Source organism: Amycolatopsis sp. NPDC114503, from assembly GCF_055633655.1.
Window position 1 is genome coordinate 44,592 of record NZ_JBVKDT010000012.1, and the last position, 57,671, is coordinate 102,262.

The 57,671-nt window shown below is 68.1% G+C and carries 49 protein-coding genes (1 of these 49 only partly in view); 41 read left to right on the forward strand and 8 right to left on the reverse strand.

Going from position 1 to position 57,671, the window contains the following annotated elements; translation table 11 throughout:
- Nucleotides 1-121: 121 nt before the first annotated feature.
- Complete coding sequence (locus tag ACZ7OI_RS38215) at nt 122-892, reverse strand: alpha/beta fold hydrolase (RefSeq protein ID WP_470268989.1); 771 nt, start codon at nt 890-892, stop codon at nt 122-124.
- A gap of 33 nt (nt 893-925) precedes the next feature.
- Complete coding sequence (locus ACZ7OI_RS38220) at nt 926-1,792, reverse strand: RidA family protein (RefSeq protein ID WP_470268990.1); 867 nt, start codon at nt 1,790-1,792, stop codon at nt 926-928.
- On the opposite strand from ACZ7OI_RS38220, the gene ACZ7OI_RS38225 reads away from it, so the two are divergent.
- The 16 genes from ACZ7OI_RS38225 (at nt 1,787) to ACZ7OI_RS38300 (ending at nt 18,980) form a co-directional block, all read left to right on the forward strand.
- Nucleotides 1,787-2,956, forward strand: a complete 1,170-nt coding sequence (locus ACZ7OI_RS38225; RefSeq protein WP_470268991.1) for an LLM class flavin-dependent oxidoreductase — start codon at nt 1,787-1,789, stop codon at nt 2,954-2,956. The genes ACZ7OI_RS38220 and ACZ7OI_RS38225 overlap by 6 nt on opposite strands.
- A gap of 45 nt (nt 2,957-3,001) precedes the next feature.
- A complete protein-coding gene (locus tag ACZ7OI_RS38230) occupies nt 3,002-4,153 on the forward strand; it encodes an LLM class flavin-dependent oxidoreductase (RefSeq protein ID WP_470268992.1) in 1,152 nt (383 codons plus the stop codon).
- A complete protein-coding gene (locus tag ACZ7OI_RS38235) occupies nt 4,150-4,497 on the forward strand; it encodes a RidA family protein (RefSeq protein ID WP_470268993.1) in 348 nt (115 codons plus the stop codon). Before ACZ7OI_RS38230 ends, ACZ7OI_RS38235 begins: the two co-directional genes overlap by 4 nt.
- Nucleotides 4,494-5,960: an aldehyde dehydrogenase family protein gene (locus tag ACZ7OI_RS38240; RefSeq protein ID WP_470268994.1), complete on the forward strand. Its 1,467-nt coding sequence runs from the start codon at nt 4,494-4,496 to the stop codon at nt 5,958-5,960. Before ACZ7OI_RS38235 ends, ACZ7OI_RS38240 begins: the two co-directional genes overlap by 4 nt.
- A gap of 30 nt (nt 5,961-5,990) precedes the next feature.
- Complete coding sequence (locus ACZ7OI_RS38245) at nt 5,991-6,497, forward strand: flavin reductase family protein (protein WP_470268995.1); 507 nt, start codon at nt 5,991-5,993, stop codon at nt 6,495-6,497.
- A 13-nt stretch (nt 6,498-6,510) separates the two neighbouring features.
- On the forward strand, nt 6,511-7,149 hold the full coding sequence (locus ACZ7OI_RS38250; protein WP_470268996.1) for a TetR/AcrR family transcriptional regulator: 639 nt from the start codon (nt 6,511-6,513) through the stop codon (nt 7,147-7,149).
- Nucleotides 7,150-7,195: 46 nt separating this feature from the next.
- On the forward strand, nt 7,196-8,659 hold the full coding sequence (locus tag ACZ7OI_RS38255; RefSeq protein WP_470268997.1) for an aldehyde dehydrogenase family protein: 1,464 nt from the start codon (nt 7,196-7,198) through the stop codon (nt 8,657-8,659).
- A gap of 5 nt (nt 8,660-8,664) precedes the next feature.
- Nucleotides 8,665-9,207: an NADPH-dependent FMN reductase gene (locus ACZ7OI_RS38260; RefSeq protein ID WP_470268998.1), complete on the forward strand. Its 543-nt coding sequence runs from the start codon at nt 8,665-8,667 to the stop codon at nt 9,205-9,207.
- Nucleotides 9,208-9,228: 21 nt separating this feature from the next.
- Nucleotides 9,229-9,615: a RidA family protein gene (locus ACZ7OI_RS38265; RefSeq protein WP_470268999.1), complete on the forward strand. Its 387-nt coding sequence runs from the start codon at nt 9,229-9,231 to the stop codon at nt 9,613-9,615.
- 2 nt (nt 9,616-9,617) lie between these two features.
- Nucleotides 9,618-10,418, forward strand: a complete 801-nt coding sequence (locus tag ACZ7OI_RS38270) for a RidA family protein (RefSeq protein WP_470269000.1) — start codon at nt 9,618-9,620, stop codon at nt 10,416-10,418.
- 212 nt (nt 10,419-10,630) lie between these two features.
- Nucleotides 10,631-11,584 carry an ABC transporter permease gene (locus tag ACZ7OI_RS38275; protein ID WP_470269001.1) on the forward strand — a complete coding sequence of 318 codons (954 nt, stop codon included), beginning with the start codon at nt 10,631-10,633 and terminating at the stop codon, nt 11,582-11,584.
- Nucleotides 11,581-12,486 (forward strand): ABC transporter permease, encoded by a 906-nt coding sequence (locus ACZ7OI_RS38280; RefSeq protein WP_470269002.1) that lies wholly within the window; start codon nt 11,581-11,583, stop codon nt 12,484-12,486. Before ACZ7OI_RS38275 ends, ACZ7OI_RS38280 begins: the two co-directional genes overlap by 4 nt.
- Complete coding sequence (locus ACZ7OI_RS38285; protein ID WP_470269003.1) at nt 12,483-14,285, forward strand: ABC transporter ATP-binding protein; 1,803 nt, start codon at nt 12,483-12,485, stop codon at nt 14,283-14,285. The genes ACZ7OI_RS38280 and ACZ7OI_RS38285 overlap by 4 nt, the downstream gene beginning before the upstream one ends.
- 33 nt (nt 14,286-14,318) lie before the next feature.
- Nucleotides 14,319-15,464 (forward strand): MFS transporter, encoded by a 1,146-nt coding sequence (locus ACZ7OI_RS38290; protein WP_470269004.1) that lies wholly within the window; start codon nt 14,319-14,321, stop codon nt 15,462-15,464.
- A gap of 238 nt (nt 15,465-15,702) precedes the next feature.
- Complete coding sequence (locus ACZ7OI_RS38295) at nt 15,703-17,283, forward strand: ABC transporter substrate-binding protein (protein ID WP_470269005.1); 1,581 nt, start codon at nt 15,703-15,705, stop codon at nt 17,281-17,283.
- 101 nt (nt 17,284-17,384) lie between these two features.
- Nucleotides 17,385-18,980: an ABC transporter substrate-binding protein gene (locus tag ACZ7OI_RS38300; protein WP_470269006.1), complete on the forward strand. Its 1,596-nt coding sequence runs from the start codon at nt 17,385-17,387 to the stop codon at nt 18,978-18,980.
- 66 nt (nt 18,981-19,046) lie between these two features.
- On the opposite strand, the gene ACZ7OI_RS38305 is transcribed toward ACZ7OI_RS38300, so the two are convergent.
- Nucleotides 19,047-19,430 (reverse strand): RidA family protein, encoded by a 384-nt coding sequence (locus tag ACZ7OI_RS38305; RefSeq protein WP_470269007.1) that lies wholly within the window; start codon nt 19,428-19,430, stop codon nt 19,047-19,049.
- A gap of 117 nt (nt 19,431-19,547) precedes the next feature.
- Between ACZ7OI_RS38305 and ACZ7OI_RS38310 the strand changes: the two genes are divergently transcribed.
- The 10 genes from ACZ7OI_RS38310 (at nt 19,548) to ACZ7OI_RS38355 (ending at nt 29,616) form a co-directional block, all read left to right on the forward strand.
- Nucleotides 19,548-19,928, forward strand: a complete 381-nt coding sequence (locus tag ACZ7OI_RS38310; protein ID WP_470269008.1) for a RidA family protein — start codon at nt 19,548-19,550, stop codon at nt 19,926-19,928.
- Entirely contained in the window at nt 19,925-21,055 is a 1,131-nt protein-coding gene (locus ACZ7OI_RS38315; protein ID WP_470269009.1) for an LLM class flavin-dependent oxidoreductase, read from the forward strand. Before ACZ7OI_RS38310 ends, ACZ7OI_RS38315 begins: the two co-directional genes overlap by 4 nt.
- Complete coding sequence (locus ACZ7OI_RS38320) at nt 21,048-21,383, forward strand: RidA family protein (protein ID WP_470269010.1); 336 nt, start codon at nt 21,048-21,050, stop codon at nt 21,381-21,383. The genes ACZ7OI_RS38315 and ACZ7OI_RS38320 overlap by 8 nt, the downstream gene beginning before the upstream one ends.
- A complete protein-coding gene (locus ACZ7OI_RS38325) occupies nt 21,380-22,150 on the forward strand; it encodes an alpha/beta fold hydrolase (RefSeq protein ID WP_470269011.1) in 771 nt (256 codons plus the stop codon). Before ACZ7OI_RS38320 ends, ACZ7OI_RS38325 begins: the two co-directional genes overlap by 4 nt.
- A gap of 12 nt (nt 22,151-22,162) precedes the next feature.
- The gene (locus ACZ7OI_RS38330) at nt 22,163-23,689 is read left to right on the forward strand and encodes a GMC family oxidoreductase (protein ID WP_470269012.1); all 1,527 of its coding nucleotides are present in this window, start codon (nt 22,163-22,165) and stop codon (nt 23,687-23,689) included.
- Nucleotides 23,690-23,751: 62 nt separating this feature from the next.
- A complete protein-coding gene (locus ACZ7OI_RS38335) occupies nt 23,752-25,008 on the forward strand; it encodes an LLM class flavin-dependent oxidoreductase (protein ID WP_470269013.1) in 1,257 nt (418 codons plus the stop codon).
- Nucleotides 25,005-25,859: an SDR family NAD(P)-dependent oxidoreductase gene (locus ACZ7OI_RS38340; protein WP_470269014.1), complete on the forward strand. Its 855-nt coding sequence runs from the start codon at nt 25,005-25,007 to the stop codon at nt 25,857-25,859. The genes ACZ7OI_RS38335 and ACZ7OI_RS38340 overlap by 4 nt, the downstream gene beginning before the upstream one ends.
- Nucleotides 25,860-25,957: 98 nt before the next feature.
- A complete protein-coding gene (locus tag ACZ7OI_RS38345) occupies nt 25,958-27,514 on the forward strand; it encodes a class I adenylate-forming enzyme family protein (RefSeq protein ID WP_470269015.1) in 1,557 nt (518 codons plus the stop codon).
- A gap of 42 nt (nt 27,515-27,556) precedes the next feature.
- Nucleotides 27,557-29,149, forward strand: a complete 1,593-nt coding sequence (locus ACZ7OI_RS38350) for an aldehyde dehydrogenase family protein (protein WP_470269016.1) — start codon at nt 27,557-27,559, stop codon at nt 29,147-29,149.
- A 17-nt stretch (nt 29,150-29,166) separates the two neighbouring features.
- The gene (locus tag ACZ7OI_RS38355; protein WP_470269017.1) at nt 29,167-29,616 is read left to right on the forward strand and encodes a nuclear transport factor 2 family protein; all 450 of its coding nucleotides are present in this window, start codon (nt 29,167-29,169) and stop codon (nt 29,614-29,616) included.
- On the opposite strand, the gene ACZ7OI_RS38360 is transcribed toward ACZ7OI_RS38355, so the two are convergent.
- Nucleotides 29,613-30,311: a TetR/AcrR family transcriptional regulator gene (locus ACZ7OI_RS38360; RefSeq protein ID WP_470269018.1), complete on the reverse strand. Its 699-nt coding sequence runs from the start codon at nt 30,309-30,311 to the stop codon at nt 29,613-29,615. The two genes, ACZ7OI_RS38355 and ACZ7OI_RS38360, sit on opposite strands and share 4 nt — an antisense overlap.
- 215 nt (nt 30,312-30,526) lie before the next feature.
- On the opposite strand from ACZ7OI_RS38360, the gene ACZ7OI_RS38365 reads away from it, so the two are divergent.
- The 14 genes from ACZ7OI_RS38365 (at nt 30,527) to ACZ7OI_RS38430 (ending at nt 49,559) form a co-directional block, all read left to right on the forward strand.
- A complete protein-coding gene (locus ACZ7OI_RS38365) occupies nt 30,527-31,612 on the forward strand; it encodes an NAD(P)H-dependent flavin oxidoreductase (RefSeq protein WP_470269019.1) in 1,086 nt (361 codons plus the stop codon).
- Complete coding sequence (locus ACZ7OI_RS38370) at nt 31,612-32,811, forward strand: CaiB/BaiF CoA transferase family protein (RefSeq protein ID WP_470269020.1); 1,200 nt, start codon at nt 31,612-31,614, stop codon at nt 32,809-32,811. The genes ACZ7OI_RS38365 and ACZ7OI_RS38370 overlap by 1 nt, the downstream gene beginning before the upstream one ends.
- 33 nt (nt 32,812-32,844) lie before the next feature.
- Nucleotides 32,845-33,705: a mycofactocin-coupled SDR family oxidoreductase gene (locus tag ACZ7OI_RS38375; protein WP_470269021.1), complete on the forward strand. Its 861-nt coding sequence runs from the start codon at nt 32,845-32,847 to the stop codon at nt 33,703-33,705.
- A 40-nt stretch (nt 33,706-33,745) separates the two neighbouring features.
- Nucleotides 33,746-35,227 (forward strand): aldehyde dehydrogenase family protein, encoded by a 1,482-nt coding sequence (locus ACZ7OI_RS38380; protein ID WP_470269022.1) that lies wholly within the window; start codon nt 33,746-33,748, stop codon nt 35,225-35,227.
- 16 nt (nt 35,228-35,243) lie between these two features.
- The gene (locus tag ACZ7OI_RS38385) at nt 35,244-36,110 is read left to right on the forward strand and encodes an SDR family NAD(P)-dependent oxidoreductase (protein WP_470269023.1); all 867 of its coding nucleotides are present in this window, start codon (nt 35,244-35,246) and stop codon (nt 36,108-36,110) included.
- Nucleotides 36,107-37,852 (forward strand): class I adenylate-forming enzyme family protein, encoded by a 1,746-nt coding sequence (locus ACZ7OI_RS38390; protein WP_470269024.1) that lies wholly within the window; start codon nt 36,107-36,109, stop codon nt 37,850-37,852. The genes ACZ7OI_RS38385 and ACZ7OI_RS38390 overlap by 4 nt, the downstream gene beginning before the upstream one ends.
- Nucleotides 37,853-37,889: 37 nt before the next feature.
- Nucleotides 37,890-38,114, forward strand: a complete 225-nt coding sequence (locus ACZ7OI_RS38395) for a hypothetical protein (protein WP_470269025.1) — start codon at nt 37,890-37,892, stop codon at nt 38,112-38,114.
- Nucleotides 38,115-38,123: 9 nt separating this feature from the next.
- Nucleotides 38,124-40,178 (forward strand): hydantoinase/oxoprolinase family protein, encoded by a 2,055-nt coding sequence (locus tag ACZ7OI_RS38400; protein ID WP_470269026.1) that lies wholly within the window; start codon nt 38,124-38,126, stop codon nt 40,176-40,178.
- Nucleotides 40,179-40,191: 13 nt separating this feature from the next.
- Nucleotides 40,192-42,132 carry a hydantoinase B/oxoprolinase family protein gene (locus ACZ7OI_RS38405; RefSeq protein ID WP_470269027.1) on the forward strand — a complete coding sequence of 647 codons (1,941 nt, stop codon included), beginning with the start codon at nt 40,192-40,194 and terminating at the stop codon, nt 42,130-42,132.
- 875 nt (nt 42,133-43,007) lie between these two features.
- Nucleotides 43,008-44,153, forward strand: coding sequence for a lactonase family protein (locus ACZ7OI_RS38410; RefSeq protein ID WP_470269028.1), 1,146 nt, complete (start codon nt 43,008-43,010; stop codon nt 44,151-44,153).
- A 245-nt stretch (nt 44,154-44,398) separates the two neighbouring features.
- Nucleotides 44,399-44,605 carry a hypothetical protein gene (locus ACZ7OI_RS38415; RefSeq protein WP_470269029.1) on the forward strand — a complete coding sequence of 69 codons (207 nt, stop codon included), beginning with the start codon at nt 44,399-44,401 and terminating at the stop codon, nt 44,603-44,605.
- Nucleotides 44,606-45,078: 473 nt separating this feature from the next.
- The gene (locus ACZ7OI_RS38420; RefSeq protein WP_470269030.1) at nt 45,079-46,995 is read left to right on the forward strand and encodes an ATP-dependent nuclease; all 1,917 of its coding nucleotides are present in this window, start codon (nt 45,079-45,081) and stop codon (nt 46,993-46,995) included.
- On the forward strand, nt 46,992-48,794 hold the full coding sequence (locus ACZ7OI_RS38425) for a UvrD-helicase domain-containing protein (RefSeq protein WP_470269031.1): 1,803 nt from the start codon (nt 46,992-46,994) through the stop codon (nt 48,792-48,794). Before ACZ7OI_RS38420 ends, ACZ7OI_RS38425 begins: the two co-directional genes overlap by 4 nt.
- Nucleotides 48,795-48,836: 42 nt before the next feature.
- Nucleotides 48,837-49,559, forward strand: a complete 723-nt coding sequence (locus ACZ7OI_RS38430) for a hypothetical protein (protein ID WP_470269032.1) — start codon at nt 48,837-48,839, stop codon at nt 49,557-49,559.
- Nucleotides 49,560-49,682: 123 nt separating this feature from the next.
- Here the strand turns inward: ACZ7OI_RS38430 and ACZ7OI_RS38435 are convergent, their stop codons facing one another.
- Nucleotides 49,683-51,722, reverse strand: coding sequence for a tetratricopeptide repeat protein (locus tag ACZ7OI_RS38435; RefSeq protein WP_470269033.1), 2,040 nt, complete (start codon nt 51,720-51,722; stop codon nt 49,683-49,685).
- Between the two features lie 243 nt (nt 51,723-51,965).
- Here ACZ7OI_RS38435 and ACZ7OI_RS38440 point away from each other — a divergent pair, with 243 nt between their 5' ends.
- Nucleotides 51,966-53,090 (forward strand): hypothetical protein, encoded by a 1,125-nt coding sequence (locus ACZ7OI_RS38440; RefSeq protein WP_470269034.1) that lies wholly within the window; start codon nt 51,966-51,968, stop codon nt 53,088-53,090.
- Between the two features lie 242 nt (nt 53,091-53,332).
- Here ACZ7OI_RS38440 and ACZ7OI_RS38445 read toward each other — a convergent pair whose 3' ends face one another.
- The 3 genes from ACZ7OI_RS38445 to ACZ7OI_RS38455 form a co-directional block, all read right to left on the reverse strand.
- On the reverse strand, nt 53,333-55,108 hold the full coding sequence (locus tag ACZ7OI_RS38445) for a zinc-ribbon domain-containing protein (RefSeq protein ID WP_470269035.1): 1,776 nt from the start codon (nt 55,106-55,108) through the stop codon (nt 53,333-53,335).
- A 139-nt stretch (nt 55,109-55,247) separates the two neighbouring features.
- Nucleotides 55,248-56,138 carry a DUF2510 domain-containing protein gene (locus ACZ7OI_RS38450; protein WP_470269036.1) on the reverse strand — a complete coding sequence of 297 codons (891 nt, stop codon included), beginning with the start codon at nt 56,136-56,138 and terminating at the stop codon, nt 55,248-55,250.
- A gap of 1,121 nt (nt 56,139-57,259) precedes the next feature.
- On the reverse strand, nt 57,260-57,671 hold the final stretch of the coding sequence (locus ACZ7OI_RS38455) for a S1 family peptidase (RefSeq protein WP_470269037.1). Its footprint extends 713 nt past the window's final position; only the last 412 of its 1,125 coding nucleotides appear in the window; its start codon lies off the right edge, out of view; its stop codon occupies nt 57,260-57,262.

The window sequence follows — 57,671 nt, forward strand, 5'->3', positions numbered from 1 at the left end:
AAGGGAAAACCCACTTGCTCCCTCGGCTGCGCAAGTGGGGGTGACAAAACACCAACCCGTCGGCAAGGGGAAGAGACCCTCCTTCGAGCAGGCGCCCCTCTTCACTGCCGGTGTTGCGGAATCACGGCGCGAGCAGGAACTTCTCCACCGCGTCAGCGGTTTCGTCGAACGCCGTGGCGAGGATCTGGTGCAACCCGGGCACCTCGACGACCTGCTCCACGTACGGCCGATAGGCGGCGACCTGCTCCGGGGTGACCAGGCCGAACGCGGGCGCGTACAGGAGCATCGCCGGGACGCGGAGCGTTTCCGGCGGCGGTGCGGGCGCGGCGAACTCGCTGAAGATGGACACGACGGCTGCCTGACTGGTGCGTCGCTTGAGTCTTCCATCCGGGAGGGTGTCGAATTCGTCGGCGAGTTCCGCCTTGAACTTCTCGACATCGACGTCCGGGCCGAGGTTTTCACGGCTCGCGACGAACTGTTCGAACGAATCCCATTCGCCGCCGGTCAGTTCCTGTTCGGCGCGATGCCGGGCCAGTTCGGGCGAGATCTGCACGACGGGCTCCAGCAGCGCGAGCCGCCGGATCCGCTCGGGGCTGCGGGCCGCGAGGTCGAGCATCAGCCTGCCGCCGAAGGACCGCCCGACCCAGCCCGGCCGGTCGAGCCCCAGCGCGTCGACCGATTCGAGCAGGTCGTCCACGTAGGTGGCGTGCGTCCACGGGGGTTCCCAGCCGGAGCGTCCGTGCCCGCGCAGATCGAACGCGATGACCCGGAACCGTTTTCCCCAGCGTTCGTCGACGACCCTGCGCCAGCTTCCTGCGTGCGAGCCCACCCCGTGCACCAGGACGACCGGCGGCCCGTCGGGATCTCCCCATTCGTAGGTTTCCAGCAGCATGCGAACACCTTTCTCGTCGCTGGTCCGGGGCGGTCAGGCCGCGGCGGTGACTTCGACTTGGATCCGGCAGTCGCCGGCCAGTCCCAGCAATACAGTGCAGCGAGCCGGCAATTCCTGAGACGCGAAGATTTCCCGATAGGCTCGATCGAACTCCGCGAGATGGGATTCGTCGCGCACATACGTCGTCGTCTTGACGATGTCCTTCAAGGACAGCCCAGCGGCGTCGAGCTGCTTCCCGATGCGCTGAAAGACCACTGCCGTCTCACCGGCGATCGTGGCGGCCTCCTGCACCCGGCGCATGGTCGCGACGTCGATCGCGAGACTGGACGCGTACGTGAAGGGCGCGGCCGGAGCTGCATCGGGTTGCACGGCAACTGCATCGACCGCCACGCGGGCACCGCGGGGGACTCCGGCGGACAGAATCGTCAGCACCGCACGGCTATCCGGCCCCATCGCTGCGCGAAACGCCGCTGCGACTTCGTCATGGATGGCGTCGTCGGCGATCCAGATGTTCGCCTTGACGACGTCCGTCAATCCGCTCCCGGCGGAGGCGAGCGTCGCGGCGATGTGCTCGACACAACCTCGGGTTTCGTCTGCTGCTGTACCTGCGTGCGGGCCGGCCCCGGAAGCGAAGACGAACCCGTGGCTCGCGGCGCCCGCTGCGTCGCCGTCTTGGTCTGGGGAAGTGAAGAATTGGGTCACGAGCGGGCTCCTTGCCGAGTCGTCGGGCGGCTGGCCGGGCGATGCCGAGGGCCAGCCCTCGCCAGGAACCCTATGCAACCGACCGGACGGTATGCAAGGCTTGCGGAGCGGCCTTGACTTCCAGCGTGCCGCGTCTCTAACGTCATACCGACTAGTCGGAACTAGCTTCGTCAGCCAGACAGGGCGGTCTCCATGCACACGGGTCTTTCACTGATTTTCCAGAATCTCGGGCGAAGCCGGACCGATGCCGAGGTCTACCGGCACGAGACGCGGTACGCCTTGGAGGCGGAGGCGGCGGGCTTCGACTCGGTGTGGACTCCCGAACACCACTTCACCGACTACGACATGACCCCGAACGTCCCGCAGTTCCTCTCGTGGCTGGCCGGCCAGACGTCGCGGCTGCGGCTGGGCACGATGGTGTCGGTGCTGCCGTGGAACGACCCGGTCCGCGTCGCGGAAAGCTTCACGTTGCTCGATCACCTCTCCGGGGGCCGGTCGCTGCTCGGCATCGGGCGCGGGCTGGGCCGGGTCGAGTTCGAAGGCTTCCGGGTCGAGATGGGGCATTCCCGGCGGCTGTTCACCGAGTACACCGAAGCGGTCACCACCGGGCTCGAAACCGGGGTGATGGAGTACGACGGGGAGCTGTACCGGCAGCCGCGCGTCGAGATCCGGCCCGAGCCGTACGCGAGTTTCCGCGGCCGGACGTTCGCCTCGGCCATTTCGCCGGAATCGATCGACCTGGTCGCCCGTCTCGGGATCGGCATCATGGTGATCGCGCAGAAACCGTGGCACACCGTCGAGCGGGAGCTGGATAACTACCGCCGGAGGTTCGTCGAGATCAACGGGACGCAGCCGCCCAAACCCATTATCGCGTTGTTCGTGGGGGCGGCGCCCACCGAAGAGAAAGCGCAGCACATTCGCGACCGTTACTTGCAGAATTACGCACTTTCCACGGTCAAGCACTACGAGTTCGACAACGTGGGTTTCGCCGACATCGAGGGCTACGAATATTACGCGGGGCTGAGCCGCAACATCGCCAAACACGGCATCGAAGGCTTCAGCAGCTTCCTCGCCGATCTGCAGGTGTGGGGGACTCCGGACCAGGTGACGGAGAAGGTGCTCGGGTACGTGGACCGGTTGAACGCGGGCGGAGTGCTGATGGTCCCGGCGTACGGCGGGATGCCGGAGGACATCGCCGACGCCAACTTCGCGCTCCTTTCCAAGGAAGTGCTGCCCGCGCTGAAGGAGCACGACGTCGGCGGCGATCTGGGGGTCGCGTACGACGTGGGGCCGCTGCGGGAAACGGCCGCGGCGGCCGAGGACGAGGACGAGGGCGCGCCTGGCATCGGACTGTTGCCGTGAGCGCGGGAAATGAACCCAACACTGCGGCAGCGAGGGATGGTCGGTATGCGGTTTGACGTGTTCTACGTGCTCGCGAATCAGGGGCGAGGGCGAGCGTGGTCGGATTTGCTGGACGAGGTGCGCCGCCGGGTGGTGCTCGCCGACCAGCTGGGCTTCGACGGGATGTGGCTCGGGGAGCACCATTTCGACGCCGAGGGCACCGACCAGCTGCCCAACCCGGTGCTGCTGTGCGCGGACCTGGCCGCGCGGACGTCGCAGATCCGGCTCGGAATGGCGGCGGTCTCGTTGCCGCTGTGGCATCCGATCCGGCTGGCCGAGGACCTCGCGATGCTGGATCACTTCAGCGGCGGGCGGGTCGACGTCGCCTTCTCCCGCGGCATCCTGGCCGGGGAGATCGTGAACCTCAATCCGGACGCAGACCGGGCGGACGAAGCGAAGTCCCGGGCCATCTTCGACGAGCACCTGGCCATGGTGCGGGCGGCGTGGACCGAGGACCCGTTCAGCTGGCAGTCGGAGCGCTATCAGATTCCGCGGCCGAAAATGAAATGGCCGGCGAAGGCGTACGAGTCCTATCACGACAGTGACGGCTATTTGACCGGTCTCGCCGTGCTTCCGCAGCCGTTGCAGTCGCCGACCCCGCCGCTTTACGCGGTGTCGCAGGGACTCGAGGGCTTCCGGTCCGCAGCTCGGCAGCATCTGGGAATCATCACGTCGCATTCGACGCCGCGGCGCGCGCAGAAGCTGGGCGCGGCTTATGCGGAGGTGGCCGCGCAGTACGGCGGCCCGCCTGCTTACATGGCCGGCCCGTGCGTGCTGGTGCGCGACACCTGCGTGGCGGCCACCGACGCGGCGGCGCGCGAGATGATGGAGGAGCAGGTTGCGGTCCGATTCGAGCTGATCAAACGGGTGCGCGGACTGGGGGAGTGGCTGGAGGAGGACGAGGATCCCAGCGATCCGGCGTTCGAGTCGATGAAGCCCTTCGACCTCATGATGGACCGCGACTACCTGCTCGTGGGCTCGCCGGACACGGTGGCCGAGCGGATGATCCGGATGCACCGGGACTACGGCATCGAGCACTGGTCGCTGGCGCTCGGCCGGGTCTCCGACGATCAGCTCGAGACCACTCTGCGGCTGCTGGCTGACGAAGTCCTCCCCGCCGTGCGCAAGGCCGCCGCCGAACTGAAGGACGGATCATGACTGCTTTCCTCGACGGCGACGGCTCGGCGGCAGTGCTCGCCGGCGGGCTCGTCTTCGCGACCGCTTCGGCGGCGAGCGCCGGTTCCGTCGCCGACGAGACCGGGAAGTGCCTGGACCAGCTGGAGAAGACCTTGGGACAGCTGGGATGCGGCCTCGGCGACCTCGTGAAAGTGAACTGCTACCTGTCGGACGACGAGTTCCGGAGCGAGTTCTGGCAAACCTGGGACGCGCGGTTCGCTCCGCTCGATGTGCGGCTGGTGCGCATCACCCAGGTCGTCGGGATCCCGGGCGGGCGTCGAGTGCACCTCGACGCCACTGCCGTCCGGCCGGAGGGCCGATCATGACGGCGACAGCGATTTCCGTTCAAGCCGGACCGATCATCGGCGGCCGAGCGGTCGAGTCGGCCGGAACCGAACGGCAGGACGCGATCAGCCCGGCCACCGGCGAACTGCTCGGCAGTTTCGCGCTCGGCGCCCCGGCGGATGTCGAGACCGCAGTGGCAGCCGCCGGGGACGCGTTCGAGGCGTGGGCGGCGACGTCGGTCTTCGAGCGGATCCGGTTCCTGCAGCGCGCGATCGAGGTGATCTCCGAGCGGCGCGAGGATCTCGGCCGGTTGCTGGCGTCCGAACAGGGCAAGCCTTACCGCGTCGAAGCGCTCGGCGAGGTCGACGAGACGATCGACTACTTCCAGAGCGCGATCGAATGCGCCAAGCGCCTCGACGGGATTCTCCCGCCGCTGGCCGACACGGCGAAGCGAGTGCTCATCTCCCGCGTGCCGAGGGGAGTCGTGGCCGCGATCGGGCCGTGGAACTTCCCGCTCGGCACGATGGCGGGCCAGGTCGCCCCGGCGCTGGCGTCCGGCAACACCGTCGTCACACTGCCCGCGCCGACCACGACGCTGACCTGCTACGAATTCGCTCTCTGCTTGATCGACGCGGGGTTGCCCGAGGGCGTGTTCAACCTGGTGACCGGGCAAGGCGCGGTGGTCGGCGACGCGCTGAGCGGGCATCCGGACGTGCAGGTTGTGGCGTTCACCGGCTCGGTGCCGACCGGGCTCCGGGTCGCACAGCGCGCGGCTGGCAAGGCACAGCTGATCGAACTCGGCGGCAACGGTCCGACCGTCCTGCTCGACGACGCCGACCTTGCCCTCGCGATCCCCGGCTCGGTGTCCTCGACCTACTACTGCGCTGGCCAGAACTGCATCGCGGCCGGGCGGTTCCTGGTCCACGAAGCCATCTACGACGAGTTCGCCGAAGCCTTCACCGCGGCCGTGCGCCGGGACATCAAGCTGGGCGATCCGTTCGCGGAGGACACGACGATGGGGCCGGTGAACAACGCCGTCCTGGCCGGAAAGATCGACCAGCACGTGCGTTCCGCGGTCGCCGACGGCGCGAAGGTGCTGCTCGGCGGCGAGCGGGCGGCGGGATTTCCGACTGACCTGTACTGGCAGCCCACGGTTCTCGCCGAGGTGACCGAGTCGATGGCGGTAGCGGTCGAGGAGACCTTCGGCCCGGTCGCGCCGCTGCAGCGGATCAGCTCGGAAACCGAAGCGCTGCAGATCATGCAGGCCTCGCCCTACGGGCTGTCCGCAGCCGTCTACACCAAGGACTTGGCGAGAGGACTGCGGTTCGCGGAGAAGGCTCCGGCCGGGACGGTGAACGTGAATACGAGCACGTCCAGCGCCGAGGTGCACCTGCCGTACGGCGGCCGCGCCGGGAAGCTCAGCGGCCTCGGCCGCACCCAGGGCCGGTACCCGATGGAAGACATCTACACCGAACTCAAGACCGTCATCGCGCACGTGGGCTGAACTCGGCCTGCCGGATCGGCGAGGAGTGAAATGATCGACCTGACGACGTTCAAGACGATTATGGCGGCCGCACCAGGACCGGCGGCGGTGGTCACCGCCATGGGCGCGGACGGGAAGCCCTACGGCCTGACCGTCTCGGCGGTCTGTTCGGTTTCCCTGGAACCGTCACTCGCGCTGGCGTGCATCGACCGCGGCTCGAACACCTTGGCCGCGATCGAGGAAACCAACGCCTTCACCATCAACTACCTCGGCGCCGGATGCGAGCCGGTGGCGATGCGCTTCGCGACCAAGTCCGACCGCAAGTTCGAGGACCAGCGGTGGATGCTCCCGGCGGCGGGCGGCGGCCCGATCCTGCTCGACGCGGCCGCCGCGCACGTGGTGTGCCGGGTCGAGCAGGCGATCCCGGCCGGCGACCACATCATTTTCGTCGGCGCGGTGATCGAGGGCTCCGCCGACGACGGTTCGCACGCTCTCGCCTATGCCCGCCGGAAGTTCTTCACCGGCGAGCACCTCGAGTCCGGCGCCGCGGCGCACTGAACGGAGGCGCCCGATGCCCGCTCGAGCCCGAAAGAAGAGGCCTCCGGTCCGCGATCCGGACGGGACCCGCCAGCTCCTGCTCGACAGCGCGGTACGGCTGTTCGAGGAACACGGCTACCACGCGACGTCCGTCCAGGAGATCGTGGCTGGGGCCGGGCTGACGAAAGGCGCGTTCTACCACCATTTCGACACGAAAGAGGACGTGCTCCACGAGATCCACGACCACTTCGTCGACCATCAGCTCGACCTGTTGCGCGCGGTGGTCGCGAGCGGCGGCCCGCCGGACGAGCTGCTGCGCCGCATCATGGTCGAGGTGCTGATCGAGCCGATCAGCGTCTACCGGGCGGAAATCGCCATTTTCATGCAGGAGTACCGGTTCCTGTCCGGCCGGACGTTCGCGGAGATCCGGGCCAAGCGCACGGAGTTCGAGCGGCTCGTCACCGAGGTCCTCGAGAAGGGCGTCGCGAACGGCGACCTCGCCGCGCCGGTGCCGCCGAAACTGCTGGCGTTCGCGGTGATCGGCATCGGGGCCTGGGCCTACCACTGGCTCGATCCACGAGGCGCGGTCACGCCGCGGGAAGTCGGCGAGGCATTCGGCAGCCTGATCGTCGACGGCCTCGGCGCCGTCCCCGGGCAACGCCGAGAGATCTGACTACCCACCGGTTGGTTCATTCACCGGCAACGAGAACGAGGTCACTATGGGTTCTTCACCAGCACAACGTCCGGAGCTGCGGCAGTTCGTGGGCGGGCAGTGGCGCACCGGAGGCGGCACCGAGGCCATCGACGTCTTCGACCCGGCGACCGGCGCGCGGCTCGGCGAGGTCGCGGCGGCCAGCGAGTCCGATGTGGACGACGCGGTTCAGGCCGCGGCCGACGCGTTCGGCCCGTGGTCGGCGCTGTCGCTGAGCCGCCGGGTCGCGTATATCGCCCGGTTCAAGGCCTTGGTACAGCGCGACGCCGAGGCGCTCGCCGAAACCGTCTCGCTCGACCAAGGCAAGACCTTGGACGAGGCACGCGGCGAGGTGACCCGGCTCGTCGACGCGATAGACTGTGCCGCCGCGGCGCCGATGATCTACCAGTCGGCCAGCGGGAACGTCGCGGCCGGTCTCGACGCGCGCCGCGTGCGGATCCCGCTCGGGGTGTGCGCGGCCGTTACCCCGTCGAACTTCCCGGTGATGAACCCCGGGCAGTTCGCGGCATGGGCGCTCGTGTGCGGCAACACGCTCGTGCTCAAAGTGTCCGAACAAGACCCCTACGCGTCCACCCACCTGATCAAGATCCTCGAAGAAGCCGAGCTGCCACCGGGCGTGCTGAACCTGGTGCACGGGCGCGCCGACGCGGTCAAGCGGCTCATCGCCAGTCCCGAGGTCGCCGCCGTTTCCTGTATCACTTCGACTCCGACGGCACGGTCGATCTACGCGGCCGCCGCGGCCCAGGGCAAACGAGTCCAGGCGAACGGCGGTGCCAAGAACCCCATCGTGGTCGCCGAAGACGCCGACCTGGAACGCGCGGCTGCCGGCATCGTCTCGTCGGTCTTCGGGATGGCTGGGCAGCGCTGTCTCGCCGACACCCGCGTGATCGCTGCCGAGAGCGTTTACGACACTCTGGTGGAGCTGGTGACCGCGCGAGCGTCGGAACTCGTCGTCGGCAGCGGTCTCGACCCGCGCACGACGATGGGGCCCGTGGTCAGCGCACAGAGCAAGCAGCGTCTTGAAGCGACAGTGGATGCAGCGATCAGCGGGGGAGCGAAGGCAGTCTTGGACGGCCGGGGCGTGCGGCCGACCAGCGGCACCCCGGACGGATACTTCCTCGGCCCGACCGTGCTCGTGGACGTCGAGCCCGGTTCGGCCGTCGACCGCGACGAAACCTTCGGCCCGATCGTGAACATCCACCGGGCCGCTTCGTTTGACGACGCAGTGGAACTGGCGAACGACACCGAATTCGGCAACGCCGCGACGGTCTACACCCGGTCGGGCTCCACCGCACGGGAATTCGAACAGCGGTCTAACGCGGGCAACGTCGGGATCAACACGTTCCCGGCCCCGCCGATGAACTTCACCATGGGCGGCACGGGTTCGTCGTTCTACGGCGATCTGCACATCTGTGGCGACGGACCTCTGGACTTCTACACCGACCACAAGCTCGTCCTGTCGCGGTGGTGAACCGGATGAGGGTCATGGCCGTCAGTTGCTCGCCGAGCATCGGCGGGCGCACCGCGGCGGCGCTGCGGGCGGTGCTGGACGGCGCGGCCGCCGCCGGGGCGGAGACCGAACTGGTCCAGCTCGGCGAGCACGCCGATCCGGCTGAAGTCGTGGCGCGAATGGCGGAGGCGGACGCCTTTGTCTTCGGTGCACCGATGTACCGCGCGTCCTACGCGTCGCCGTTCAAAGCGCTCCTCGACGTCACGCCGCGAGGCGAATACGGCACCAAAGACGCACCGCTGACCGCGCGTGCGGTCGCTATCGTCGCGACGGCGGGCAGCGACCACCACTTCCTGGGCTTGCAGGCAATGCGCGGCGTGTTGGTCGATTTCTTTGCCGCACACGTCGTTTCGCCCGGCCTGTACGTGAACGCTGACAGCTACACCGCGGAGCAGACCCTCACCGAGGAGCGGGCCGGGCAGGCCCGCACCCAGGGAGTCGCGCTCGTGGAGCTGGCCAGGGCGATCGCATCGTCCGAGGGGCTCCGGAACGTCACCCCGAACGCCTGACCACCGACTGAGAGGCGAGCAATGCGACAGCTGCTCAGCACCAACGCCGCGGGAATAGCCGCGGGAACTGTTGCCGGGAACATGGTTTTCACGGCGGCGTCGGCCATTGACGTCGCGACGATGAAGCGAGTGTCCGAAGCGGACACCATCAAAGACGAAACGCGGGTGATCCTCCACCGGATCGAACGGACTCTCGCCGAAGCCGGCTGCACATTGCAGGACCTGGCGAAAGTCACCTGCTTCGTCAGCGAGGAGGAGTACCGCCTCGAGTTCGCAGCGGCGTGGCGCGATCTGCTCGCGCCAGGGCCGTATCCGTCGCGCGCGATGGTGCGCATGGACCTGGTGAGCGACTGCCGGGTACAGGTGGACGCGATCGCCGTCCGCCCGGCCGCCGAAGGGAAGGACTGACTGTGACCGCTTTTCTCACTTACCCCGGCAGCGATCCGGAACTGCGGCGCAAGTTCGGCCTCGGAGGCGCGGCGGTCATCGGCGACCTGGTCTTCCTCGGCGGAATGGCGCTGGACCTGACCACGCTCACCCGCCAGCCTGAAGCGGTCACCATCGCCGACGAACTGCGGATCTGCCTGGACGGGATTCTCAAGACGCTGGAGCAGGCCGACGGCACCCTCGCGGACATCGTGAAGGTGAATTGCTACCTCTCCGACGACCGGTACCGGGCGGAGTTCCGCGAAGCGTTCAAGGACGTCTTCGCGCCAGGCCCGTACCCGAAGTGCCTGACGGTCGTCGCCGGGCTCGCCGGGGACTGCCGGGTGGAGATCGAGGTGGTAGCGGTCAAGCCGCCGGGTGCGCGGGCGGCGGTGAATCCCGGCTTTTTCGACAGCGCCGCATTGGGCCGTTCGATGGGCGTGGCGGCGGGCGGCCTCGTGTTCGCCGAGGCGGCCGCACTGGACTGGGCCACCGGCGACCGGCTGCCCGAGGCGACGACGCTGGCCGAGGAGACCAAGATCTGCCTCGACCGGCTGGCGGCCGCGCTGGCGGAGGCCGGCGGCACGTTCGACGATCTCGTGAAGCTCAACTGCTACCTGACTTCCGGCGACGACCGGGCCGAGTTCCAGGCCGCGTTCGCGGAGCGATTCGGGCCGGGTCCGTACCCGCCGCGCATCACCCAGGTGACCTGTTTGGACGGTGCGGCCCGGGTGCTCGTCGACGCGGTCGCGATGGTTCCGCAGGGCTGGAACACAGCCTCGTAACAGGTCGGCGGCCGGGCCTTCGAAGCGTTGACACCTGCGGAAACGGCCAGTAGTTTCTCTCCAAACCAACTGGTACGTATGTACGTTCGCCCGCAGTGCCCGGCCCCGTTCGCGCAGGCCCGGCCTCCGCACTGTCCCGGCCGCCCGCCGGTCCCCGTGTCCCCGCCGCCGTCCCGCGGCCGAGGCGCCTCCACGATGGGAAGGACCAGCCGATGAAGCGAATGCTGGCGGCGCGAGTGCTTTTCGCGCTGCTCACCCTCGTGATCATCTCGATAGTCGTCTTCGCCGCGACCCAGGCGCTTCCCGGCGACGCGGCACTCGTCCAGCTCGGCAAGCAGGCCACCCCCGCCGCGCTGGAAAGCCTCCGCGCCCGGATGCACCTCGACCAGCCGCTCGTTTCGCAATACTGGCTGTGGCTCACGGATCTGCTGCACGGGCACCTCGGCAACTCGCTGGCGACCAACATGAGCGTCGGCGCGCTGATCGGCGACCGGGTGGTCAACACGCTCGTCCTGTTGATCGCCACGGGCGTCATCGCGCTCCCGCTGGCGACCGCGCTCGGCATTCTGACCGCGATCCGCCGGGACCGCGCGGCGGACCACACCGCGAGCGTCGTGATGCTGGTGATCGTGGCGATCCCCGAGTTCGTGTTCTGCCTGCTCTTCGTCGCCCTGTTCGCGACGAACGTGCTGCACGTGCTGCCCGCGGTGTCGCTGATCGATCCGGACCAGCCGCTCTTCTCCCAGCTCGGCGCGTTCGTGCTGCCGGTGCTGACCCTGGTCATCGTCAGCCTCCCGTACATCGCCCGCACCGTGCGCGCCTGCATGCTCGAGGCGCTCGAAAGCGACTACGTCGCGATGGCACGGCTGAAGGGCGTGCCCGAACGGCAGGTCGTCGTCAAGCACGCGCTGCCCGCCATCGCCGGCCCGGTGTTCCAGGTCTCCGCGCAGACCCTGGCGTATCTCGCTGGAGGCATCGTCGTGGTCGAGACCGTCTTCCAGTTCCCGGGCATCGGATTCGCGTTCGTGCAGGGGATCCAGAGCCGCGACCTGCCGGTGGTCCAGGCTCTGGCACTGCTGCTCGCCGCGGTTTACGTGATTTTGAACAGCGTCGCGGACCTCGGAACCGTCGCGATGACACCGACCCTTCGCAAGGGGGCGCGATGACGGAGATCGAAACCGCCGAAGCCGCGGTCGGCGAAGGCATCAAGCACAAACGGCGCGGCGGGTTCGGCGCGCTCGTGCGAGGAGCGTTGCGCCGCACCGAAGGACGGATCGGCTTGGCGCTGGTGGTACTCGTCGGCGCGGTCGCCTTCCTGGGTCCGTTCTTCAACCCGCACTCGCCCTCGGAACTCATCAGCGCGCCGTACGCGCTGCCCGGCGACGGGACGGTGCTCGGCGCGGACGGCCTGGGCCGGGATGTGCTGAGCAGATTCCTCAACGGCGGCAACGTGATTCTCGCGCTGGCACTGCTCGCCACGGCGGTCGGCGTCGGCGTCGGGGTAGTGCTCGGCCTCGTCGCGGGCTACCGCCGCGGTGTCGTCGGCCAGGTCATCATGCGGATCCTCGACATCGTGCTGTCGTTCCCGTCGCTGCTGCTGGCCCTGCTGTTCCTGTCCATCAGCGGGGTCAACTGGTGGATCATCGTCGTGACCATCGCCATTTCGCACATTCCGTACGTGGCGCGCGTGGTCGAAAGCGGTTCGCTTGCGGTGATCGGGCGCGGATTCGTCCAGTACGCGGAAATGATCGGCGTGCCCCGGCGGCGGATCCTCGTCCGGGAGATCCTGCCGAGCATCGTCGCGCCGCTCACCGTTCAGTTCGGCATCCGGGTCACGTGGTCGATCGGCATCATCTCGTCGCTCGCTTATCTCGGCTTCGGCCGCCAGCCGCCCTCGGTCGATTGGGGAATGATGATCAGCGAAAACCAGTCCATGCTCCTGTCCAACCCGTTGCCGGTGCTGCTGCCGGTGGCCGCGATCGCGGTCATCACGGTCGGGGCGAACCTGCTGACGGACGCGTTCGGGCAGGCCGCGGGCCTCAGCGGACGGCGAGGGCGGTCGGCATGACGGCGGTCGCGGAAACGGTGAAACAGGCGATCGAGGTCGCAGATCTGCGGGTGGATCTCGCCGGCCGGGACGTGAACGTGGTGCGCGACATCGGGTTCAGCCTGCGACCTGGGCAGATCCTCGGCGTCATCGGCGAATCGGGGTCCGGGAAAACGACGGTCGGTTCCGCGCTGCTGGGCTACGCGCGCCCCGGCACCCGCATCACCGGAGGTTCCGTGGTCGTCGACGGCGTCGATGTCCTGTCGCTGCGCGGCACCGCGCTGCGCAAGCGGCGCGGGGAACTGATTTCCTATGTGCCGCAGGACCCCTTCTCTTCGCTCAACCCGTGCCGCCGTCTCGGTGCCCAGCTGGCCGAAACGCTGACCGTGCACGGTGTCGATTCGCGGGCCGAGCAACGGGAGCGGATCGAACGCATCCTCGAGGACGTTCGCCTTCCGTCCACGAGGGAATTCCTGCGGCGATACCCGCACGAGATCTCCGGCGGCCAGCAGCAGCGGATCGTGATCGCGATGGGCTTCATCTGCAATCCGAAAGTCGTCGTTCTGGACGAGCCGACCACCGGCCTCGACGTCACGACTCAGGCGCACGTGCTGCGGATGGTGCGGGAGCTGTGCGAGCGACACCGCACCGCGGGCATCTACGTCAGCCACGACCTGGCGGTCGTCGGCGGGCTGGCCGACCGGATCGGGGTGATGTACTACGGGCGGCTCGTCGAGGCCGGGCCTGCGGACGCGATCGTCCGCAACGCGGGCCATCCCTACAGCCGCGGGCTGATCCAGGTCATCCCGGATCCGCACCGGCGGCGCGTGCTGAGTTCGGTGCGCGGCCGGGTGGCCCCGCTGGACGAACGGCCGGACGGGTGCGTCTTCGCGGCGCGGTGCGATCTGGCGGAGCCCGAGTGCTGCACGGGCGAGATCCAACCGGTCGCACTCGAATCCGGCCACGTCGCGATGTGCCGCCGCACCGAGGTCGTGCGCAGTGCGGCACTCGCGGGTGCCGCACTCGATCCGCGCGAAAGCGCCTCTGTCGAGGCAGGGCAAGGCTTTCTGTCGGTGCGGAAACTGACCGCTTCCTACTCTGGTTTCCCGGTGCTGCGCGAAATCGACCTCGACGTGCCGCGCGGCCTGGTGACCGCGCTGGTCGGCGAATCGGGTTCCGGCAAGACGACGCTGGGCCGGTGCATCGCGGGACTGCACGACGAGGCGACCGGGTCGATGACCGTCGGAGGAAGCCCGTTGCGGTTCGGCACCCGGAACCGGTCGCGCGCGGAGCGCCGGGAGGTGCAGTACATCTTCCAGAACGCGTCCGAAGCGCTGAACCCGCGCCGGTCCGTCCGGGACTCCATCGCCGAACCGCTGATCACGCTCGGGTCGGTCGGCGACCAGTCCGAACTGGACCGGCGGGTCGACGCACTGCTCGACGACGTGGCGCTCAACCCGCGGCTGGCGACGCGGCACCCGTCGGAGCTCTCCGGCGGCGAACGGCAGCGGGTGACCATCGCACGCGCTCTCGCGACCAACCCGAGCCTGCTCGTCTGCGACGAGATCACGTCCGCGCTCGACGTCTCCGTGCAGGCGTCGATTCTGCTGCTCATCGAGCGGCTCTGCGCGGAGAAAAACCTGACGCTGCTGTTCGTGACGCACAACCTGGCGGTCGTCCGGGCGATCGCGGACCGCGTCGCGGTTCTCGACGCCGGGGCAATCGTGGAAGAGGGCGCGGTCGACGACGTCCTGGACGCGCCGCAGCACGAGTACACGCAGGCTCTGCTGAAAGACACTCCGGCACTCGATTTCGACTGATGGCGATCGAAGCCAATGAGACTTGACGCGCCAGTGAACCGTCCGGAAGACGCGCGTAGAGCACCGCCGCTGGCCTGGCTGATCTGCGCGGTGGTTTTCACCGAAACAACGCTGCTGACCCTCGTCACTCCGCTGATTCCGTGCTACGCGGCCGATTTCGAGATGTCCCACGCGGAAGCGGGACTCTTCGTCGCGCTGTACGCGGCCGGCTGCATCGCCGGGTCGGTGCCCGCCGGGATGCTGGTCGCCCGGCTCGGCGCGCGGCCTACGGTGCTGCTCTCGCTAGCGCTCGTGGCGGTCGGGAGCATCGGCATGGGGTACGGGAGAAACCTCGCGCTGCTGGACGTCACCCGCTTCGTCCAGGGCATCGCCGGGACGCTCGCCTGGTCGGGTTCGTTCTCGTGGCTGGCGGAGATCGCGTCCGACGGGCACCGGGCGAGGATGCTGAGCAGGGGACTGGCCGCCGCGTCGCTCGGCGGGGTGCTCGGCCCGGTGGTCGGGGGAGCCGCCGAACTGACGTCCCTGCCCCTGGTTTTCACCGTGCTGGCCGGGGTTTTCGGTGCTCTCGCGGCCGGGATCGGCAGGCAGGCCGCGACCGGCCGCGGCGAGCGGCAACGCGTGCGGGAGTTGATGTCCGCGGCGGGTAGACGGGCGATCGCCGTTCCGGCGTGGCTCGTCGCCGCGGCCGGCGCCGCGTTCGGAACGATCGCCGTCACCGGACCGCTCAAGCTGGCCGAACTCGGCGCGAGCGCGATCGTGGTCAGCGCGACGTTCCTGTGCGCTGCGTTCGGCGAAGTGGTGGTGACCCGGCTGGCCGGGAGCGCCTCGGACCGGCACGGCCATCTGCGGCCGATCCGGATCGGACTGGTGCTGGCCGCGGCGTTCGCGGTGCTGCTGGCGGTTCCGGCACCGGTTTTCCCGGCCGTACTGGTGATCGTGGCGCTCACCGCGGCGCTCTCGCTGTTCCTTGCTCCGGGGTTCGCGCTGGTTTCGGCGGGGGCCCGCGAGGTCGGATTGCCGCAGGGGCTCGCCTTCGGGTTGACGAACATCTCATGGGCAGCCGGAAACCTGCTCGGCGCACTGGCCGGCGGCACCCTCGCCGGGTTCGGCGCGGCCGTCCCAGGGCTGGCGGTGGCGGCGGTGCTCCTGGTGTCGCTCGGCCTCGTCCGGAGGAAGTGAGATGGCTGCCGGCACCTTCCCGTCCGCGGGTCGGAAAACCCGTCCCGGCAGCGGAAACCGTGCCTTGACTCGCCGAGTCCGCGCGGCTACCTTCTCAGTACCGACCGGTCGGTGTGAAGTGCGAACCGGGTGCCGAGAGCGGTTCGCCGGGCACGTCGAAGCACCGCAAGCCTGGTTGCGGGGGGTGCACAGAGCTCGTCGCGCAGCGACGAGCGTCGCCGATCGAGAGGTGAAACCCATGCCTGAACCGTTTCCCGCCGGAATGACCCGCCGGCAGGCGCTGCGCTTGGGGGCGCTGGGCGCGGGCGGTCTGCTGCTCGCCGGGTGCGGAGGAACCCCGCCGGTGCGGACCGCCGCGGCGCCGACCGGGCCCCGCAAACGCGGCGGCACGTTCCGCTTCGCCCCGATTTCGACGGCAGGCACGACGTCGGCCGACCCGTTGTCGATCAACAGCGGATACGAACTGCGCTTCGCGATGTTCGATTCGCTGGTCGTGCCGGACCACCGGAACCGCGTCCAGATGGCGCTGGCGGAGCTGCTCGAACCCGAGGGAGCGGACCAGTCGGTGTGGACGATCCGGCTGCGCGAGGGCGTCGAGTTCCACAACGGGAAAACCCTCGACGCCGACGACGTGCTCTTCAGCCTCCAGCGCATTCTGGACCCCAAGTCTCCGAGTTCGGCGTCCAACCTGCTCAAGATGATCGACCTGAACGCGATCAAGAAACTGGACAAACGCACCCTGCGGCTGAAGCTGACGAGTCCGAACTCCCAGCTCCGCAGGGCGTTCGCGCCGTCCGAAGCCGCGATCATGCCGGTCGGATTCGATCCGAACCACCCGGTCGGCACGGGCCCGTTCAAGCAGGTGAACTTCACCCCCGGCCAACGCTGGACCGGAACCCGCAACGGCAACTACTGGCGCGAGGGCAGGCCCTATCTGGACGGTCTCGAGTTCATCGGGTTCGCCGACACGACGACCGCGCGGACGAACGCACTGCTGTCCGGCCAGGTCGACGGCATCGACGGACTGCACCCGGCCCAGCTGCCGCAGATCTCCGCGCACCCCAACCTCAGCGTCCTCATCTCGCAGTCCGGTGCCTACCAGGTCTTCGAGATGCGCTGCGACAAGGGCGCGGTGTTCGAGGACCTGCGCGTGCGCAAGGCGTTCAAGCTGCTGGTCGACCGGCCGCAGATGATCAAGGTCGCCTGGAACGGCCAGGGCGCGGTCGGCAACGACACGGGCGTGTGGCCGGAGTTCGACCCGGCCATGGACGGCTCGCTGCCCCAGCACGCGCAGGACCTCGACCAAGCTCGGTCCCTGCTGAAGGCCGCGGGCAAGGACGGGATGACGGTCACCCTGCGCACCTGCCAGCTGGCCACCGGCCAGGTGGAGTCGGCCAACGTCCTGGTCCAGAACGCGAAGGCGGCGGGCGTCACGGTGAACCTGGACGTCGTGGCGAACCGGGCGCAGTACTACGGGGGCCAGGACTACTACACCTCGCAGTTCAAAGTGGATTCCGACTCGACCGAGACGATGTTCGCCAACACCGCGTACGTCTTCACCGGCAAAGGCATCTACAACAACACCGGGTACGACAACCCGCGGATCAACTCGCTCTACTCCCAGGCACTGGCCGCGACCCCGGAGAAGTACCAGGCCCTGATGCACGAGGTCTCGCGGCTCGTCTGGGACGACGGCCCCTGGATCTCGTGGGGGAGGCAGGACACCGTCCACGCGTTCAGCAACAAGTTCACCGGAGCGGTCGAAGACGCGTCCGGCCGCTTCAACGGCTACCAGTGGGCCGACATCTCGGTCGTCTGACGGCGCGCGATCTTCGTCGCCCCTCGCTGTCGAGAAGATACCGACTGGTTGGAAGTTAAAGGGCCGGGACAACGAGGTCCCGGCACCGGAGAGGCGGGCACGTGCACGAGAACCTGTTTCCTGCCCTGACGAGACGGCGGCTGCTCGGCGCGGCCGCCGCCGGAGCGGCCGGCCTGGCGCTGGCCGCGTGCTCCGGCGGACCGCCCGGGCAGTCGCCGGTCGAAGCCGGGGACGCCGCGCCGAGCGGGCCGCGCAAGCGGGGCGGCACCTTCCGGTTCGCCCCGTCGGACTTCGCCGGGACGGTGTCCATGGACCCGCAGGCCTCGGACTCGTCGTTCGCGCTCGCCACGGCGCTCACCGACACCCTGATGGCCAGGGACCATGCCTGGCGTCTTCAGTCGGGGCTGGCCGAGGAGTTCGAGCCCGCGCCGGGAAACTTCGCGAGCTGGACGATCCGGGTCCGCGACGGGGTCACTTTCCACCATGGCAAACCGCTCGGCGCGGACGACGTCATCCACACGATCCGGCGCAATCTCGACCCGAAGAACCCGGGTTTCTCCGCCGGGCTGCTGGCCTCGATCGACCCGAACCGCCTGACCGCGCTGGACAAGCGGACCGTGCGGCTGGAGCTGAAATCGCCGAACTCGCAGCTGCGCGACGGCTTCGCCGAGGCCCCGACCGGCATCGTCCCGGTCGGGTTCGACCCGAAGAACCCGGTGGGGACCGGGCCGTTCAAGTTCCGCAGCTTCCAGCCGGAGCAGCGCTTCGTCGGCATCCGCAACGAGAACTACTGGCGCCGGGACGGGCCGTACCTCGACTCGCTCGAATTGGTCGGGTTCAGCGATCCGATCACCGCGCGGACGAACGCGTTGATCAGCGGGCAGATCGACGGAATGGACCGGGTGCCGGCGAACTTGACCGCGCAGGTGCGGGCGAGGAGCGATCTCGCGCTGATCGTGTCCGAGACCGGGGCGTTCGAGTTCACCGGCATGCGGTGCGACAAGGGCGCGCAGTTCAGCGACAACCGGGTCCGGCAGGCGTTCAAGCTGATGCTCGACCGAGACCAGATGGTGAAGACGCTCTACGCGGGGTTCGGGGAACCGGGCAACGACGTGGGCGCGTGGGCGAGGATCGATCCCGCGGTGGACGGCTCGATCCCGCAGCGGCACCAGGACCTCGACCGGGCCAAGTGGCTGCTCAAATCGGCCGGGATGGTGGGCATGCGCGTCACTTACCGGGTCGGGCTGGTGGAGCCGAGCGCGATGAGCACCGCCACGCTGATGGTCGAGTACGCGAAGGCGATCGGCGTCGAAATGACGATCGCGCCGGTGCAGAACCTCTCGTCGTTCTACGGACCCGAGTACTACAGCTCGCAGATGAAGAACAGCTACGACTACACCCAGTCCCTCTACGACAACGCGTCCTACTGCTGGCTGCCCACCGGCGGGTTCAACGGCGAGCATTTCGACCACCCGAAGGTCAATTCGCTGTTCGCGCAGGCGATGAACACCACCGGCGGCAAGTACGAGGAGCTGATGCACGAGCTGTCGCGGGTTATTCACGACGAGGGGCCGTGGCTGGTGTGGGGGAGGCACAACATCCCGGACGCCTGCCGGAAGAAGTTCACCGGGGCCCGCAAGGACGCGTCGGGTCTCGGCTTCAACGGTTTCCGGTGGGACGAAATCTCGCTGGCGTGACCAGCGGAAACGGATCGGGATCGGGTCGTGTCCGATCCGGTTCCGCGGGAAAAAATCCGGTTCCGGTCAGTCCGCCGTCGCGATCACGTCGATTTCCACCCGGCACGCTCCCGCGAGGCCGGCGACCGCCACCGAGCGGATGGGCTTCGGGCAGCCCGCGAAATACTCGTCGAAAGCCGTGAGCATTTCCGGAATATGTTCGGCGGCGCTGACATAGCAAGTAGCCTTGAGCACCCCGGAACGAGTTCCGCCCGACCCTTCGACGACCTCCCGGATCTGGTCCAGGACGACGCGCGTTTCGGCGGAAGCCGTTGCGGTTCCCGGTAGCCGGCCGAACGTGTCCAGATCGAGAGCCATCCCGCCGGCGAACACGAGGCCGCCCGCGATCGCGGCTCCGGAAAGTCCGAACCGGTCGGCCGCGACCGGATCGTCGGTGAGGAAAACAGGCACGGGAAACCTCCTGGGTTCTGCGGGGAAGGGAAGGAAAAAGCTGGAATTCTCGACATCATACCAAACGGTAGGTATGTTGAAAGCGCCACCGAGACCACGATGTGCCGGGAGTTGTGCATGGCGACTTATCTCGAACAGCGAAAGCGTCCGGGTTCCTCCAGCGGTTCGGCGAGCGGAGATTTCGTGTTCGCCTCCGGAATCGCGATCGACCCGGAGACGATGCGCCGGGTGCCGGAGGCGAACACGGTCGGCGAGGAGACCCGCGTGGTGCTCGCCTTGCTCGAAGACCAGCTCGCGCAGGCCGGCTGCGGACTCCGCGACGTCGTGAAGACCACCTGCTACGTCCGCGAGGAGACCGATCGGATGGAGTTCGTCCAGGCCTACCGCGACGTGTTCGCGCCCGGTCCGTATCCGGCCCGGTGCACGGTCGCCCTCGGCCTGGCCGGCGACTGCCGGGTGCAGATCGATGCGATCGCCTACCGGGGAGCGCGGTCGTGAGAGTCGACCTCCTGCACGCGCTGGAAAACAAAGACGACGCCCGGCCCTGGCACGAAATCCTCGAGCAGGCGCGGCGGCGGTTCGTCCTCGCCGACCGGCTCGGCATCGACGGGATCTGGGTCGGCGAACACCATTTCGACCACATGGGCGTCGACCAGTCGCCGAACCCCGCGTTGCTGCTGGCCGACCTGGCGAGCCGGACCAGCCGGATCCGAATCGGCATCGCCGCAGTCATCCTCCCGGCGTGGCATCCGATCCGGCTCGCCGAAGACCTGGCGATGCTCGACCAGATGACCGGCGGACGGCTGGACGTCGCGCTCAGCCGGGGCATCCTGCAAGCGGAGATCGTCAACCTCAACGCCGAAGCCGACCGGTCCGACGACGCCCGCAGCAAGGCGATCTTCGGCGAGCGTCTCGGCCTGCTGCGCGCTGCCTGGTCGCAGGATCCGCTGAAGTGGAGCAGCGAGCGCTTCGAGTACCCGCATCCGGACACGAAATGGCCGGGCGGTCCGAGCAAGTACACCGACGAGAGCGGCAAGGCGACCGGCATGGCCGTCGTCCCGCGCCCCCGGCAAGCGGGCGGGCCGCCGCTCTACAGCGTCACCGACACCACTGGCGGGTTCGTCGCGGCGGCGCAGCAGGAGCTGAAGACCATCACCTGGTTCCCGACCCGCGGCGTGCTCGACGGCCTCAACGCGTCTTATCGGGACGAGGCGGAGCGCTCCGGCCGCCCGCCGCTGCAGAAGGGTTCGGCGGTGCTGCGCGGATGCCTGATCGCGCCGACGGACGCCGAGGCGCGCGAATTGGCCGAGCCCGAGGTGACCAGCTCGTTCGCCTACATCGAGAAGGTGCGCGGCATCAAGGTCTGGCTCGACGAGAGCGAGGACCCGGACGATCCGGCGATCCGCGCGACCGCTCCGTTCGACCTGCTCTTCGAGCGCGACCATCTGCTCGTCGGTTCGCCGGACACCGTGGCCGAGAAGATGATCCAGTCCGCGCGCGCGAACAACGCGTCGCACTGGGTTCTCTCGCCGTCGCTGACCGAGGACGACCACTGCGTGGAGCGGACCATGCGGCTGCTGGCCGAAGAGGTCCTGCCGAAGGTGAGGTCGGCTGTCGATGACTGACACCGCGGCGTTCGAGGTGCGTTCCACCCGCGAGTTCGCGTTCGTTGGCTCTCCTCTTCCCGAGCCGCATCGCGACACCCGCTCGCTGGCCGAGGAGATCCGCGCGGCGATGGCGGGCGTGCAGGCCGGTCTTGAGAGCGTCGGCTGCGCGCTGACCGACCTCGTGAAGGCGACCTGCTATCTGGCCGATGACTCGTACCGCGGCGACTTCTGGGATGCCTGGGCGGGGTGGTTCCCGGCGGACGCGCATCCGGTCCGGCTCACCTTGGTCACCGCGCTCCCGCACGAGGACCGGGTGCGATTCGAAGTACTGGCGGCGCGGGCATGATCCTCGAACACTCCGAATGGGGCGACCCCGAAGCACCGCCGCTCGTCTGCGTTCACGGCGTCGGCTCGCACGCGGGGGAGTTCCGTCGCGTCGCGACCCGGCGGTGGGCGCGGCAGTTCCGGGTGATCGCCTTCGACCTGCGCGGGCACGGCCGGTCGGGCTGGAATCCGCCGTGGACGCACGCCACCTACGCCGATGACCTGCTCGAATCCGTCGACGCGCTTGGCTTGGACCGGCCGGACTGGCTCGGATTCTCCTTCGGCGGCAGGCTGCTGCTGGACCTGACGGCGCGCCGCCCGGAGATGGTCGGCCGCGCGGTGCTGATCGAGCCGGTCATCCGGATCTCGCCGGAGCTGGCCCGGCACCGGGCGGAGCAGGAGCTGACCGGCGACGTGTGGGACTCGGTCGCGGATTTCCTCGGCAGCAGGGAAAACACGGGCGACCGGAAAGTCGATCCGGAACTGCTGGCCGAGGTGGAGACCCAGTTCGACCCGCTGCCGGACGGCCGGATCAAGCGACGCACCAGCCAGGCCGCGATCGTGGCGGTCTTCAGCGAATTCGCCGCGCCCGCACCGCCGCCGGAGACCCTCACCCGGCCGGCGCAGCTGATCTACGCGCCCCAGTTCGGCCTGGTGACCCCTGAGCAGCGCGCGGCTTACGAGCCGTACCTGGCCGACATCGTCGAGGTGCCCGGTCAGCACGCCGTGTTCTGGACGGCGTTCGAGGAGACCGCGGCCGCGGTGGAGCGTTTCCTGTCGTCGACGTGAGAGGGCGGTTCGATGGACAAGTTTGACTTCGTCGTGGTCGGCGGCGGGTCGGCCGGCTGCGTAGTCGCCGCGCGGCTGAGCGAAGACCCTGGTGTGTCCGTCCTGCTGCTGGAAGCGGGCGGCGACGAACGACGGGATGACGTCTCGGATCCGGCGCGGTGGGAGGACCTGCAGAACACCGACGCCAATTGGGGTTTCGAAACGGTGGTGCAGTCCGGGACTGGCCGCGCGCATCCAGCGCCGCGCGGACGGGTGCTCGGCGGATCCGGCTCGATCAACTGCATGACGCACCTGCGCGGGCACCGGCTCGACTTCGACCATTGGGCGAGTCTTGGCGCGGAGGGCTGGGACTACGCGGGCGTGCTGCCGTATTTCCAGCGATCCGAGCACGTTCCCTTCGGAGATCCCCGTTACCGCGGAACCGGCGGGCCGTTGCGGCCGCGAGCCTCAGTCGATCCGCATCCGATCGGCGAGGCGTTCGTCCAGGGCGCGGTGAGCACGGGGCATCAGAAGACAGCCGACTTCAACGCCGCGGAGATGTCGGGCGTCGGGCACCCGGAATCCCTTGTCCTGGACGGTTGTCGCGAAAGCACCGCCACGGCGTATCTGCGGCCCGCGATGGCTCGCGAGAACCTGACGGTGCGCACCCATTCGACCGCGCTGCGGCTGATCGTGCGAGACGGACACTGCCACGGCGTCGAGTATCTGCGGGACGGCGTCCGGGAGTCGGTTTCGGCGGGTGAGGTGATCCTGTGCGCAGGCGCGGTCGGCTCGCCGCACCTGCTGCTGCTTTCCGGGATCGGACCAGCGGACGAACTTTCGGCCGCGGGCGTCGAGCCGGTGTGCGACTTGCCGGGCGTCGGCCGCAACCTCCAAGACCACATCCTGCTGGCCGGTATCCGTTACCACGCGCGGCGCCCGCTCACGGCCACCGGAATGGACGGGGCCACCCTGCTCGCTCGCACGGACGGCACTGACCACGGCTCGGACCTGAACCTCTGCGTGATGAACTTCGACTACCACCTGAGCTGGCAGGACCCCGTTCCGAACAGCTTCACCTTCGCGATCGGGCACATGCGCCCGGCGAGCCGGGGTTCGGTGCGGCTCGCATCCGCCGATCCGCTGGCCGCACCGTTGATCGACCCGGCCTACGTACGGGAACGCGGCGATCTGGACGAACTCGTCAGGGGAGTGGAGCTGGTTGACGAGATCGTGCGGACGGGTGCGTTCGACGAGTGGGACGGCTGGTCGGACACGACCGCGATGCTGCGCCTCGGCCGCAGGGAGCTGGAGCACGCCGTGCGCGAGTCGATCAGCAGCTACTTCCACCTTTCCGGCACTGCCCGGATGGGGACCGACGACGAGGCGGTCGCAGACCCGGAGCTGCGCGTCCGGGGGATCGACGGACTCCGGGTCGCGGACGCGTCGGTGATGCCGACCGTCGTGTCCGCCAATACCAACGCGGCCAGCATCATGATCGGCGAGAAGGCCGCCGACCTGGTGCGCGACCGCTGCCTGCGTGCCTCGCCGGTCTGTTGACCGGGCGCCGACGAGTTTCAGGTTCCAGATACCAACCGGTCAGTCTCAACTGAGGAGGCATCATGTCCCAGCGCCCGCCCGGTGCCCGGCCAGGCGTCCGTGCCGAACTCCTGCGTGGTCCGTTCGATCCGGGCGGCCAGCCGGAACTGCACCGCGACAAGCACATGCACCTGTCGCTCTTCGCGTGGAACGTCAGCAGCGGGCTGTCGGCAAGCAAGGCCGTGCTCAGCGACCCGGAGCGGCACCAGGTGTTCTGGAAGTGGCCGTCCGCCGCGAAACTGCTGCGCGCGACCGAGGAAGCCGGGTTCGACAGCCAGCTGCAATACGGGATGTGGAGCGGTTACGACGGGGCGACCCGCTGGAATAACTCGCAGCTGGACTTCGCGACCGCGGCGACCGGTTCGGCCGCGATCACCGAACGGATCGGCATCTACACGACGATCCACGTGGGATACCGGATCCCGCCGCTGCTGCTGGCCAAGATGACCGCGTCGATGGACCACCTTTCCGGCGGCAGGCTCGGCGTGAACATCGTGGCCGGGCAGAATGCCGTCGACTACGCGCAGTTCGGGCTCGTCGGCCCGCCGTCGCAGCAGGTCCGCTACGCGATCGCGGACGAACTGGTGACGGCGCTGAAGTACCTGTGGTCCTCGGAAGAACCGGTCGACTTCGAGGGCGAGTACTTCCAGTTCTACGGCGCGCAGATCGATCCGCTCCCGACGAGCCGCCCGCGGCCGCTGTTGATCTGCGCGGCCGGTTCCGACATCGGTCTCGACTTCGCGACGAGGCAATGCGACGCACTGTTCATCACTGCCGACGACAAGGATCTCGACGGCTACGCCCGCCGCGCGGCGAAAATTCACGCGATGGCCGCCGAACACGGGCGCAAGGTACGGATCTGCGCGATGTGTTACGTCGTGATGGACGAGACCGACGCCAAAGCTGCCGAGACGACCGATTGGATGCGAAGCCAGATCGACCGCGACGCGCTGGAGGTCTGGCTGACGCGCAGCGGGCACATCATGAACAGCGAACGGCAGGAGGTCACCGAGGACCAGTTCGGCGAGGGGCGGGCGAAGAGCGGGGCGAACCAGGACCCGTACCTGGGCATCGGCAAGGAGCACTACGAAAGCCTCGGCATGGGGATGGGCGCCTACCAGCTGTTCGGTTCTTACGAAACGGTGGCCGACCAGCTGATCGACCTGTATGAGTCCGGAGTGGAGCAGGTCGCGCTGTGCTTCTTCGACCCGCACAAGGGCGTTCAGCAGATCCGCGACCACGTCCTGCCGCTCCTGCGCAAGCGCGGCTACAACCTGTGACACCGCGGTCGGGGCCGGTCGCGATCGTCACCGGCGGCGGAAGCGGCATCGGCCGCGCGACCGTCCTGCACCTGGCCGCCGAGGGCTACCGGGTGGTCGTGGCCGACCTGAACGCGCCTGCCGCCGAGGAAACCGTCGAATCGGCCGGCGGCTCCGCCCTGGCCGTGCGCGCGGACGTCAGCCGCGAGCCAGACGTCGCCGCCGCGGTGGCGGCCGCGATCGACCGTTTCGGGCAATTGGACGTGCTGGTGAACAACGCCGGGCTGGGCGGCGCTTTCGGTCCGATCACCGAAATCGAAGTCGAGGACTGGGACTTCACGTTCGCGGTCTTGACGCGCGGCACCTTCCTCGGGATCAAGCACGCGGCGCGCGTGATGACCGCCGGGGCGAGCATCGTCAACATCGGCTCGGCCGCGGCATACAGCGGCGCGACGCTGGCCTCGACCGCGTACTGCGCGGCCAAGGCGGCCGTCCTGAACCTGACGATGTCGGCGGCCGTAGAACTGGCTCCGCGCCGCATCCGGGTCAACGCGGTCTGCCCGGGTCTCGTCCGCACTCCGCTGCTCGAGTCTGGCCGCGGCGACGCACTGGCGGCGGCCAACCCGCCTGGCCAGCCGTGGCCGCGGTGGGGCCAGCCCGAGGACGTCGCACGCGCTGTCGGCTACTTGGCAGGCCCTTCGGCGGGATTCGTGACCGGGCAGACGATCGTTGTCGACGGCGGGCTCACCGCGGCGGGTCCCGGGCCGGATTTCCCAGCCGCGCTGGGGACTGATCTGCGCGCCCAAGGCCTGGTCGGAGTCAACCGGGGGACGACCGGGGAGCGCAGCGAGGTGCGCCGCCGCATGTCCTGACCCTTGACATCCGGCGACTTGCATATGAAATATTCCGTACGCGTCGGCAGTGGTCCCCTCGCCGGTCGCCGAGCCGTTTCCCGCATTGGAGGGTGAACGTGAGCTTCGAACTCCCCGGTCCGACCGTTTCCTCGTTGCTGCGGCGGACTTACGACGTCCATTCAGGACAGACCGCGCTCGTGCACACCGACGGGACGGAGACGACCTTCGGCCGCCTGCGTGAGCTGGCTTCCGGCCTTGCCGGAGCGCTAGCGGAACTGGGACTTGTCCGCGGCGACCGGGTGCTGATCGCCTCGCGCAACTGCGCGGAGTACGTCGTCGTCGACCACGCCCTCTTCTGGGGCGGCTTTGTCCGGGTGGCCGTGAGTTTCCGCTTGCACGCCCGGGAGACCGCCGAGATCGCCGAAGACTGCGCGACCCGCGTCGTCTTCGCCGACGCAGACCGAGTCGCCGAGCTGGACGATGCGCTGCGCGCGGCTGGTGTCGAGACGAAAGTCGTCAGCATTGAATCAGTCGCCGAGTTGGCCGCGCATGGCCCCGTGCCGCCTGCCCCCGCGGAACGCGAAGACCTGGTCTGGATGCCGTACACCTCGGGAACGACCGGCCGCCCCAAGGGCGTCATGCACACCCACCGGAGCATCCTGGCCACGATTCGCAACATGATGGTCGAGCTGCCGCCGATCACCGAGCGGGACACCGTGCTGCAGGTCGCGCCGCTGAGCCATCTGGCGGGTTGGTACGGACTCGTGTACACCGTCCGCGGCGCCCGGCAGCTGTTCGCCGCGGAGTTCGACGCCCGCTGGGCCGTCGAGGCGATCGCCAAATACCGGGTGACCGCCATGCCGATCGTGCCGACGATCCTCGCGATGCTTACCGACGAACTCGAACGCGGCGACCACGATGTCAGCTCGATGCGGACGATCGTCTACGGCGGCTCGGCGATCGCGCCGGCGAAGCTGGCCCGCGCGATCGCGGCGTTCGGCGACGTGTTCGTGCAAAGCTACGGGCTGACCGAACTGCCCATGCCGGTGACCAGCCTGTCGCAGGAGGACCACAAATTCGATCCGGCCGGAGCCGCCCCGGAACGGCTCGCCTCGGCGGGCCGGGTCACCCCGTACATCGAAGTGCGGATCGTCGACGCCGACGGCAACGACGTCCCGCCGGGGGAGAGCGGCGAAATCTGGATCCGCGGCGACATGATGATGACCGGCTACTGGCGCCAGCCGGAGGAAACCGCAGCCTTCCTCCGCCCGGATTCCTGGGCGAGCACCGGCGACATCGGCCGCCTGAGCGACGGCTACCTGTACATCGTGGACCGAAAACGCGATCTGATCGTTTCCGGCGGGTTCAACGTGTTCCCGAGCGAGGTCGAGAAGGTGATCTCCGCCGTGGCCGGGGTCGAAGAAGTCGCCGTGGTCGGAGTCCCGGACCCGCAGTGGGGAGAGAGCGTCCTCGCGGTCGTCGTGCGGCAACCCGGCAGCGACCTCGCCGAAGAGCAGGTGCTCGCCGCCTGCCTCGACTCGATCGCCGGGTACAAGAAGCCGCGCCGCATCGAGTTCGCGGACGAACTGCCGAAGAACTCGTCCGGCAAACTGCTGCGGCGGGAACTGCGCGCGAAATACTGGGACGGCCAGGCCCGCCTCGTGGACGGCTGACTCGCTTCGGGTTTCTCGAATCACCGCTTCGGGAACGGGAAATTGACCACCCTCGCAGCGCCGCTTAACGTCGCCATGGACTCGTTCCCGGACGAAGCGCTCAGTCGTCCCGAGCTGTGCGTGAAGGTGGAAAGCGCGATGGGACAACGAATGTCCGCTGATCCGGCACCCGCGGTACCGCAGTTCGTCTCGGGGGCGAAGAAGAACCTCATCGGCGGTGAATGGACGGACGCAGCCTCTGGCCGCCGGATCGAGGTCGTCAACCCGGCGACCGGGAAGCCGCTCTGTTCGATCGCGCAAGGGGATGCCGCGGACATCGACCGTGCGGTATCGGCGGCGCGCCGCGCGTTCGAGGGAGGGTGGCGCCGATGGACGCCGCATCAGCGACGAAAGCTGCTGCTGAAGATCCACGACGTGGTCTTGGACCACTTCGACGAACTGGCGCTGATCGAGACCCTGGACATGGGCGCACCGCTCGCCCGCACGACAGGCCTCCGCGAGTGGACGTCGCAGGTGTTGCAGTTCTTCGCTTCCCACTGCGACGCGGCGAGGACCGAGACTGTCCCGAATTCGCTGCCTGGCGAATTCCTGACCCTCAAGCACCTTGAACCGGTCGGGGTGGTCGGCGGGATCATCCCGTGGAACGGCCCGCTGATCGGCCTGTGGTGGATTTTCGGACCTGCGCTCGCCACCGGGTGCACGGCGGTTTTGAAACCCGCCGAAGACGCGTCCCTTTCGGTGCTGCGGATCGCCGAGCTGATGACCGAAGCCGGAGTGCCCGACGGGGTGATCAACGTCGTGACCGGCTATGGCGCGGAAGCGGGCCAAGCCCTCGCCGGGCATCGAGGCGTGGACCGGATCGCCTTCACCGGCTCGGTCGGGACAGCGCGGTCGGTCGTGCGGGCGTCGGCGGGCAATCTCAAGCGGCTGCAGCTGGAGCTGGGCGGAAAGTCCCCGGATATCGTGTTCGCCGACGCCGACTTGGACAAAGCCGTGCCGGGCGCGGCGATGGGGGTGTACACGAACAGCGGACAGGTCTGCGTGGCCGGGACGCGCATCCTCGTGCAGGAGGCAATTTACGAGGAGTTCGTGGAGCGGCTGACCGCGTTCACGAAAACGATCCGCGTGGGCGACGGTCTTGATCCGGACACCCAGCTCGGACCGTTGATCTCGCAGCGGCAGCTGGACCGGGTCCTGAAGTACATCGACCTCGGCGGGGGTGAGGGCGCGCGGCTGGCCGCGGGCGGCAACCGCATCGGCGGAGAGCTGGGGCCGGGATTCTTCGTCGAGCCGACGGTGTTCGCGGGTGCTTCGAACGACATGACGATCGCGAGGGAGGAGATCTTCGGGCCGGTCGCCTCAGTGATCCCGTTCGCCGATGCCGACGAAGCGCTGCGGCTGGCGAACGACACCCCGTTCGGTCTGGCCGGCGGGATCTGGACGGAGAGCCTTTCGACCGCGCACCGGATTTCCCGGGGCATCGACGCCGGGACGATCTGGGTCAACTGCTACGGCGTCCTCGACCCTGCCGTCGGGTTCGGCGGCACGAAGATGAGCGGCTACGGCTGGAAGGGCGCCCGCGAGCACGTGGAGAGCTTCCTCTATCCGAAAGCCGTGTACCTCAATCTCGGCTAGCCGGAAAGGATCCCGGAATGACCGGCAAGACCCGCACCCGCGAGGAGAGAATCCAGTGGGCGACCGACGTCGAAGAGATCAAGACGCTGCTTTCGAAGTACTGTCACGGGATCGACAAGCAGGACGAAGCGCTGTTCCTGAGCATCTGGTCCGAGAACGCGGAGTATGTGCTGCCTCGCGGCGAAGGGCGGGGGATCGAAGGCGTCCGCGCGCTGGTGCGTAAGGTGTGGCAGCAGGTGCCCCGGTGCCATCACCACATCACCAACCCGTTGATCGACGTCGACGGCGACACCGCGCGGGCGAAGACGGACGTGTTCTACTTCCGGTTGACCGACGACGGGGTGAACCAGTTGCTGTCGGGTGCATACGAGCTGGAGTTCGCCCGGCGCGACGGCGAGTGGAAGATCCGGCGGATGGAGTTCAGCCCGTTCGTCTCGACCAGTCCGGTCTTCGCCGAAAACCCTTAGTGCCGGGGTTCTCCGAGCGGTGGCGGAGAAAACACCGGCGATAGCGCTCCAGCAGTCGTGCTGGCCGTGGGAGCGGGCGCTTTCGGACCGGACAGGGCGTTGCGGATGAGGCGCTGCGCAGTCGCGAGGATTTCGTCGAGGCTGCCGCGCGCGGGGTTCCACCACTCGGTGGCCCAGTTGACCGCGCCCAGCAAGAACATCCGGGCCGCGCGCGGGTCGAGGCCGGGATCGATCTCGCCGGACTCGACGCCCGCCTTGATCAGGTCCCGCCACAATTGCCCAGTGGCGCGCTGGTGTTCCAGCTGACGGGCCCGGATGTCCGGCGGCAACTGGCCGAGGGTCCGCATCGCGGCCGCGGTGTAGGCCGATTCCTTCAGCACCATCTCGAGGTGACCGGCGTAGGCGGCGCAGATCCGGTCCATCGCCGTCGCGTCCGGGGGGAGCGCGGCGAGCCGGGCGCGGACGTTGTCCACCGCGATCCGGTCGCCGATGTTGACGACCTCCTCGAGGATCGCCTCCCGCGAGTCGAAGTAGTAGTAGACCGCGGGCACTCGCAGCTGCGCCAGTGTCGCGATCTCCGACAGCCGGGTGCCGTCGAATCCTTTGCGGCTCAACAGGTCTGCCGCGGCGTCCAGGATCCGTCGCCGGGTCCTGTCCGATTTGCGCTCCCGGTCTCCGCCGTCCGCCTTCGTCACCTGACCACCTTCCCGTCACGGAAAATCTATCGGTTGCTCGAAGAACTGGGCAACCCCGGCCGTGGCTTGCAGCATTTTCGAAAGAGTGCTAGAAAAATGTCCAACAGCCGCCGTCGGGCACCGGCCCGCCCCTGCGAGCTGAAAATATATTAAATACTTTCGATGATCTCCGGCCCGCGGTCGATCTGCCGCCGGGACGGCACGGAGGAGGACTCATGTCGCCCATCCTGCGGACCCCTGTCTGCGAGTTGCTGGGGATCGACGTTCCGATCCTGCAAGCGGGCATGGGCAATGTCGCCTACGGGCGGCTCGCCGCCGCGGTGTCGAACGCGGGCGGGCTCGGCTCGATCGGCGGCATCGACATCACCCCGGAGCAGGTCGACGAGGAGATCCGGGTGTTCCGCGGGCTCAGCGACGGGCCGCTGTGCGTCGACCTCGGGTTCCCGGCGAACGCGCCGAAGGGCCTCTCCGACGTGGCGGTGCCGGAGCTGCCGGGACCGCTCAGGCAGCTGAAGTCCGAACTGGGCGAGCGCGGCATCGAGGTCGTCCCGACGACGGACCAGGCGATCAGTCTCGCGGACAACAAGAAGAAGCTGGAGATCTCCCTCGACCACGGCGTGGAGGTCATCGCCTGCGCGCTCGGCACCCCGACTTGGGTGGTGGAAGCCTGTCACGCCAAGGGCGCGAAGGTGATCAGCATCGTCGGGCAGGCGAAGCACGCCCGCAGCGCGATCCGCAACGGCACCGATCTGGTCGTCGTGCAGGGCACCGAAGGCGGCGGACACACCGGCGACGTCGGGCTGATCACGCTGCTGGCCGAAGTGCTGGAGTTCGCGACGGTGCCGGTGATCGCGGCGGGCGGGCTGGTCAAGGGCTCGCAGATCGCCGCTTGCCTCACGATGGGCGCGCAGGGCGCGTGGGTCGGAACCCGGTTCCTGGCCAGTGCGGAGTCCGGTTCCGAGGACGTGTTCAAGCAGGCCGTGGTGGAAGCCGACTACGACTCGACGCTGCGGTCGCTGTTGTTCGACGGCCTGCACGTGCGCATGCTGCGCAACCGGTTCACCGAGGTCTGGGAAGGCCACGAAGACGAACTGTCCCCGTATCCGGTGCAGCGCGTGCTGACCATGCCGTTCAAGTACGCCGCGATGAAGGCCAAGCTCAAGACTCACATGAGCATGCCCTCGGGCGCGGGGGCCGGCATGATCACCGACCTTCCTGGCGCCGCGGAAATCCTGCACCGTCTGGTCGAGGAGACCGTCGAAGCGCTGCGCGGTGTCGAGAAGACTGTCGAGTTCAGCTGATGGCCGGGCCGCTGGCAGGAGTGAAGGTCGTCGAGATCGGCTCGATCGGCCCGGGTCCGTGGTGCGCGATGATGCTCTCGGACATGGGTGCGGACGTGCTCCGCGTCGACCGGGCCGGGCACGTGCGCGACCACGTTCCGGGCGAGCGGTCCTACGAGTTCGCGACGCTGCGGGGCCGCCGTTCGGTCGGTGCCGATCTGAAGCGGCCCGGCGGCGCGGAGGTGGTGCTGCGCCTGGTCGAGCGAGCCGACGCGCTCATCGAAGGCAGCAGGCCGGGTGTCGCCGAGCGGCTGGGGATCGGCCCGGACGTCTGTCTCGCCCGCAACCCGCGGCTGGTGTACGGCCGGATGACCGGCTGGGGCCAGGACGGGCCGCTGGCGCAGATGCCCGGCCACGACCTGAACTACCTCGCGCTGAGCGGGCTGCTCCACGCGATCGGGCCGGTGGATGGCCGGCCGGTGCCGCCGCTCAACCTGGTCGGCGATTACGGCGGCGGCGGGATGCTCCTCGCGTTCGGCATCGTGTCCGGGCTTTTCGAGGCCGCACGATCCGGGCGGGGGCAGGTGCTCGACGCGGCGATGCTGGACGGTTCGCTGCTGCTCGGCTCGCTGTTCCACGGGCTGCGCCAGACCGGTCGGTGGCGGGACGAACGCGAGTCGAACCGGCTCGACGGCGGTGCTCCGTACTACGGCGCCTACGAGACCTCTGACCGGCGATGGGTCGCGATCGCCGCGAACGAGCCGAAGTTCTACGCGGTCCTGCTCGAAACGCTCGGCCTCACCGACGAGGAATTGCCCTCGCAGGAGGACGAAAGCGGCTGGCCGGAGCTGCGGCGCCGGTTCGCCGAGGTGTTCCGCAGCCAGACCCGGGACGAGTGGGTCGAGGCCTTCCGGTCGCGGGAGACCTGTTTCGCCCCGGTGCTGACCTTGGCCGAGGCTCCGCGTCACGAGCACAGCGTCGCCCGTGCGGCGTTCGTCCCGGTGGACGGAGTGCTGCAACCGGCGCCCGCGCCGCGGTTCGCCCGCACGCCCGGCGCGGTGGCCGGACCGGCGGCCGCGCCGGGCGAACACACCGAGAAAGCCTTGCGCGACTGGGGTTTCAGCCAGGATGAGGTCGCCCGTCTCCTCGCCGAGCGGACAGTCGTGCAGAACGCCGGCGCGGCCGGGAGAAGTCCGGCCGAGGCAGCTGCCTCGAGTTGACCCACCACACAGCCACGTTCAAAGGAGAACGGTATGGGGTTGCTGGAAGGAAAGGTCGCGCTGATCACCGGTGCGGCGCGCGGGCAAGGTCGGGCGCATGCCGTGACCTGCGCGCGTGAAGGCGCTGACGTGATCGCCGTTGACCTGAGCGGGCAGCTGTCGTCGGTGCCGTACGCGATGGGGACTGCGGACGAACTGGCGGATACCGTGAAACTCGTCGAGGCGCAGGGTCGGCGAGCGTTGGCGGTGGAAGCCGACGTGCGCGATCAGGCGGCGGTCGACGCCGCTGTCGCCGCCGGGCTCGCCGAGTTCGGCGGGATCGACATCCTGATTGCCAACGCCGGGATCTGGACCCGCGGCCGGTTCTGGGAACTGAGCGACGAGACCTGGCAGCAGATGATCGACGTCAACCTGACCGGCGTCTGGCGCTGCGCCAAAGCTCTCGCGCCGCATCTGGTCGAACGCCAGTCCGGTTCGATCGTGATCACGTCGTCGGCGAACGGCCTGGAGCCCGGCGCGAGCTACGCCCACTACAGCTCGGCCAAGCACGGCGTGCTCGGGCTGATGAAGACGATCGCGCTGGAGCTCGCCCCGTACGGCGTCCGGTGCAACGCGGTCTGCCCCGGCGCGATCAAGACGCCGATGACCGACCACCAGGACGTGTACGACATGTTCGCCGGTCACGAGGGCGGCACCCCGGAGGAAATGACGGCGGCTGGGTATCGCTTCCACGCGCTCAAGGGACAGTCCTTTATGGACCCACAGGTCGTCGCGGACGCCGCGCTGTACCTGAATGCGCCGCTCGCGTCCGCCGTGACCGGGGCGGCATTGCCGGTCGACGCCGGGCACCTGATCCTCACCGGCGTCAACCAGCAGCCGGTGACCGGCGAATGACCGTGCCGAGAACGAACATCGGAGAGGAGCGCGCGAGCGCATGAGTGTGGTGGACAGCCGTGAGGAACTCGTCCTCGACGGAGACCTGCGCGTACCGGAGCCGGGGGCGCTGCTGATCGGGGGCCAGTGGCGCCCGTCGTCCGGCGATGAGGCCACCAAGGTCGTCTCGCCGATGACGGAGGAGGTCGTCGCGGAGGTCGTGGCCCCGACTAGGGACGACGCCGACGCGGCGGTCGCAGCCGCGGCGGAGGCGTTCGAGGGGCCGTGGCCTCGGCTGCCGGTCGAAGAGCGGATCAAGGTGTGCCGGCGGTTCTGCGACCTGCTTGAGGAGCGTGCGGACGAGATCGGTCTCGTGTGGGCGGTCGAGGCGGGCATCCCGGTCCGGTGGAGCCGGACGCTGCATCGTTTCGCGGCGAAGGCGGCGTGGCGAACCGCGCTCGCGGTCGCGGAGGACGCGCTTGCCCCCGAGACCCGCTCGACGCCGGTCGGCGAGGTGCGGATCGAGCACGAGCCAGTCGGGCCGGTGCTGGCGGTCATGCCCTACAACGGTCCCCTCCCGACCGTGGGCAGCAAGGTAGTGCCCGCCCTGCTGGCCGGGGCGACGGTCGTCGTGAAGGCAGCGCCGGAATCAGCGTTGATGATGCGGATCGTCGCGGAGTGCGCCGCCGCGGCGGGGTTCCCGCCGGGAGTGCTGAGCGTGCTGGCCGCCGGGGCGGAGGTGTCCCGGCATCTGTCCCGCGACCCGCGGTTCGAGATGATCTCGTTCACCGGCGGCCCGGCGACCGCGGCCGACATCCTCAGGCAGAGCGCGGATCTATTGCCGCGCACGGTGTTCGAGCTGGGCGGGAAGTCACCGGCGGTGCTGCTCGACGACGTAGACCTCGAGCGGGCTCTGCGGCCGCTTGTGGCCGGGGCGATGAGCGGGGCGGGTCAGGTGTGCGCGGCGTTGTCGCGGGTGCTGGTCCCCGCGTCGCGGCACGACGAAGTCGTCACTGCGCTCGCCAGTGCGTACCGGGCACTGCGGATCGGCGACCCGCGGTCGAAGGACACCTACCACGGCCCGCTGGTTACGCGGGCGGCACTCGACCGGATCCGGCGCGTCGTGGAACGGGCGCGCGAGCAGGGCGCGACTGTGGCGACCGGGGGCAAGCAGCCGGAGGGGTTCGACGTCGGCTGGTTCTACGAGCCCACGCTGCTGACCGGCGTCGCGGAAGACGACGACGTCGCACAGAACGAAGTGTTCGGCCCGGTCACCGTCGTCCTGCCCTACGACGACGTCGACGATGCGGTCCGGATCGCCAACGGCACCCAGTACGGCCTGGCGGCGAGCGTGTTCTCCGCGGATCCCGAGCGCGCGCTCGAGGTCGCCCGGCGAATCCGCGCGGGGTCGGTGGCGGTCAACACCTTCGGGCCGACGATGGCGGCTCCGTTCGGCGGGGTCAAGCGGTCCGGCTGGGGACGGGAGTGCGGACCCGAGGGAATTCGCGAGTTCGCCGCGGTCAAACAGGTTCTGGTCGGTTGAGACGAAAGGACGGCAGATGGGCAACGAAGTAGTGCTGGTTACCGGCGGAGCGAGCGGGATGGGCCGCGCGTCGGTGGCGCGATTCCTCGACCGCGGGTTCGACGTGGTCATCGCTGACCTCAACCAGGAGGTGGCCGAGCGCACGATCGCCGAGCTGGACGCTGGCGACCGGGTGCGGTTCGCGCACACCGACGTCAGCGACGAGACGCAGTTCGAAGCCGCGATCGCGCAGACCGTGGACAGCTTCGGCAAGCTGGACGTACTGGTCAACGCCGCCGGGGTGGGCGGCGCGTTCGGCCCGTTGACCGAACTCGAGGCCGACGACTGGGACTACACGTTCGACGTCGTGCTGCGCAGCGTGTTCCTCGGCGTCAAGCACGCCGGGCGGGTGATGCGGGCGCAGGGGACCGGCGGGGCGATCGTCAACTTCGGTTCAGTGGGCGCGTTCGCGGCCGGTGCCGGAGTGCAGGCGTATTCGGTGGCGAAGGCAGGCGTGCAGCACCTCACGAAGATCGCTGCTTTCGAGTACGCCGCCGATCGGATCCGCGTCAACGCGGTCTCGCCGGGCATCATCACGACGCCGTTGATCGGCCTCACCGCCGAGGATCTGAAGCCAGTGCTGGGCACGGTGCAGCCGCTGCCTTACGCGGGTGAGCCCGACTTCGTCGCGAGCGTGGTGTCGTTTCTCGCCAGCGACGACGCGAAGTTCATCACCGGCGAAGTGATCACCGTGGACGGTGGCATGATCGCCGCGGGTCCGCAGCTGGGGAACCTCGTCAACAACAACCCGGCGCTGAACGGACTGGTTGGCGTGAACCGCGGCAGCACCGGGCAGAAGTCGAGGGTGCACCGCACCGTGGATGTGGCGAGGAGCCCGCAGTGACCGCGGACCGGCCGTCGATCGCGCAGCGGCGGGCGGATTTGGAACGGGAGTTCTCCCCGTGGCGGCCCCGCACTCTCGACGAGCACTTCGAGCACGTAGCGGCCCGGTTCGCGTCGCGTCCGTACGTGATCGCCGGTGAGCGGGTGTTCACCTATGAGGACGTGCTGTGGCAGGCGCACCGGTTCGCCGACGGACTGGTGGCGCTCGGCGTTCGCCCGGGAGACCACGTCGGCCTGCTGATGGCGAATTACCCGGAGTACGCGCCGCTGAAGCTGGCTATCGCCCGGGCCGGCGCGGTGGCCGTGCCGCTGAACTTCCTCTACCGCGCCCAGGAACTCGGGTTTGTGCTGCGCCAGTCGTGCAGCCGCGTGCTGATCACGATGACGTCCTACCGGAATCAGGACTACCTCGCGATGCTCGACGAGCTGGCGCCCGGCTGGGCGCGAGCGGGCTCGATCGGATTCGGCGACCTGGAACGCGTGATCACCCTGGACCCGGAGGGCAAGGGCGAAGGCCGCGACGGTGTGCTGGACGTGCCCGAACTGGGCCGGATCGGCGCCGCCAGCCCGGGTGCGGCGCGCGGCGGCCTGCGTGGGCCGCTGGAGATGTCGGACATCATGTACACCTCCGGGACCACCGGCGAACCCAAAGGTGTGCAGCTCAGCCACGACGCCTTGCTGCGCCAGGTGTACGGCTCGGCCTACTGCCGCGCGCTGCCGGACGGCAACCGGTCGGTGTTCGCGCTGCCCTGCTACCACATGTTCGCCTACGAGCAAGGCGTGCAGGCGGCGACCTTCGTCGGCGGCACTGTCCTGCCGCAGCCGAAGTTCGACGCCGGAGAGTACCTGCGCGCGATCGAGCAGTACGGCGTGAACGACGTGCTCGCGGTGCCGACGATGAGCGTCGCGCTGGTCGAACATCCCGCGCTGCGCGACACCGATCTGTCTTCCCTGGAACGGATGCTGTCGGCTGCCGCGGTCGCGCCGACGTGGCTGTGGGAGCGGATCCGCGACGACCTCGGCGTGCGAGAACTGACCACCGCGTACGGGATGACCGAGGTCGGCGGCGCGACGGTGATGACGCAGCCGGACGATCCGCTGGCAGTCACCGCGTCCACGGTCGGGCGGCCGAAGCCGAGCGGGACCGCGAGCGCTGCGGGCGGACCGATCGCGGAGTACCGGATTCTCGACCCGGTGACCGGCGAACCCGTTCCCCGCGGTGAGGCCGGCGAACTCGTCGCGCGCGGCCCGACGACGATGCTCGGCTATTGGAACCGTCCCGAGGCGACGGCCGCGGCGCTGCGGGACGGGTGGCTGTACTCCGGCGATCTCGGGCGCGAACTGCCCGACGGCTCGCTGGTGATCACCGGCCGGTCGAAGGACCTGTTCAAAAGCGGCGGCGAACTCGTGATGCCCAAGGAAGTCGAGGATTTCCTTTCGGGGCAGCCGGGAGTCAGCCAGGCGTTCGTGGTCGGCGTGCCCGACGACCGCTGGGGCGAGGCGGGCTGCGCGTTCGTCGTGCCGGAACCGGACGGCGCGCCCAGCCCGGAGGAACTGGTCGAGGCGTGCCGGGCGAACCTCGCCCGGTTCAAAGTCCCGCGGCACGTGTTCGTGCTGGGCGCCGACGAGGTGCCGCAGACCCCCACCGGAAAAGTGCAGAAGTTCAAGCTCGTGCCGATGGCGCGGGACCGGCTCGGGACGGACGTCTCTGTTCGGGCGTTGAGCCCGGCCGAGCCCTCCTAGCGCGAGCCTTTCCGATCAGGCGAAAGAGGAGAGATCAATGGCGATCACCAATCCGCGCCCGACCGAACCGACGTTGTCGGTCCCTCGGGAAAACGTCGAGGGCACCTGCGCGGCGTGCGGCGCGCAGCGGTTGCAGGCGTATCCGGTCCTGTCCGAGGAAGGCTGGTTCGACGTCGTCAAATGCGCGGAGTGCCTGACCGACGCGCGGCGCACCCCGGGGCCGAAGCTCGGCCCGATCGAACTGCTGGCCGACCGGATCTGAGGAGCGGACATGGCTGAGCGCAAGAACATGATCGGCGTCGACGTCGGCGGCACCTTCACCGACATCGTGTCGATTTCCGGCGGCCGGATCGAGACGGTCAAGGTCGCGACGAACGTCACCGAAAGCTACAAGGCCGTGCTGGAAGGCGCGTCCGAAGTGGACGTCGCCGCGGCTGCGGCGTTCAACCACGCGAGCACGCACGGTCTCAACGCGGTCATCACGCGACGGCTGCCGAAAATCGCTTTCCTGACCACCGAGGGCCATCGCGATCTGCTCGACATGGCCAGGGCGTGGCGGCCGCCGGAGGCGAACACTGACCCGCGCTGGCACCGCAGCTTCGGCGACGTGACCGCGCCGATCGTGCCGCGCTACCTGCGCCGCGGCGTGCGCGAACGGCTCGGCGCGGACGGCACGGTAGTGATCCCGCTCGACGAGCAGCAGGCCCGCGAGGAGCTGCGGATCCTGGCCCGGTGCGGCATCGAGGGGGTGGCTGTTTGCCTGCTCAATTCCTATGTGGACGGCAGTCACGAGCGGCGTCTGCGCGAACTGGTCGCCGAAGAGATCGGGGACGTCGCGTGCTCGATCTCGAGCGAGGTTTCCCCGCTGGCACGCGAGTATCCGCGCGCCTCGACCACCGTCGTCGATGTGCTGATGAAGCGCATCTACGGTCCGTACACTCGCGAACTGGCCGCCGGGCTCACCGGGCTCGGCTTCACCGGCGACCTCAACTTCGCCGACTGCGCGGCGATGCTCGCGCCGGTCGAGGTCGCGATGGAACGGCCGTCCCGGATTGTTTTCTCCGGCCCCGCGGCCGGCACGGTCGCCTGTGCACACCTGGGCGAGCTGATCGGCGAGCCGAACCTGATCTGTACCGACATCGGCGGCACCTCGAGCGACATCAGCGTGGTCACCGGAGGGAAGCCGTTCGTCAACACGACTTTCGAGCTGGAACACGATCTGATCGTGAACACGCTTTCGAACGAGATCGTCAGCGTCGGGGCAGGCGGCGGCAGCATCGTCAGCATCACGCCGACCGGCGAGGTCAAAGTCGGCCCGGAAAGCGCGGGCGCGGACCCTGGTCCGGCGTGCTACGGCCGCGGCGGCGCGGCGCCGACCACGACCGACACCTTCCTGATGATGGGAATCCTCGACCCCGACCGGTTCGCCGCCGGGCGCTCGCGCCTTGATCCAGAGCTGGCGCGGGCCGCGTTCGAAAACCTCGACACCCAGGCGACGCTGTCCGAGCGCGTCCGGTTCGCCTACCGGATGGCGCTCAACAACGTGGCGGAGGGCATCGTCGACGTGCTGGTGAAGAACGGCGTCGACCCGCGAGACCACGCGCTGGTCGCCTACGGCGCGGCCGGTCCGATGATGCTGCCCGGCCTGCTGGAGCAGATGCACGCGAAGAGCGTGCTCGTGCCGCCGCATCCCGGCCTGTTCTCCGCGCTCGGCCTGGTCAGCGCCGACCAGGTGTACGCCGACAGCCGCACGGCCTACGCGGTGCTCACCCCGGACGCGGCAGACGAGATCGACGCCGTCTACACGGGCATGGAAGAAGCGATGAAGCGTTCGCTGGGCGAGGACGCCGAGCGGATCGCGTTCACCCGCTCCTTCGACGGCCAGTTGATGGGCCAGGTCTGGGAGACGCCGTTCGTGGAGGTGCCGAGCGGGAAGATCACCCCGGAGTCGGTCGAAACGATGACCGCCAATTTCCACGACGGGTACGAGCGGCGTTCCGGCAACCGCTTCGAGGGCATGCCGGTGCAGGGCGTCACCTACCGGCTCACCGCAGTGGTGCCCACGCCGAAGGTCGACTACCCGGTGCCGCCGCCGCGGCCTGCGGGCGAAGCGCCGCGGGCGGTCGGCACGATCACCATCCGGCACCTGGAAGAGAACGATCTTGAGGCCCGCGAGTACGAGCGCGACCAGCTTATGCGCGGCGATGTCATCGAGGGCCCGGCGGTGATCCGCGAGCCGATGTCGACCACTTTCGTGCCGCCGGGGCTGATCGCCGAGGTCGGCCGGATCGGCGAGATTGTCATCACCCGGACGACCGGTCAGTAGAGGAGCGGACACCATGACCGACACCACCACCGAAACGCTGCTTCGCGACCTTGCGGACGAGCAGTTCCTCGAACGCTACGACTGCGACCGGTTCACCGCGTCGGTGCTCGCCAACCGGCTCCGGTACTCCGCGCAGCACGTCACCACGGGCCTGCTGCACCGGGCGTTCTCGCCGATCATCGCGCTCTGCTACGACTTCGCCGCGTGCGTCTGCGCGCCGCCGGAGCAGGACTACGCGATGAGCGCCGTCACCAACGGCCTGTCGATCTTCCTCGGCACGATGTCGGCCGGCGTGCGCGTCGCGGTCGAGGAGTTCGGCCCGGAGAACCTGGTGCCCGGCGATCTGCTGATCTGCAACGACGTCTACCGGATGGGCAACCACTACAACGACGTCTGCTTCATCCGTCCGGTGTTCCACAACGGGCGGATCGCGAGCTTCATCGCGCTGCGGGCGCACCAGCTCGACGTCGGCGGCATCGCGCCCGGCGGGTTTTCCGCGGCGAAGCACAATATCTACGAGGACGGCATCTCGATCAGCCCGCGACTGCTGTACCATGCGGGCGAACCGGTCAAGGAGACGTTCTCGCTGATCTTCGACAACGTGCGGATGGCCGAGCTGATGCTGCCGGACTTCCACACCATGCAGAGCTGCTGCGCTCTAGGCGAGGACCTCATCCAGGAGATCGTCGAGCGGTACGGGATCGAGGCGTACCTGGGCAGCCTGCGCTACGCCTGCGACGCGTCGGCGGAAAGCATGCGCCTGGCGTTCGCCGCAGTGCCGGACGGGGACTACGCCGCGACCGGTTCGCTCGACGCCGACGGCGTCGACGACAGCGAGGAATACGTTGTCGCGCTTACCTTGCGCAAACGCGGAGCGAAGGTGGAAGCCGATTTCAGCGGGTCGTCGCGACAGGCTCGCACCTGCATCAACGCAGGTGCCCTCGATGCCAAGACCGCCATCGGCGTCGGCCTGAAGATGCTGCTGTCTCCGGAAAGCGAATTCACCTCGGGCACCTTCCGCGACGTCGACCTAGTGATTCCGGCCGGATCGATGGTCAGCGCCTTGCCGCCGGACGGCGCGGTCTTCTGCTACTACGAGGTTTCCGCGCTGATCAACACGGTTCTCTGCCGCGCGTTGGGCTCGGTGCTGGGGGAGGCCGCGCTCGGCGGTGATTTCGGCTCAGCCTACGTGCACAACGCGTATGGCGTCGGCCCCGACGGAACCCCTTGGATGTGCTCGGCGATGGCCGGCGGCGAACACGGCCCGCGCGGCGGTTCCGCTGCAGGCGACGGCGACGGGTTCTCTTGCAGTTACATCTTCAACCTGATGTCGCCTTCGACTGAATCGCTTGAAGCGGACTTCCCGTTGCGCATCATGCGGCGCGAGTTCCTCCCGGACACCGCCGGTCCCGGTTCGTTCCGCGGCGGGGCCTCGGTCGCGAAGGACGTCATGTACACCCAACCGGGTCAGCACCAGACCATCCCGCTGCGATTCCGGAACGCCAGCGGCGTCGGGGTTCGCGGCGGCAACGACGGCGCGCTCGGCGGGGTCTGGATCTTCGGCAGGGACGGCGCGGAGACGACCGGTCCGGAGACACTGGTCCCCGCGGACACCTCCTCCTACGTCGGCGCAGTCGCCGTCGCGGGCACGCTGGACCCGAAGACGCAGGCTCCGCGGCCGGACGGCGAGTACTTCTACTACGGCCGGGACCCGGGCTGGGCGACCGAAGCCGGGGCCACCTGGCGGTACGTGACCAACGGAGGCGGCGGCTGGGGCGATCCTCTCGACCGAGACCCCCAGCACGTGCTGCGCGACGTCCGCGACGAGTACGTGACGCTCGCCGCCGCCGAACGCGACTTCGGCGTCGTGATCAACGGAGACCCGCACGCCGACCCGGAAGGGCTTGTGCTCGACCTGCCCGCCACTGAGAAAATTCGCGCCGCCCGGCGCTGAGGGACAGCCAGCAGAGGGAAAACAATAGGGTCCACATTCGACGCGTTGTCGCTGGCCGCCCCCATGGCGCGGCCTCCTGGGCCCGACTGGCTGCGCAGTGCCGTCGATGCGGTCGGGTCGGTCGCGGCAGCGGTAGACGCGGATGAGGTGGTGGTTCGCGAGGAGCGGTGGTGGGCGGACTTCCTGCTGGAAGGCGAGGCCCGCCCACGACCGTGGAAAACGTCCAGCTCGTGTCAGAACCGGTGACCGTGCTGCTGCCGCGCATTGGACCGATCGGACCTGAGGGTCGTGCTCACGTCCACGCCCCGGACGGATCTGTCCGGGGTGCATGCGCCGCCGGCCTCCCCGGCCCCGGACGGTGCCGCTGTGGCTGCGCCGGTACGACGTCCCGCAGCCGGCTGAGCGGATGCTGGCCGAACTGGGAAGCCCGGCCAGCATCGGCTGACGGCCGAAGCCGTTGCGGGTGCGGGCGGCACAGCCGTGGTCTGGAAACCTCGCCGATTTCCGCATCGCGGTCGAGCATCTGGCGGTGTCTTGCTCGGCGGGCGGCACCGACCTGCCCTCGACCCATCGCAGCACCGCTTTCCCGCTGCGGCAAGCGGAACGCGAAATGGTCGCTGCCGCGTGCGGACCAAACAGCGCGCTGCCCGCTCGCTAGGCATGAGCCGGTCGACACTCTGCAACCGGATGCGAGCGATGAGCTGTCCAAAGATCTGAACACCGCGGTCCGCTGTTTGCGGGTTTCCTTTCCTAGTCACCGACTCGCGGCGACGAGCAGCCTTCTCGAAGGAAGGGGAACTATGCGCTTTTTCGGAAGCGGACGTTCATTTCGGCGAGGGACACGTATCACGCTGACAGTGTGTACTGCGGCCCTCGTGCCATTGGGAATTCCTTCTCCTTCGCTCGCCGCCGAAAGCGGCGCGCAGCCCGTGGACCGGGCCTACGTGGTCGCGCAATCGGGCGGCGTCGCGACCATCGATCTGTTTTCCGACGGTTCCGTGCAGCGGACTGCTCCGCTGTTCGCCAGCGGCGGGGGAACCTTCAGCATCACCGCTGCGCCGGATCGGAGCCACCTCTACATCGCGCCGGGAACCGGCCTGGGCACCGCGTCGGACCCGACGCAGAAACCTCAATTGGTCACGATTCGCGTAGGGAACGGCGGACAGCTCCAGCCTGTCGGGCAGCCGCTCGATCTCGCCGCGGGCCTGACCCCGGTCAGCGCCGCGTTCTCTCCCGACGGACGAGACCTGTACCTCGGGGTCGGCAACCTCGTCGCGGGATTCGTCAACGGGGCGGTACTGCATTTCCGCATCGGCGACGACGGTGTCCCGGTCCAGCAGGGCAGTCCGGTCCCGCTGGGCCAGCCGCTCGACGGCGCGGCCGAACCCGTCGTCTCCCCGGACGGCAAATCCCTCTACGTGGCGAGCTATCTGGCTTCCTCGATCGTCCGCTTCGCGATCCAGCTGGACGGCAGCCTTTCCCCGCAGCCGGTCGACCGCGTCACCGGTGTCTCGACGCCGATCACTCCCGTGCTTTCGCCGAACGGCCAGTTCCTCTACGTCGCCAACGAACAGGGCCAATCCATCACGGCCTACCGGATCCGGCCGGACGACTCCCTGGAACCGGTGCCAGGTTCGCCGTTCCCGACCGGCAGCATCCCGCACAACTTCGTCTTCAGCGCGGACGGAAAACACCTCTACAGCGCGAACACCGCGGGTGCGAGCCCCGAGGGCCTGCTGACCGGAGACGGTTCGGTGAGCGCATTCGACGTCCGGGACGACGGTTCGCTCGCCCCGCTGCCCGGCTCGCCGTACCGAACCCTTCCCGGCCCGATCATGGTCAACCGGTCCACCGACGGGCATTGGCTGTACGTGACCTCGTCCCGGCAGGTGGCGGGGGACCAGACGGTGATGTTCTCCTCCTACCCGATCCGCCCGGACAGCACCGTGGACACCTCGGTCGCAACCGGCCAGCAGACCGCCGACGGTCCGGAAGCGGTCGTGCTTCCTGCCGACAACTGACGGAAGCTGGGCTTCGACCGCGACTGACGCGGTCGAAGCCCGGTCCTGTGGTCGGGTCAGGATTCAAGTCTCGAAGTACTCGTCCGGTGCCTCCAGACCATTCTCGTGGCCTGACCCGGACTGTTTGTACCGCCGACCCGACCCTGCGCGGGGCATGTCGATCACGGCCCGGCCGACTCGGCCCCGCTGGCGGATGGGGTGCGGCCAGTTGCCACGCAACCACGCTCGCGACCAGGCCGAACGCGATGTCGTTCGCGACTGCGGTCGCCTACTTGCTGTGGACCGGCGGCGACGGGGCCTCCTCGTCGATGCCCCTCCGCGGAACGGCTGGCCCGGTCGCCCTCGTCGAGCCGGCGGCTGACGTGCTTGAGCGTCTGCGACGCGACGGCCGGTCCTCGATCCGCCCGGTAGCGCAGGCGGCGGACACAGTGGTCTCGAATCCGGGACGGTGACCCGGACGACGTAGCCAGGCGAACAGGAACATGTTCTGCTGTGCGGTGAAGCAGGCAATCATGAGGGCATCGGACAGCTCGGCGGCCTGCCGCGTTGATCCGGCGAGTTCGTTGGGCAGGGACCTGGAGCCGCAGCAGCGTCGACACCTCGTGGCCCGACACCGCTCGGGCGACGGTGTTGTGGAGAGTGGGTCATCCGCTGTCGGTCAGACGGTGACGGACGTTGTTGATGCTCGCCGAAGGCGGACCGGGCAGGACCGCGGGTGTATGGCCGTTCTGGCTGAGTGTCGCCGCAAGCGGCCTGCCGAATGCAGTCCCGGGGCTCGGTCTGGTCGCGGATTGTTCACAGTTCGAGCACACGCAGCTGTTTGGGCGTAACACCCTTTTCGTCCGTTGCGATTCCGTTCAGCAGATGATCAAGCCGAGGCTGTCCTGGAGAGAGGCGCTCGGAGCGGAGGAGCGCACGCGTGAGGTTGAAGTCGATCCAGGCACGGAACTTCCGGTCGTTGCGCGAGGTGCGCGTGCCGGTGCAAGAGTTCCTGACCGTCGTGATTGGGGAAAACAATGCAGGCAAGTCCAACCTGCTCGACGTGATCCGGCTAGCGACTGATCCTCTGGATGGGCGACGAGACCGATACTGGGACGCGGAGGATGTCGCGCGGATGCCGGAAGCCGACTCGGTTTCCCTCTCCGCGACCTTTGCGCTGACTGTTCCGGAGCAGCGTGGCTTATACAGCCAAGGCCTGCTCGACGACATGTCCTCGGTGCGCTACCAGGTTTCCTACTCACCGCCGGTCGGGACCGAGGTTCGAGGGAAGGTGCAGTGGACCGCGGGCGCGGGGCGGTCCACCGACCGCGATCCGGAGCCGGAAGCCCGCGGTCGACTCCGGCACGTCTATCTGCCGCCGCTGCGCGACGCGCAGCGCGAGCTGAACTCTGGTTCGGGAACCCGGTTGCGCGTCATTCTCCAGTATCTGCTGTCCGAGCTCGGGGTCGCCGAAGGCGATTTCGTCGGCGAGGTGCGCGACACGTTGGACGAGGTCAGGACGAGTTCGCGGGCGGGCAAGGTTCTCAGCGGTGTCGAGACAGCGGTGCGCACGCCACTCGCTGACGTCTCGGCCGGTGCCAGCCCGCAAGCCGCTGACGTGTCCTTTGCGGACCCGACGTTGCTCTCGATCGCTCGTTCCCTGCGTATCCGGATGAACGACCGCGGGCTTTCGCCGCGGGACATCATCGGATCCGGCCTGGGATATGCGAATCTGCTGTTCATCGCTACCGTCGTCGCCGAACTGCGCGTCGCTCAGGACCACGACCTCACGGTGTTCCTGGTCGAGGAGCCCGAGGCCCATCTGCATCCGCAGTTGCAGACACTGTTGATCGAGTATCTGCGCGATGCTGCGGAGGCCTCGGCAGAGAAGTCCGCGACGCTGGATCATGCCGGACGCATCCAGGTCATCATCACCACGCACTCGCCGCTGATCACTGCGTCGGCAGCGATCGAGGATCTCGTCGTTCTGAAGCGCAACCGCTTGCCGACCGCCAGCGAACAGCAGGGGTTGGGCACCACGGACGCATCCTCCGGGGACGCACGGCCACGTTCGCAGGAAGTCTTGAGCCTGTTCGAGACGAAAGCGATTCCGCTGGCCCAATTGGACTTGGCCGGCGGGAACGCCAAGCTGAAGCGTTACCTGGACGCGACGCGCAGCGCGATGTTGTTCGGGCCGCGCGTCGTACTCGTCGAGGGCGTCGCCGAATCGCTGCTACTGCCGGTCTTCGGCCGGAAGGTCCTGCGCCGCCCTCCGGCCACAGAAATTTTTCCGACAGCCAAGGCCGAGAACGGGGCTGGCGACAAGCAGTCAGCCGCCGATCGCGCCAGGTGGGCTCGCTTCGTCGGCACCACGATCGTGGCCATCGACGGTGTCGACTTCGAACCGTACATCCGGGTGCTGCTGACCGCTTTCGAGGACGGACGCATCGCCGATCGCGTCGCGGTGATCACCGACGCGGACCCCGCCGCGCCCGGTGACCGGAGCGCCGCCCTGACCAAGCTGGCCACCGACCTCGGTGCCGCCGACAGGATGAAGATCTTCGTCGCGCAGCCGACGCTTGAACCGGAACTTCTCGCCGCCGGGTCCGCCAACGCGGACGTGATCGAGCAAGTCTTCAAACTCCACCGTCCGGTGGCTGGTCCAAAGTCATGGGGGAAGATCAAGGACCTGTCGGACCGAGAAGCACTCGACAAGGCGTTTCTCGCCGAGTTCAATCAGTTGAAGCTGCGCAAAGGCGACTTCGCCCAGGACATCGCCGAACTGAGCGAGAAGCATGACGATTTCGTGGTGCCGGAGTACCTCAAAGACGCGATCCTCTGGATCTCCGAGGATCGGCATTGACCTCGCTGGAACAACGTCGAGCTGCAGCTATCCGGCAACAGCGGCGAGCGGTCGAACTGCCGGCACCGCTGTATGTGCAAGCCTGCCCCGGTGCAGGAAAAACCCGGGTGATCGTCGACCGGCATCTCAGCCGTCCTCGCAGAACCGGCCGCGGGGGAGCCGTGGTGTCCTTCACCCATGTCGCGTGCGACGAAGTCGCTCGTCGCTGTCGTGAAGCTGAAGTTCCGCAGCTCGCTGCCTTTCCGAACTTTGTCGGCACCATCGACACGTTCATCTGGCGCTATCTGGTCCGCCCTTTCCTTGCCCCTGACCGAATGTGGAACCGGATCGACCTCTGGGACCGGGTCAACGCTACGGTCGATGTGTGGGACGGCGGGATGACGCACACCCTGAGGCTGAGCGACTTCCAGTGGAACCGCGAGCCCAGCGCGGAGATATGTCAGGCGAAGTTGAATTTCAGCGTCAGGAATGCTCGTTCGTACAAGACCCTGGCAAAGAAGGGCCTGCTCGACACCGCGGCACGGCGCGCCCTGGACCAGCGTGACAAGCTGGCACGGCGGGGAAGCCTCACCGGTCACGAGGCGCGTATCCGCGCCCTTCGCAGCCTGCGTCAGCGACGCGAGGACGTCGTAGGCATCGTGGCGAGCCGTTTCGACGAGATCGTGATCGACGAAGCCCAAGACTGCTCCGGACTCGATCTGGCCATCCTCGCCGAACTGCGAGACGCCGGCATCCCGCTGGTGTTCGTCTGCGATCCGGACCAAGCGATCTACGAGTTCCGCGGTGCACAGCCCGACCGAGTCCGTACGTTCGGCGAATCGCTCGGTCGCCGCATCGATCTGGTGGGCAACTGGCGAAGCAGCCCCGCGGTCTGCGCGCTCGCGGCGACGTTGCGTCCGAGATCTGCCGCCCGGCCAACGGACGATCCAGTAGGGCCGAACCACGCCGAACAAGCCGAGATCCTTCTCATCCCGGTGGAAAATTCCGACACGAAGTCAGCGCTCGGCGTGTTCAACAGCTACGCCGACGACATGGAGATCCCCGCAGAGCGACGGCTCGTGCTTGCCCACGCCGCAGCGAAACTGCCGACGGCAATTCAGAACACCTTGCTGGCGCCTCCGACCAGCAGAACTGCGCGTGCTGGCTGGGCTGTTCGGGTGGTCACATCAGATACAGCGTCCACCGCACTGCGCGAAACTGCCTATGAGATTCTCGAACGCACGGTCCTGAGCTACTGGTACACCGACGCGGATACCGCCAACCGCACCATTGCCGTTGCCTGCGACCAACTCGGCATCGAACGGTCACGGCTCCGGCAACTGGCTGCAGGCATGGCCACCGCGCTGCCCGCTCCAGACGAGACCCCCTCGACCGGCTGGTGCGCTGCCGCCAACGACTATCTGAAAACCGCCCCGCCGATTCGCGGGATGAGTCGTCGCGACAACCGCGGTCGTCTTCACGGCAGGTCGGGTACCACGACGGAGGAAACAGCGCGAGCCGCCGTCTCGGAGCCAGGGGCCAGCACCCGTGCGCGGGTCATCCATCAAGTCAAGGGCGAGGAGGATGAAGCCGTTCTCGTCATCGTGCCAGATGACAACCGGGTCGAAGCGCTAGTCCAAGGCTGGCTGTCTGGAGAACACGCCGAGGACGTGGCCGAAAGCCTCCGAGTGCTCTATGTGGCTGCAACCCGTGCGCGTCGACTGCTAGCGTTCGCGCTGCCCCGCGCACATTGCGAGAAAGTAGCCACTTGGCTGGCACGCATGGACGTCCGGTGTGAGGTCGTTGCGGCCAGAAAATAGCCAGTGCGGTCATCTGATGCAGAACCGGAGCGGAGAGGCGAAGTGTTCGAGCGCAATGCGGGATTCCCGATGGCTGTCGCGAGCTATGACGACGAGGGGCTCGATGCCGCTATCGGCTGGTGCTGCGAGCACCTGCACGGCGACGAAATTCTTACGGTGTGGACTCACTTGAAGTCGAACCTGAGGAACAGCCCTCAGCTTGAACAGTTGGTCGCGCGGCACCGGAACGTCGAGCACGTCGCGGGCAGAGGCGGCGGGTCGGTCCATCACGCCGGTCCGGTCTTGATGGCGTGGCCGGACATGGCAGACATCGGGCAGCTGTCCAAGTTCGGTGCGCATCGCATTCGAGCCTTGTGCGTCATCACGTGGAACGAAGACGCGATCAGGCCATGGGTTTCGGCGGTCAAGCCAACAATTCTTGGTGACGCTACTCCGTGGGAGACTTTGGCACCTGAGATCGACAGCGTCGTCGTGGAAGCGTTGAAGAGCCTGACCCAAACCGTGAACCACAACAATACGATCTCGGCGGGATTCGAGAAGGACCAAGTGGTGAGCACGCTGCTTGCTCTGCACGATGCCGGGATCGGCATGGATGGCGACTCGATGGAAGGTTGGGCGCTGGCACACGGTTGGTCGGGTCAGAATCCTCAACGACTGGGCCGGTATGTCCGTGACATCAACGCGGGGAAGCGTCCGCGGTGTCGGCGAGTTCTCCGACCGGACTATGTCGACTTTCTGCGGCAGCGAGCTGACAGTAACGACTGATTCCCGCCGGCGAGCGTCTCACGGGTCAGAAACAGCGGCCGCGAGGTTTCGCGGCCGACTTTCGGCGATCGTTGCGGCGAGGCGCTCGCGATCGCGTACATCAGCCGCATCGAGTGGCTGTGATCAGTCCGATTCGCTGTCGGATAGCTGTTTTCGCCAGTGGAGGAGATTGACGGTGGTGGTGAGGGTACGGGGATGGTCCGGCCCGAGGACCCTCAGGTAGTCGGCGACCAGCTGCTGGAACGCAGCTGCCGCGTTCGCAGCGTCACCGGATTCCCCACGCCAATGGGCAAAGTTGTTGCGAATAGCCAGGGTGTCGGGGTGGTCCGGCCCGAGGACCCGACGGTAGTCGGCGACCAGTTCCTCGCTCAGGGCTGCCGCGACGGCAGGGGCATCGCACTCACCACGCCAGGAGGCGAGGTTGGCGCGTGTAGCAAGGGTGTCTGGGTGGTCAGGCCCGAGAACCCGATAGCGGTCGATGAGCAGCTGCTCGAATGCAGCTGCCGCGCCGGCAGCGTCACCGGATTCTCCACGCCAGTGGGCAAGATTGTTGCGGGCGACCAGGGTGTCGTGGTGGTCAGGCCCTAGGACACGCCGATAGTCGGAGACCAACTCCTCGAGTGCACCTGCTGCTGCGGCAGGGGCACCGGATCTTCCGCGCCATAGGTTGAGGTTGTTGCTCGCGGCCAAAGTCGAGCGGTGGTCGGTGCCGAGACGGTCCTCGGCGGCGTCGTGCAGCCACCGGAAATAGTTGCTGGCGTCAGTTGCCAACCCGCTCTCGCCTAGGCTCCGGCCGAGGCGGAACAGCACGCCGTGGACGTCGCGGGTCCACAGATGTTCGCCGCCAGCCGTGCTAAGCGATTCGGCGTTGGCGCGCAATGCCTGCGCGAAGGCGGCGTCTCGCTCCACGCTGGGCCACGCTTGCAGCAATGCGTCAGCGCCCGCGCGCGTGACCGTGGCGGCTTTCTCCGGATCGAGCTGGTCGCGGACGGCGCGCTGCACGAGAGCGTGCACGTGGACGGACAGGACTGATGAGTCGGTGTCCAGGGTGAGGAGGCTTAGCCTTGCCAGGCATCGCAGTCCGTCGTGGACCTGTTCCGCGCCGATTCTGCGTCCCGTCCGATTCACCAGGAGGTCGGCGACGGCGTCAGTGGCGAACACGGCGGACGGGATGCCGCTGGGGTCGAGGTAGCTAGCGAGTTCGAGGAGCGGCCTGGCTATGCCTGCGGGCTGCAACTGGTCGGCGTGATCGACTGAGAGGGACCAGGTCGCGGCAACCGTTTCGCGGTGGCCGTCAGGCAGTGCGTTGGGCTCGGGCAGCAACGACGCGAGGTCGCGGCGTCGGTCAGCCAGCCGGTTCCGGTAGTCGGCGAACGACAGACCGCGGTCGATCATGTAGGCCGCTGCTTGGGCCAGCGCCAGCGGGAGACATCCCAAGTCCCGCGCGAGATGTGCGCATTCCTCATCGGAGCTGGGCAGGTCTCCGAATGCGGCGTCCAGGTAAGCGCAGGCGTCGCGTTCGTCGAAGACTCCGATATCCACCCAGCGACGATTGCGGCCGCGCAGTGCCGCGTCTTTCCTGCGAGTCGTCGCGATCACCTGACCGGTCGTGGTCGCGGGTGGCCACAGGTCTTGCAGGTCGGCAGGGTTTCGGAGGTCGTCGAGGACCATCAGCCAGCGGCAGTCGGTGGCGGCCAGCCACTGCAGCAGCCGGGTCGCGCCTTCCGCTGCGTCAGCGTCGTCGATGCCGGTCAGGTCGGCGGCCAGTCGCGCGTAGCTCGTCACAACGGAGTCGCGGGAGTTGGCGGTCACCCACGTCAGCAAGTCCACCTCGTTGGCCGCCCAGGCCCGCTCGGCGAACTCCACGGCCAGTTGGGTTTTGCCGACGCCGCCCAGCCCGGCGAGCACCACGACCGACGCGCCTGGCGCTTGTGTAGTGGCTCGGCTCAGAGCCTGGCTCACGGCCTGGGACTGCTTCCGCTGTTGGAATGCGGCTGCCAGCGGCGGCACGACCCCGAATCGGTACGGCAGCGACACCACTCGCCGTCCCGAACCGTGAACGTGCAGGTCCCGGAAAGAACCGGCCTGCACCAACGACCCGGACACCTCGCCAGCAGCGTTGTTGACCGCTCTCCTCGCCGCTCGTTCCTGTCTCCGCCCCATCAGCAGATTATCCCCAACGGGCACTGACAGAGCGGGAACCGCCCGGCTGAGCACGCAGCAGCGATTTCCCGTTTGCCGGCCGCGTGCCGTCCTGCAAGTCCGCGTGAGCGAGGACGGTGCTACGCTCTGTTCCGCGTCGAGCGCACGCCACGTCGGAACCGTCGATGCCCGGCAGCATGACGGTGACCCGCGGAACGGCTGGACAGCCACCGCTGCTCATTACGACGATCCATCCAGATGTTGTTGGCGAACGTCGAACAACCTTGCTGCGCCGTGCCGGGCCGGTGCCAGACGAGGTGTTGTGTTGTGACTTGGGAACGTGTTTTCGCCAATCTCCGCGGTCAGCTGACCGGAGAATCGCATGCAGAGTCCGTCGCCGCCGTGCATGAAGGGATCTCAGCGCTGCGGGCGAAGGATCTGCAGTGGCTGCGTTCGCTCGATCGAGAGCCGATCCTCCCGGCACCGTTCGGTCCGGAACTCGACTTGCCCTCTGAAGCCCGGGCGGCGGTCCTGCCTGATGCGCACAGCCGAGACCAGATGGAGCTGGAGGCTGGTCTGCTGTCCGCCGCGAGCGAGGCGTTCAACCATCTGCACACCCATCCTGAGGGCAGCCTGACCCAGCCCGTTCCGGTGATCCAGAGGGTGATGCCCCAGCGAGACCGGCTGCGGCTTCGGGTCGTTCCGGTCGCCGTCGCGCCGCTGCTGCACGAACTGCTGCCGTTCGAGCTGGAGGGGGAAGTGACCGGCATTCCGGGGCTGCGCGCTCGCGTGCATCGCCGGTCGACCGAACTGTTCCTGCTCGACGCCCCGGACGCGATCGTCGAGCTTGTCGGAGTCGGCAAGAGAGCCTGGCAGGCCGCCACGGCATGGCGTGAAGCGTTCAACCGCGAAGTGCTTGAGGGAGTGAGCGTTGCCGACGCGTCGCTCGACCGCCTTACCCCGGACGAGTCTCGCAGCTTGGCTTCCTACGGCCGCGCGTTCGGGCCGGTCGACATCGCGAGCGGGTTCGTGCGCAGGATCGCGGTGCTGCGTCGCACGTTGTGGATTCGGACCTGGCCCACCGGCGGGTTCGACCTCAATGTCGAATGGCCCGGGAACGATCCGCGGCAAGCCCACGTCGCGGCTCAGTTGGCCCATCCGGTGCTCGGTCTTCCCGGTGCGGAAATCAGGACTCCGGGAATCCTGCACTTCCCGGAACACAGCCGATCCGACAGCGGCGACCCTGACGAGATCCGCCGCTTGCGGTTTCGCCACACTGAACTCCCCTCTGGTCGATCGCCGGAGGACTCGGGCCTTGCCGCGGTCCAGAGAAGTGCCCGCCCACAGTGGGATGCGTGGCACAACGCCCTCGCCGATCAGAGCCGCTAACGAGACGACCGAGGCCGCGGATCGGTCGCGCCGGGGCGCCGAAGGTCGAGGTCGAACCAACCGGGGTCTCCGAACGTTCCTGTCCGCCGAGAAACCTATAGCGAGATGCACGCGTTCAGTGACACCGGCGGCGAAGCGCCCCTGCGAGGCAGTTCGCCGCCGGTGGACGTGGTGTCAGCTGCCAACGGCTGGTAGAGGGCGGCGGGCCCCGTTCCGGTTCGTGTATGTGAGTTGGCTTGATCTCAGCTGGTGCGTGTGTCGGTCCAGGCCCGGACCTGCTGGAGCACGGCTAGCGGATCGGGCGCGGTTGAGTGCACGACGATCTCTGTGTAATCGTCGTGCGCAATCTGCAGGCCTGGGAGCGGATGTTCGCGAAGGCGGGCGACAAGGTATTCGGCGGCAAGGAGATCGAGGGATTTCGCGGTGTCGATCTCGGTTTTGTCGGCGTGCCAGTAGGAGCCGTCGTATTCGATCGCGATCGTGCGGCCGTCGCCGAGGTCGGCGGTGATGTCGACCAGCCATCGTCCTCGTCGGGTGAACGCGTCGTGGCGAATCGGCTGTCCGGATGCCGCGTTGCCGAATACCGCTTGCGCCGCGGCATGATGGTCGAGTTCGACCTTGGATTTGCCGGTTTCGCGGCAGTTCGGGCAGCTGCTGCCGGATGCCCGGGAGGTGAGGGTGGCGTTCCATTCGTGGCCGGGGTCGTTGCGGCAGATCCAGTTCGGGACGAAGGCTGTCTGGCCGCTGGGGCGCACTTGCCATGCTGACAAGGGATTGGTCGGTGACCACTCCGCGGCGATCTCGGGGTAGTGGTAGGCGAGCGAGTCGAGGATCGTGCGGCACTGGGGGCAGCGGAGCCGCTGGCCCTTTTGCCGGTCGGCTGGGCTCTCCTGCCACTCGTGGCCGCAGCTCGGTTCGCGCCACCACACGATTTTCCGCGAGTTCGGCGACACGGTTTCCAACCGCGTGGTGCGGTTCTTCTCGGGATGCCATTGGGCGGCGATTTCCCGGTTCATTCCGAATGCCGTCGGGTCGGCGTCGACCTGTGCGAGCCGGGCCTGACGGGTTTCGTTGCCGCGGCAGGACGGGCACCCGGATTGAAGATAGCTCCGCGGCCGCAGGCGGGGGTGGTGTCCGTGGGGGCAGCGGAAACGGTAGTACCAGCCGTCGCCGACCATGATCGACGACGGGTCCGCCTCGTTGGCCCAGGCGGCGAGCAGCTCCGGCACTGCGGCGACGGGCGTGCGCTCGAATCTCTTGTTTTCGGCTTCCCCGGCGGCGTGACGTTTGAGTTCGCAGTCCGGGCATTGGCGGTGGGTCGCCATGTCCCGGACGCGGCGGACGAACCGCAGTCCGCAGTCGGGGCAGCGCCAGTGGGCGTCTCGGTTGCCGCGCACCGTGACGCTCGCCCACGCCGCGGGGTCGTTGCGTTCGTGGTCCCACCAGTCCAGGACGGGCAGTCCGGAGTCCTTGAGCAGATTTTTGGTCTTGGGGCCGGAGACGTTCGTTGTTTGCAGGTCTCGTCGGGGGTTGCTCTGGCAACTGCAGCCGAAGGAGATGTCGCCGGTGCGCTTGGCCGAGATGCGCCCGCAGTAGCGGCAGCGGACCCGGTGCGGGTCATCGGCGCGCACGATGGCCGTGAGCGGTTCGAGATACTCGAAACCGTGTTCTTCCGCGAGTTTCTGCGCAGCTCCCGGCCGGGCCTCGTCGTAATGGAAGGGGTTGCCGGATCGTTGGCGGACCGTTTCGGCCCAGGTCCGCCAGAAGCAGGCTCGGCAGGTGGGTTCTCCGTACCGGTTCTTGTCGAGCGTGTATTCCAGCCGGTAATGCGCCTCGCAGCCACAGGCCAGGCATCGGGTGAGACGCCACGCTGCGGGCTTCGCGAACGGCTCGAGCGGTTCGAGGCCCCCGAGGCGCAGGATCTCGGTGATGTGGGGATCGCACCAAGCTGGCTTCGTCTTGGTAGCGAACGCCGCGTTTCGGCTGCACCCCGGTTCCGAGCACTCCTGCGAGACCATGGCCGTCACCGAACCGTCTCGTGAGAACGGACGGCTGAGCCGATCGGTTGCGCTTGCCGGGCTCTGATGAGCAGGTGATCTCGCACGCACGGGACAGGGTTCACGGCATACAAGATCGCTTCCGGTCTTCTGAGTGTTATCAGCTCAGCGGATATCGGATGTTCACCTGACGGCCTGCGGAGATTTGGTACACCTCTGCTTCGAACTGCATCTGGCGCAGTCCTGGGTGTCTGGTGTTCCACGCTGATCGAAGCCAGCTGTCGCGGTCGGGGTCGAGGTCGGGCAGGGGCATGCCGTCCATTGCCGCGGTGATGGTGAATCCGGTGCGGGTCAGGACTGTCCATGCGGAGCGTGCTGTCCCGGACCACCAGCGTGCTGTCGCGGCTTCGATCGGGGCGTGGTCGGCTTTGCGTTTGCCGAGGGTCAGTCCGCCGGCTCGGTCCCATGCCGGGAAGATCGCGATCGCGGGGTCGAGGGTGTTGGCGGGTACGAGCATGTCCGGGCTGGGCAGGTACAGCTTGAGATGAGCGCCGGGGTGTCCTTGGGCGTCGATGAGGACGATGCCGCTGGACTCGACCGGGCAGTTCGCCCAGCGGAGGACGGGGCCGTATGCTGCGGTGTCGGAGCCGGTCAGTGTGCCGACGCGGGTGTCGCCGATTTTGGCCAGAACTTCGGTTCCGACGAGTTGGACAACCGCGTCGTCGACGCGCAGCGACTTGGGCCCGGTGCGTCCGCGTTGGGCGATGATCGTTGCCAGTGCTCTGTTGTCCGGCCCGGTGCCGACTACTTCGATCCAGCTGTCCCCGAAGCTGGTTCCCCGCAACGCTCCGGCTGTGACTGTGGCCGGTGCCGTGGTGGCGATCGGCAGTGGAGGCGTGCCCTCCCGCACCGGCAAGGTGGTCGAGATAGGACTTTCTGCACGGGGCGCGGCGAGAAGCAGCGTATGCGCGGTCCATGCGTTGCCGTTCCACCAGCGCACGCCGTGTCCGTCCGGGTACCAACCTTGAGGCGGTGCTGCCGGAGCGTCCACGATGACCTTCAGTCGGCGTCGGTGTTTGGTTGATTCGTAGTCGCCGCGACCTGACCCGGCGTTACGACGGGCTCGGGCCGGAGCCGCAGGCAGATCCGGCATCCCGGATGAAGCCCGTTGCGGGAGTCAGGCAGCGGTACACCGATTCAGGAGCATGCGTGACGCAATCGGCTGGACCGCGAGGCCTGGAGGACCGCTTACCCGTGGGTTCGAGGCCGGTAGCCGCCGAATTGCTGTCGGCGCGCCGGGCCTCGTCGGCGAAGCAAATGCGCTGGCACGTAGTGGCTGACCGGTCGTGACCATTGGTCGTCGGCGGTGACGAGCTGATAGGTGACCCAGCCGAGCAGGCCACCGTCCTCTCGGCGGGCCCACTCGAACAGCAGACCCGGGCTTTCTCTGTCTCGATCCGCAGTCCGGTGCGGTCGCGCGGGGCGAGGATCTCGGTGCCCAGCGGGTGCAGTTTGCGCACGCTGACCCAGACGGCAATCGGCGGCTCCACTTTCCGCACGGTTGACGGCCACTCGTTCACCTAAGGTCACCTGCTCGCGTTCCTGTCCCGGGTCGTCCACGGATCTCGGCGACCCTGACTCTGAGTCGAACATGTGTTCGCATGTGAAGTCAAACCGGACGGAGTGTTCAGGGTGATCGGAACTGGTCTTGGCTGGGGCAAGGGACGGCGTTTCCGTTGAGCTCGCGGTCGCGTGTCGCCGCAATGGGTGAATCGGCGCTTGCCCTCGGCAAGGGGCAAGGATCGGGCCCAGCAAGGGAGGCGCAGGTCGTTCGGAGGGTCGTGGAAGGACGGTCACGACTTGAGGAGGGCCTGTGATGAATTCACGGCATGCTGACGAAGTCCGGGAGAGCCCGTTGACGGTATTGCAGAGTCGCCTTCGTCACCCGGAAGCGGTCCGAAGGTTCGACCGGGTGCTGGAGAGCTGGTCTCGCACCGATCCCACGTTGGCCGAGACCTCGAGCCGAGACCGTCTTGCACGGACGCTGGCGACGCGAGAGTACGAGACTCACGATCGGGTCCTGCACGCGTTGCTCGGACGCGCTGCCGTGCGGCACGCGTGCGGACTGGGGTGCTGGTCCCCGGAGCGAGCCCAGCACCCCAGCCTGCGGTGTCAGCCGGTGACCAGGGACAGGTGGTAGGTCTGCAGGATCTCGTTCACCGGCTGGAACCAGGTCTCCCCGCCGGAGCTGCAGTTGCCGAAGCCGCCCGAGGTTACTCCCTGGGCTTGGTCGCCGGTGATGAAGGAGCCGCCGGAGTCGCCGGGTTCCGCGCAGGCGTTGGTGTGCGTCGCTTCGTAGACCGCGCCCTGGGCGTAGTTGATGGTTTCGTTCAGGCCGAGAACTGTGCCGCAGTGCCAGTGCGAGGTCGAGCCGGAGCGGCAGATCGACGAGCCCGCAGGCGCGACTGACGAGCCGCGGACGATGACGTCGCTGACTGTGCCCCAGCCGAGGACTACGGGTGCGGTCCACCAGCCGTTGCCGATGGTGATGTAGGAGTAGTCGTTGCCGGGGAAGGAAGATCCG

Coding starts and splice junctions, on each gene's coding strand:
- ACZ7OI_RS38215 (WP_470268989.1), bottom strand. CDS start 892: ATGCTGCTGGAAACCTACGAATGGGGAGATCCCGACGGGCCGCCGGTC.
- ACZ7OI_RS38225 (WP_470268991.1), top strand. CDS start 1,787: ATGCACACGGGTCTTTCACTGATTTTCCAGAATCTCGGGCGAAGCCGG.
- ACZ7OI_RS38230 (WP_470268992.1), top strand. CDS start 3,002: ATGCGGTTTGACGTGTTCTACGTGCTCGCGAATCAGGGGCGAGGGCGA.
- ACZ7OI_RS38235 (WP_470268993.1), top strand. CDS start 4,150: ATGACTGCTTTCCTCGACGGCGACGGCTCGGCGGCAGTGCTCGCCGGC.
- ACZ7OI_RS38240 (WP_470268994.1), top strand. CDS start 4,494: ATGACGGCGACAGCGATTTCCGTTCAAGCCGGACCGATCATCGGCGGC.
- ACZ7OI_RS38245 (WP_470268995.1), top strand. CDS start 5,991: ATGATCGACCTGACGACGTTCAAGACGATTATGGCGGCCGCACCAGGA.
- ACZ7OI_RS38250 (WP_470268996.1), top strand. CDS start 6,511: ATGCCCGCTCGAGCCCGAAAGAAGAGGCCTCCGGTCCGCGATCCGGAC.
- ACZ7OI_RS38255 (WP_470268997.1), top strand. CDS start 7,196: ATGGGTTCTTCACCAGCACAACGTCCGGAGCTGCGGCAGTTCGTGGGC.
- ACZ7OI_RS38260 (WP_470268998.1), top strand. CDS start 8,665: ATGAGGGTCATGGCCGTCAGTTGCTCGCCGAGCATCGGCGGGCGCACC.
- ACZ7OI_RS38265 (WP_470268999.1), top strand. CDS start 9,229: ATGCGACAGCTGCTCAGCACCAACGCCGCGGGAATAGCCGCGGGAACT.
- ACZ7OI_RS38275 (WP_470269001.1), top strand. CDS start 10,631: ATGAAGCGAATGCTGGCGGCGCGAGTGCTTTTCGCGCTGCTCACCCTC.
- ACZ7OI_RS38280 (WP_470269002.1), top strand. CDS start 11,581: ATGACGGAGATCGAAACCGCCGAAGCCGCGGTCGGCGAAGGCATCAAG.
- ACZ7OI_RS38285 (WP_470269003.1), top strand. CDS start 12,483: ATGACGGCGGTCGCGGAAACGGTGAAACAGGCGATCGAGGTCGCAGAT.
- ACZ7OI_RS38295 (WP_470269005.1), top strand. CDS start 15,703: ATGCCTGAACCGTTTCCCGCCGGAATGACCCGCCGGCAGGCGCTGCGC.
- ACZ7OI_RS38310 (WP_470269008.1), top strand. CDS start 19,548: ATGGCGACTTATCTCGAACAGCGAAAGCGTCCGGGTTCCTCCAGCGGT.
- ACZ7OI_RS38320 (WP_470269010.1), top strand. CDS start 21,048: ATGACTGACACCGCGGCGTTCGAGGTGCGTTCCACCCGCGAGTTCGCG.
- ACZ7OI_RS38325 (WP_470269011.1), top strand. CDS start 21,380: ATGATCCTCGAACACTCCGAATGGGGCGACCCCGAAGCACCGCCGCTC.
- ACZ7OI_RS38330 (WP_470269012.1), top strand. CDS start 22,163: ATGGACAAGTTTGACTTCGTCGTGGTCGGCGGCGGGTCGGCCGGCTGC.
- ACZ7OI_RS38335 (WP_470269013.1), top strand. CDS start 23,752: ATGTCCCAGCGCCCGCCCGGTGCCCGGCCAGGCGTCCGTGCCGAACTC.
- ACZ7OI_RS38355 (WP_470269017.1), top strand. CDS start 29,167: ATGACCGGCAAGACCCGCACCCGCGAGGAGAGAATCCAGTGGGCGACC.
- ACZ7OI_RS38365 (WP_470269019.1), top strand. CDS start 30,527: ATGTCGCCCATCCTGCGGACCCCTGTCTGCGAGTTGCTGGGGATCGAC.
- ACZ7OI_RS38370 (WP_470269020.1), top strand. CDS start 31,612: ATGGCCGGGCCGCTGGCAGGAGTGAAGGTCGTCGAGATCGGCTCGATC.
- ACZ7OI_RS38375 (WP_470269021.1), top strand. CDS start 32,845: ATGGGGTTGCTGGAAGGAAAGGTCGCGCTGATCACCGGTGCGGCGCGC.
- ACZ7OI_RS38380 (WP_470269022.1), top strand. CDS start 33,746: ATGAGTGTGGTGGACAGCCGTGAGGAACTCGTCCTCGACGGAGACCTG.
- ACZ7OI_RS38385 (WP_470269023.1), top strand. CDS start 35,244: ATGGGCAACGAAGTAGTGCTGGTTACCGGCGGAGCGAGCGGGATGGGC.
- ACZ7OI_RS38395 (WP_470269025.1), top strand. CDS start 37,890: ATGGCGATCACCAATCCGCGCCCGACCGAACCGACGTTGTCGGTCCCT.
- ACZ7OI_RS38400 (WP_470269026.1), top strand. CDS start 38,124: ATGGCTGAGCGCAAGAACATGATCGGCGTCGACGTCGGCGGCACCTTC.
- ACZ7OI_RS38405 (WP_470269027.1), top strand. CDS start 40,192: ATGACCGACACCACCACCGAAACGCTGCTTCGCGACCTTGCGGACGAG.
- ACZ7OI_RS38415 (WP_470269029.1), top strand. CDS start 44,399: ATGTCGTTCGCGACTGCGGTCGCCTACTTGCTGTGGACCGGCGGCGAC.
- ACZ7OI_RS38435 (WP_470269033.1), bottom strand. CDS start 51,722: ATGGGGCGGAGACAGGAACGAGCGGCGAGGAGAGCGGTCAACAACGCT.
- ACZ7OI_RS38445 (WP_470269035.1), bottom strand. CDS start 55,108: ATGGTCTCGCAGGAGTGCTCGGAACCGGGGTGCAGCCGAAACGCGGCG.